The sequence below is a fragment of the Pseudomonas sp. LB3P14 genome (genome assembly GCF_054898045.1).
Genome location: NZ_CM142714.1, coordinates 113,340 through 171,010, shown reverse-complemented (window position 1 = coordinate 171,010; position 57,671 = coordinate 113,340). Strand labels below are relative to the sequence as shown.

Below are 57,671 nucleotides of genomic sequence, written 5' to 3'. Positions count from 1 at the left end.
TACACCGACATGGCGTACAAACAGGCGCCGGTTGCCAGGAATGACAGGCGCTTGCCCAGCAGCGAGGCGGTGATCGCCCGCGACGGTGAGCCAATGACCGGGCTCAATGCGTCCAGCAAACGCTCGCACACATCTTCCTGCAACAGGTCACGCGCCATCAGCGAGCGTAACGGGTCACGCTCGGCGCTGTCCTTCAACCGCAACCCGCCGCCCAGCACGCTCCACTCTTGCGCGGTGAAGTGGTGAGCCAGACTCATTGCGGCAATTCCCGACCAAACGGGATGCACATCGGCGTACCAAAAAACGGGTCAGGAATAATTCGACAGTTAAGGTCGAACACGGTTTTGACCAGCGCCTGGGTCAAGACGTCCTCAGGCCGGCCCTGGGCAAACGCCGTGCGGTCATGCACCGCGACCATATGATCCGCATAGCGACAGGCCAGGTTGAGATCGTGAAGCACCATGATGATGGTTTTGTTCTCGAGCCGGTTGAGGTCGCGCAGCAGGTCCAGCACTTCAATCTGGTGAGCCAGGTCGAGGAAGGTCGTCGGCTCATCCAGCAGCACAATGCCGGTGTCCTGGGCCAGGGTCATGGCGATCCACGCACGCTGGCGCTGCCCGCCGGACAAGGCATCCACCGGCCGATCCGCCAGCGCCTGCAGACTGGTCTGCGTCAGCGCGCGATTGACCATGGTTTCATCCTCTGCCGACCACTGCTGCATCCAGCTCTGATACGGGTATCGGCCCAGGGCCACGAGCTGGCGAACGGTAATACCCTCCGGCGCCGTCGGCGTCTGGGGCAGGATGGCCAACTCGCGCGCCACCGCCGCCGTGGATTTTTGCTGGATATCCACACCGTTGAGAATCACCGAGCCTTGCTGCGGTTTCAGCAGTCGGGCGAAGGATTTGAGCAAGGTACTTTTGCCGCAGCCATTACTGCCAATCAGCACCGAGATCTTGCCCTTGGGCAGTTGCATGTCCAGCGCGTCAATAATCACCTGGCGCTGATAACTCAGGGTCAGGCCGCGACTTGCAATCGACGTCATACGTTGAATTCCTTAATGACGCTGTTTAATCAATAAATAGAGAAAAAAGGGTGTGCCCAGCACCGCTACAAAGATCCCGGCCGGTAGATCCAGGGGCAAAAACAGCGTGCGCCCGACCAAATCCGCAAGCATGACCAGGCTTGCCCCGACCAGGGCTGCCATCACGGCCTGTCCACCGAAACCGGGTGCCACCAGGCGTTTGGCAATATGCGGCGCGATCAGCCCGACAAACGCTATCGCCCCTCCCCAGGCAATGGCTGCACCGGCCAATGCCACACTGACCAGCAACAAACCGGCCCGCAGCCATTGCACGCGCACGCCGATGCCTTGGGCCAGGCTGTCATCCAACTGTTGCACCATCACCTGACGGGCCAGCAGCACCAGCAGCGGACAAATGCCCAACAACCAGCCAGCCAGCGCCAGCGGTTCGGGCCAACTGGCGCCGTACACGCTACCGGTCAGCCAAACGTAGGCAGATAGGGTGGTGGTCAGCGGGCTGAAGACCAGGATGAACGTGGTCGCGGCCGTCAACATCGCCGAGACGCCCACGCCAATCAGCACCAGCCGCAACGGCGAGGCCCCCTGCTTCCACGCCAGCAGATAAATGGCCAGTGTCGCCAGAGCCGCACCGAACATTGCGGCCAGGGGCAGAAACTGTTGCCCCAGCGTCGCGGACAAAAACGACAGATAAAGCACCGCCGCGGCGCTGGCACCGCTGGTGATGCCGAGCAGGTCCGGCGATGCCAGCGGGTTGCGGATGATGCTTTGCAGGATCAGCCCGGACACCGACAACGCCGCCCCCACCAGCGCCGCCAGCACAATGCGTGGAAAACGCAGTTGCTCGACAATCAACGTCAGGCTCGCGTCCTGACTGGAAAACAGGATTCGCATCACCTCGAGGGGCGAGAGATTGACTTTCCCCAGCGACAACGAGCCGAGCATCACCAGCACCGTCAGCATCAGGGCCGCCGCCAGCCGCCACCATGTGGAGAGGTTGACCCGCCGGGAATACCCGCCTTGGCGCCAGGTCACCACCTTATCCATAACGACCTCCACGCCGGGCCAACATAATGAAGAACGGTGCGCCGAACAGCGCCGTCATCACCCCCACCGGCACCTCCTGAGGCAGGATCAATACCCGCGACAGCGTATCTGCCAACAGCAGCAGAATGGCGCCGAGCAGCGCACACCCAGGCAGCAACCAGCGATGGTCGATGGACAAGCCCTTGCGCACCATGTGCGGTACCAGCAGACCGATGAAACCGATGCTGCCGGCCAACGCCACCGCACTGCCCGCGAGACAGATCACCAGCACGCTCATCAGCAGCCGGATCAAACCGGTTCGCTGGCCCAGCCCCGTGGCAATCTCTTCCCCGGCATTCAGCACGTTGAGCTGCCCGGCCAGCAACAGCGCCCCCGCCACCCCGAGCACCGCACACAGCAGCAAGGGTGTAGCGGTCGACAGGCTGCGTTCGGTCAACGAGCCGGCCAGCCAGAACAGCACCGTGTCCAGTCCATCCTGATTCACCACCAGCAGCGCCTGGCTGAAGGCGGAGAACAGCGCGGCGATCGCCGCGCCCGCCAGCACGATGCGCAGCGGACTGAGACTGCCTTGCCCCATGTTGCCGATCAGCCACACCAGACAACCCGCCACGGCAGCGCCAATGAACGCACACCATAGCCAGGCATCCGGGGATGACAGCGAGAAGATCGAGGAACACAGGATGATAAAAAAAGTCGCGCCGGCATTGATCCCGAACAACCCGGGTGACGCCAACGGATTGCGCGTCAGTGCCTGCATCAGGGCACCCGCGACCGCCAGGCTGGCGCCGACGGAAATCGCCATCAGGGTGCGCGACAGACGCGTGGTGGTCACCAGTACATGACTGATACTCAGCGGGTCGGGATGGACAAACGCCGCGGCAATCTGTGGCAGTGGAATCCAGGTGGCGCCGACCGCCAGGCTCAACACGCAGCACAGCAGCAACACGACACCCGCGCTGCACAGTTTTACTCCGGGGCTCATGAGGTCACCTGCGCCGCAGCCACGCGGGCAACGTCGTCGAGCATCAGGTTCGCCCCCAGCATCCCGCCCGACAGACTCCACGCGACGCCATCGACCTGCCACACCTGCCCTTGCTGCGGGGCACGCATCTGCTTCCACAGCGGGTGTTGCACCAGGCTGTCGAAGTTTCGCTGCACCGCCGCGTTCTGCGCGCGCAGGAAGACAAAAAAGATGTCGGCATTCACCACAGCAAGGCTCTCCTTGCTGGTGAGTTTGATCGACACCCCGTTTGCCTCTCGGCTGGTGTCGCTCCAGTTGAATCCCAGTTCGGTGAGCACCGAGCCCGGGAAACTCGCCGGCAGGTAACTGCGGATGTGGTCTTCGCGGATATCCAGAATCGACACCGTGGGTGGCCAGCGTCCGGCAAATGTCTGCTGCAGTTGCTCACACAGTTGTGCCACGCGCTGCTGCCATCGGTTCAGAATCTCGTCGGCCCTCTGTTGCTGGTGTAATGCAGCGCCCATCAGCGCCAGGGTCTTTTTGAATTCAAACACTTCCTCCAGTATCAGCACCGGGGCGATCTGCCTGAGTAACGGTGCAATGCGCTCATGGCGAAAGCGCGAGGCAACAATTAAGTCCGGCTTGAGCAGCGCGATGTCTTCAAGACTCGGCTGGGTCTCCAGCCCGACATGGGGCACCTGGTCCAGTGCCGTGCGCAAATAGCGATAGGTCGGTTTTTCGCTCCAGGAATCGACGACGCCACACGGCGTCACGCCCAACACCACGGCGCAGTCGGTGGCACCCTGAAACAGGGTGATCACCCGCAACGGCGCGGCGCCGGCCTCGGCCCACGCCGGCGCTGATAACCTGAGGGCGAGCGCCCCCAGGGACAGGCGCAACAGCGCGCGCCTGGAGGGATGACGTCGCGGTTCAGGCATTACGATCGAGCCTGTGAAACGGGTTGACCACCTGCCCTTTGCCAAACGGCATGCTGCCAGGGCCGCCCGCGCGCTCGATCATCGGGGTGAGCAGCAATTTCTGCGGCCAGTGCGGCGCTTCGAACAACTGGTGCTTGATCATGATCCGCGCCTCGGCGTCAAACTCGATGGTGTCGATCAACTCGTTGAGCACCTCGCCCATCGCCGTCCACAACTGGGTCGCCGGCAATGCGTAGACCTCAGCCAGCGTATCGATGATGGCGCGGAGGTTGACCTGAATACCCAGGGTCTGCAACCAGAACAGCAGGTCTTCAGGGCGATCGTGGTACAGCGTGTTGGCGTGCCCTTTCTTCAGCCGGTAAGCCGGATCGGCCAGGCCGTTGCGTTCCAGCCACGGCACGAAGATGCGCAACGAATCGTGATCGCGCAACAGCAGGCCCTGGGCGTAACCGGCCTTCCACACCAGCACCGCGTTCTGCCCGTGAATTTCCCCCAGCATGCCGATGCGGAACATTCGCAGATTGATATCGAAGAAGCTGTGGCACAGCTCGCGGAACAGCGTCATCACCGACCCGGCGTTGGCCGGCAATTGACGGTAGGCCATCCAGTCATCGAAAAAGTGCTGGTCGCTGCCGGGCAGCGGCGTGCCGAGGGCGGCCATGGGCACCAGTCGGGTGTCCGGATCTTCGAGCAGCGCGGGTGGATAGCCGCGCACCATGGCCGACAGGTGACGCGGCGCTTCGTCGAACAGCGTCGCGTCCGGCGGCATGAATGCCCACCATTTGGTTTCGTCGCACAGATGCAGGGACTGCTGCAGCGTTTGATCTTTGCTCAGTGCCTGACGCAGCAGCGCCTCGCTCAAGCCGCCGTTGATCATTTTTACGGCGGGCAGATAACGCGAAGCGCCCAGCGAATAGATCGCCATGGGCAACTTGAGGTAATCGGCACTGTTGAAGCACGGCGTCATCGAGCGCAACGACGAGGTGGCGAAGAAATCACCCTCGGTGAAGTCCAGTCGATGGCAGTCACCCTTGGCTAAGGCATCGCCGAGTTGCGCCTCCAGCACGTGTTCAAACTGCCACGGATGCACCGGCAGCGCGATGTGGCTCTGGGCAATGCCCCGCTGCTGCAGCTCTTGTTGCAAGCTGGCCTGCAACAGCGGCGGCAACAGGTAGTGGGCGGGATAACTCTGCGCCAGGTCCGTCACGCCGTCGCCGCACTGCAGCAACGTGCGGTCGACCGCGACCCAATTGAGCGCCACCGGACGGGCAAATTCCGCCTGATACTGCTGATATTCGGTTTCGCTCAAACCCTGCTTGGCTTTGGCCAGCGGGTGGTAGGGACGATCACGCAGCGAAGCCCACTGCTCCATGGTCAGGAAGAAGTCCGCGTTGTCTTTTTCCAGCAAGCGTTCTCTGTCAACCCGATGGGCCAGGGACAACTCGGTTTGCCTGACGCTGGTGCGCAGCACATCCAGAAACAGGGCGAAGCCTTTTTCATTGTCCGGGTAGCGATCGGTCATCCCGGCCAATACCTGGGTCGTGAAGGCCTCGGGTGTCAGCGTCGTCAGCTGGTCATTCTGTCGCGCCCATACCGGCGTGCCCGGTACTTTTTCCCATTGCTGGGTAGTGCCGGGACGCAGTGCAATGACGATGCAACCCTGCGGTTCACTGGGCCATTCCCAGATCCGCTGCCCGGCGCTCAGGCCCGTAAATGGCTGATCAGCCGATGACGAGGGCGCCACCAGGTTCAGCGGCTCGGTACCGAAAAAATGTTCGGCCAGCAAACAATCGACCAGATCCTGCATCACCCTGTCGGCGGCCATTGCGGTGAAGTTCATCCGACTATTTTCCTTCTGCTGAAGTGGCGGCCAATCTGGCCTGGAGGGCACGAAAAGCGATGCCACGCTCGTCACCCAAAACAAAGCTTTTTACGCCGCGAGCCAACCACCGTTCGTGGTCGCCCGGCTGGCGTGGAATGGCGCAGTACGGCACGCCCGCGGCGCTGGCTGCCTGCCAACTGGAGAGCAGCGCTTGCTGCACCTCGGGCCGGTCGATCTGCCAGGGCATGCCCATCGATTGCGATAAGTCGGCGGCCCCTTCCAGAATCATGTCCAGGCCAGGCACCGCGGCAATCTCTGCCGCCCACCGCACACCTTCGGCACTTTCGATCATCGCCACGACCATGACCTGCTCGTTGGCCAGCGCGACGTACTCCGCCAGGCTGTGTTTGCCAAAGGCGCCGGGGCGCCCGGCGTTCAGGCTGCGGGTGCCCTGCGGGTGGTATTTGCAGGCTCGAATGCTCTCAGCCAGCGGTTCAGGGCCTTCGATCATCGGCAACACAATGCCCTGGGCGCCGCCATCGAGCAGGCGCAGCAAGGTTTTCGGGTTGAGGTCCGCCACCCGCACCAGCGGGGTCAGCGCGTAACTCTCGGCGGTGCGAATCATGTTCTCCACGGTCTCGGGATTGATCAGCACGTGTTCCATATCGATGATCACAAAATCGAAACCGGCCTCGGCAATCAGTTCGATGGCCGCTGGCGACGGAATCGAGCTGATCAGGCCGTAGACCGGCTCACCTGTTCTGAGCTTCTGCTTGAGCAGATTGGTCCTCAGCATGATTGCGGCCGGAACGCGTGCAGCGGATTGGGGACCGATTTGAAACGACGTTCGCCGTCGCCCAGCAGGCGGCGCTTGGTCAGCTCTTCCACTTCATAGAAAGGCGCGAAGACATCAAACGCTGCATAACGCGGGCGGTGTTGCGGATGTTCGACCTGGTAAGCGCTGATCACCTCGGCGGTCATCTGCCAGAACAGGGCTTCTTCGAGCTGATAGTGCTGATGCAGGAAGATCGCCATTTCGGCCAGGGCGATGAAAAAGAACGAATCACAGGAAAAATCCCGTACCGCATCCAGGTCGTCGGTGAGGATGAACGAGTTGCGATTGAGCTTGGCGTGGCTGGCGGGCAGCGGCACCAGGGTCGGGCACAGATCGGGGCGCCCCAAGTGCTGCGGTGAATAGCGCACGCCGTCATGGAAGTCTTTCAGGGCAATGCGTTGCGGCCAGCCCTGTTTCACGATCAGGACGATGTTCTGCCCATGGGATTCCATGCCGATGCCTTCGGCGTAGAGCATGTGAATGATCGGCGACACCGCCACCTGCAACAGTTGACGGGTCCAGGCGTGCAGGCCGTATTGAGTAATCCACGCATCGATGAACGGGCTCTGTTCACCCGAGCCGTAGCGATTGTTCACGGAGCTCAAACCATTGAACGGCACCGCCTGCTCGTCGTCATGCAGGTACTGGTGAATGCTCTCGCGCCATAGGGTGCCCATCGTGCCGTAGGCCTGGGACATCCGCGTGGCGGGCAGGTGATCGTAGTCAAAACTGACGCCGACCACCTCTCCGAGTATCACAAAACCGAGGTCACGGGCGGTGCTGTCGCTGCCGATCAACTGCTGCAACCAGTCGGTGATGATCGGGCCGTTCATCACCGTATGCCGGGCCAGAATTCGGGTGCTGGAGGTATTGGTCATGCTCAGCGCGAGCTTGACGTAAGGCCGCTGTTTTTCACTGACGTTGGCCAGGGTGCGGATCGACTGCTGCGCCTGATAGCGATCATCCGTGGTGCCCAGATAGATCACCTCGCCGCTGACCAGTTCTGGGTAGAACACGGGAACAATGACGTTTTCCCACTGCCACGGGTGCACCGGCATCAGCCAGTAATCGCCCATCGACTTGCCTTGGTCGGTGAGGCGCTCAGCGAGTTGCTGCCAGCGCTGAAGCCCGAATTCCTGCTGGATAAACCCGTCGTAATCCAGGTGCTGCGAAATGTTCATCGCCCCGCAGGATTTGGCCACTGCCAGCCAGACAATGGCGATGGATGCGGCAAATTCCGGCCCGTAACTGGCGTTGTCCTTCAGCGAAAATCCGATGCGCGATTTGTAGCAGGGGTGATAGCTGTGGGCATCCATAAAGTGCTGTTCCAGCGCATCGACGTCCAGTTGATGGCTTGGTCGGGCCGCTTGATAACCCTGACTGCGCGATTGCAGGTCCTTGAGCAAGGTCTGTTCAAGCTCATGGGTGAAGCGTGGCAGGTGCGGGCTGCCCTGAAGTTCGCTCAGCAGCTCCGCCAATGCCTGATGAAGGTGCGGCCGGCTGCGCGCGCCCAATGCATCTACGCGCTCGAGACTGGCGTAGTCGAGGCGGATCAGCTCGAAGCTGGTGCTGAGCAATCCGCTGCAGTGGTACTCCACCGGTTGTTGTTGCGCATCGATGGCACTGACGACAAAACGGTGCTGGCCGCTATCGAGGGGCGAAGGGCGATACGGCAGGACGTTTTCATACAGCAGCGTTTGCAGCAGTTGGCCCACCACGCGCTGCTCCACTTGCTGATAGTGGCGCGGATCGGCCGTCGCCAGCCAGACGCCTGGCGCTGAATCCGCAGCCTGATGTGTTGCCTGTGAAGAAGTCGCCATAGTCATAACCTTGTCCGTGAAAAGAATTAACGGTGTTCGAGAGCTGAGGGCAGTGCCTCGGCCGGCTCGTCGGATGCGGGAACTGGAAAACGCCAGGCACAGGGCAATGCCAGCAGAATGAGGATGCCGGTGGCCATGAAGACCTCGCTGATCGCCCCTGGGGTCGCTACCGAAACAACGCCGCCTCCCGTCTCGGCGGCCAGGCGAAACTCCAGCCAGAGCGAGGCAATCACGATGGCCAGTGACGAGAAGAGACGACGGGAAATGTTATTCATCGCCGCGCCCTGAGTGACCATCGGCTCAGGCAGCGCATCGAGCCCGGCGGTGGTGATGGGGATATAGGACAGGCCCAGCCCGGCGCCGCGGACCATCATCAGAAAAAACACCACACCGATTGAAGCGCCAGCCCCCAGCATGCCTAATCCGAGCGTGGCGCCCCCGGTCAGCAGCAGCCCCCAGAGCACCACTCCGCGCGGGCCATGGCGGTCCAGCCACTTGCCGCCAAGATGCCCGAACAGGCTGGCGAACATCGCCGTGCACAGCAGAGACAAGCCGGTCCAGATAGCGCTGTAGCCCATCACCACTTGCACCAGCAGCGGCAGCAGCACCAGGCATTCGAACATGCCAACCGACTGCACCACCGCGATGATCACGCTCAAGCGATAACCGCGCAGGGCAAAGATGCGCAGGTTGAGCAATGGCGAAGTCCGGTTCAGTTCCAGTCGCACAAACGCCACCAGACACAGGATCGCCACCAGCAACATGCCGAGGTTGAAAGGATCGGTCAGGGCTTGCGCGTGGCGCAGACGGCCAACGGCAATCATCAGCAGACCGATGCCCGTCGCAATCAGCAGGTAACCCGCCAGGTCGAAGGGTTTGCGCTCTGACGCGTCAGAGGTCGGAAGCACACCGACACCCAGGATCAGCGCCAGCAGGCCGATCGGTACATTCATCAGGAACAGCGAGCGCCAACTGAACCACTCCAGCATCAGGCTGCCGCACAAGGGCCCCAATGCCGGCGCCAGCATGACCGCCGCGCCCCACAGGCCAGTGACCTTGCCCCGCTCGCCTTTGGCGTACACCGAAAAAATGATCGCCAAAGACAGCGGAATCATCAGCCCGCTGGCGATGCCTTGCACCACGCGCGCGGCAATCACAAGCGCGATGGAGTTGGCCAGCGCCCCGAGCAACGAGCCGCAGACAAACAACGCCACGCCCCACAAATAGAGGGATTTGCGCCCCACCCGCTGGCTGAGAAAACTGGTGAGGGGCATGGTCATGCCCATGCTCACCATGAACGCAGCCACAATCCAGGTGGCCAACAGCGGACCTATCTGAAAAGCCTCCATGAACGCTGGTAACGCTGGATTGAGGGAGCTGTTGTTCAGGCTGACCGTCAGCGTGCCCAACAGCACATTGACCACCACCAACCAGCGCGGTGCGGTAACCGTCAATCCCACGGTGCGACTCCGGCAGCGTGCAGGAACACCTGCGGTGGTCGCGGATGACAGAGGAAGTCGGCGTGGGAGATGTTGTAGCCATAGGCACCGGCCAGCGGCAGCACCAGCATGTCGCCTACTTCGACGCCAGTCAGCGGGTAATCGCGGCTCAGCACATCCTTGGGCGTGCAGAGCTGCCCCACGACGGTCCAGTCCTGTTGTGTGGCTGTTGGCGTTACGCGATGCCGGGGGAGATGAATGATCGGGTGATCATGTCCTTGGGCAACCGGCAAACGGAACTGATGGGTGCCGCCCCGACAGACCAGGAAGTGTTTGCCGTGACTGGTTTTCTTATCCAGCACTTCAATGGCGTAGTAGCCGCAGAAGGCGCTGATGAAACGACCGGGCTCAAAGCGCACGATGGGCGCATCGGCACACGCTGCAAGGCTCTGCCCCAGATGCACGCACAAGCGCTGCCAGTCGAATTGCTGCGGCCCGAGGTAATTGACACCGATGCCACCGCCCACATTGAGGTGGGTGATCGCCGTGGGATTGGCCGACAACGCCTTCCATTGCGGCCAGCGTTGCAGGTACAGATCAAGCAATTGTTCATGGCGCTCCACCAGCGACTGATGGGACATCGCGTGCACATGGAAGCCCTTGAGCCGCAGGTGGCTGGCGTTATCGACCCAGCTTACCGCCTGGGCCAGTTCTGACTCATCGATCCCGAACGGTGTGGCCGTGCCGGCCATCGCCAGTTTGCTGGACAGCGGCGACGGCAGTTCGGGGTTGATCCGCAGCAATACGTCCTGCACCCGCCCCGCTTCCAGTGCCAGCCGCTGCAGACGGACAATTTCATTCAGGCTTTCGATGTGAATGGCTTCGACCTGGTGTTGCAGCGCCAAATGCAGATCGGAATCCAGTTTGCCGGGGCCGGAGAAGATGAACGGCTTGCGCGTCGGGCAGGCCTGGAGACGATCAATCTCGCCGCCGGAGGAAATCTCGAAGCCGTGCACCAACGGCGCCACGGCGGAGACTATCTGCGGTTCGCTGTTGGCCTTGATGGCGTAGTAAAGCTCCACGCCTTCGGGGAGCGCCGCCATCACCTGCGTCACGTGCTGTTTAAGCGCGTCCAGGTCGTAGATGAACAGCGCCAACGGATCTTCATGCTGCGTGCGGGCTTCGTTGATGGCGGCCAATACCGCTTCGGGCAACTTATCCATGCTTGGCCTCCTTGCCCCACGGGGACACCAGACTGACGTAGCTGGCCTGGCGATCGGCCTTGGCCGCCAGGCGGACCTTAAGGTTGGTTTTGCAGGCAATCGGCTGACCGGCGATCAGTGCGTCCAACTCCGGTGCAGCAAGGGTCAATTCGGCGCGGATCCTGATCAATTGCTGCTCCACCCGTTGCCACATCAACGGCGCCAGGTGCGGACGTTCCCAACTCAGGGCCAGCACAGCCTCGGACAAGTTGTTGACGAACAGGCAATAGACGATGCGATTCCAGCCTTGCTGGCGGGAATAGAGCAGCGACTCACGCACCCGTGGATGAACGTCTGCGTCGATCCGCGAAGCACCCAGTTCGTCGGTCAGTTTGACCCCTTCGAAATCCCGCAGGAGCAAGCGTTGTGGACGACCGTTGTCATGCACCAGCACGCTGTTCTGCAAGTGCGGCTCCATCACGATGCCGTGATTGAAGAACAGCGCCAGCACTGGCCGTAGCAGTAGCGCCTGATAGTCGTCGAACCAGCTCAACAGCTGTTGGTCGTGGATGTCGTTGCCGTTGAACCGGCTCAGGAACTCATGCACCAACGGCGGTAAATGCAGGCCACGAGCGAACAACGTACCGGCCATGATGCTGCAGTCGGTGCCGGTGTCGAGGCAGAAGTTCTCCCGCAGGATCGCCCCGGTCTGTTCGCGGAACCAGTGGTTATCGGCTTCGCTGGCCTGTTGCGGCGCCCAGCTCAGAATGCCCGGTTCGGCCACCACCGAGAGCCCGCCAAGGGTCTCGGGCCGGGTCAGTTGGAGGTTACGAAAGACTCGGTCGATCATCAGTGCGCTTTCCAGTTCGTACCAGGCGTTTTTCCTGACGCAATTGGTGATGCGCACGTTCAGCGAGCCCTTGATGAAGAACTCATGGCCCTCGATGTACCAGGTCCGGATGGACGCAGTGGGGTTGGCCATCAGCCCTGTGGCGCCAAGGTCGACGATGGCCGCGGATTTCAATAGATGCTGAACCCGGCCATCCTGCATGAACAGCTGGGCCTGTACCGGATGCATGCAGATAATCGCGTGCCCTGGCCGCGCCTGTGCTTGATCGGCAAAACCGGCCAGCACTTGGGCTTTGCTCAGGCCGTTGGCCCCGACGCTCAATCCTTCCAGCGGCACCTCGAACAAGTGCAACGGCGTGCGGGCCTGGAATTCCGGGGCATAGGTTTCCTGGGCCAGATGAGCTGGCCACAGGCGCGCCTTGGGTGCCGGGTGGTTCGGATGACCGAACCACAAGCCCTGCTCGCTGGCCAGGTAACCGCTGAGCGGTGCCGGGTGCTGGCCGTCCATGTTGTGGGCGACGATGGCCGCCGTCAGCAACTGGCTTTGCAACACCTGATCCAGCAACTCGTCGTTGCTGGCGCGGGTCATGTGTTCGCACGCCGCGAGCAACTGCTCGACGAACTCGGCAAACCTCAGGCACGACCAGTCGCCCTCACCGCGCCGGGCATAGACGTCCGACAGGTAACGATGACTGCCAAGGCCATCACGACGGTCCACCATCACAAAGAACTGCTGCTGGTTGGGCAGGTTGATGGTCAGGGGAATGCCCCTCCATTCCAGGCCCTCAAGGTAACTGCCCGGGGCGATACCTTGCATCTGCGTCGGCCAACTGTAACGGAGGCAGTTTTCCGGCAAGGCGAATTCTTTGATCAAACAATTAAGCAACGCGCGCGTCGTCGCCAATTCACTGACCATATTCGATAAAACACTGCGATCTGGATGATTCATGGGTGCTCCACAGTAGCCCGCGAGGCCACTGGACACGTTATATGGTGAATAAATTAGTTGCTGATCGACCTGTTTAACGGCCGACGAAACCCCACGTAACGACATCACTTCGCTAAACCTTTTACATAATCGGACGACTATCAAAGTGACTTGAGCCAATGCCATCAAACTGCTATTCAGCGAGTTATTTACACAACTTCAATTGATTCATTCAAGGGCGCAACTGCAATAAAGCTGCCGCCACGGCGTTATCAATACGCTGGATCACTTGCTGGCATTGTTCATCGTCGATAATCAATGGCGGCAACAAGCGGATGATATTGCCCTTGCGCCCGCCGCGTTCCAGCAATAGGCCTTGTTTGAAGCACTGTTGCTGAATGGCCACAGCCAGCGCCGGGTCCATCGGGAAATGCCCGTGACGATCAGCCGGCTGGCGCTCGTCGACGATCTCGATGCCCAGCATCAGGCCGCGACCGCGCACCTGGCCGAGGGCCGGATAATGCGCCTGCAACTCGATCAGTCGGTCCTTGAGCCACTGGCCACGGCGCTCGGCCTGGGCGGCGAGGTTTTGCTGTTGCAGCACCTGCAACGTGGCCAGCCCGGCGGCCATGGCCATCTGGTTGCCGCGGAAGGTGCCGGCGTGGTTGCCAGGCTCCCAGGCGTCGAATTCACGACGGATGCCCAGCACCGCCATGGGCAAACCGCCACCGACCGCTTTGGACATGACGATCAGGTCCGGCTCGATGTCGGCGTGTTCGAAGGCAAACATCTTGCCGGTGCGGCCGAAACCGGTCTGCACTTCGTCGAGGATCAGCAAGATGCCGTGCTTGCGCGTCACCTCGCGGATCGCCCGCAGCCAGCTCGCCGGGGCACAGTTGACCCCGCCCTCACCCTGCACCGCTTCAAGGATGACCGCCGCCGGCAGTGACACGCCGCTTTCGACGTCTTCGATGAACTGGGTGAAATAGTGGGTCAAGGCCTCGACCCCGGCCTCACCGCCAATGCCCAGCGGGCAACGGTATTCGTGGGGGTACGGCATGAACTGCACCCCGGGCATCAGGCTGGCGATGGCATTTTTCGGCGCGGTGTTGCCGGTCAGGGCCAGGGCGCCGTGGGTCATGCCATGGTAGGCCCCGGAGAAACTGATGATGTTGTTGCGCCCGGTGTAGGTCTTGGCCAGCTTCAGCGCGGCCTCCACCGCATCCGCCCCGGACGGCCCGCAAAATTGCAGGCAGTAATCACGGCCCTGGTTCGGCAACAGGCCGAGCAGTGTTTCGCTGAAGGCGTCCTTGACCACGGTGGTCAGGTCCAGGGTGTGCATCGGCAGGCCTGAGGCGAGGAAGCTGTCGAGGCTGGCCATGACGGCCGGGTGATTGTGCCCCAGGGCCAACGTGCCGGCGCCGGCCAGGCAGTCGAGGTAAGTATTGCCCTCGACATCAGTAACCCAGAGCCCGTGCGCCTTGGCGATGGCCAGCGGCAACTTGCGTGGATAACTGCGGACATTAGATTCGAACTTGCTTTGTCGAGCCAAATAGTCGGCATTGGTTTTTTGCAAAGGATTAGAGTGCAATACGCCATCATTCAACATCGCTTCACCCTCGTTAAATTCGATATGCAACTTATTCTCATTAACAAGTTGTTGCAACTAATTCTTACAACCGATTTGGAAATTTACATATAGCGATTTGAACTATTTTAAAAATAATCAGACACGCAAAAAACCAAGTTAATAAACCTGGTATGAACTCCGGAAGTGCCATGATCTAGCCATGATCATTTAATGCAACTGACAACTTCGGTATAGGCTACCGACAGATAGCGACTTATACGCAAGTGTCTTGAATGTTCATTAACTGATGGGGTGCATATGTCCTTCCACTATATGAAACAGGTCATGGTCCAACGATGGCGCCCCGATCCCTGGGGCGCATGACACGGGTGGATCAGAAGTCAACGGTCGCCGAAAGGAGGTAGGTGCGCGGGGTCGACAGCGTCAAGCCAGGCTCGCTGTCATCCGAGGCCCCGGCCGAACTCCAGTAGCGCTTGTCCGCCACGTTCTCGACATTGGCACGCAGGGTGATGTTCTTTTCCTCGACCTTGAAGGCGTAACGTGCGCCCACGTCGAAACGCTCCCAGGAGTCGATTTCCTTGTTGTTGGACTGGTCCAGGTACTGCGAACTGGAATAGATGCCGCGGCTGGTCAGGGTCAGGCCCTGCACGGTCGGCACGTCCCACTCGGCGCCCAGGTTGACGTTGTATTTCGGCGTGGCCGGTGCCCGGTTGCCGTCGAAGGTGCCATTGGTGGTGTTGCTCAACTCGCTGTCGATGTACATGACACCGCCGAGCAGACGGAAACCATCGAGCGGTTCACCGAACACACTCAATTCCACACCGGTGTTCTCACGCTTGCCGTTCGGGCCGAAGACGCGGGTCGTGGCGTTGGTCTCGTAGGCCGGCTGCTTGATCCGGAACACAGCGGCGGTGACGGCGAACGCACCGGCGTCATACTTGGCGCCGACCTCGACCTGGCGGCTGATGAACGGCGGGAAGATTTCGTCCTCGTTCACCGAGGTCGACGGTGCGATCTTGCCCTGGCTCAGGCCTTCCATGTAGTTGGCATACAGCGACAGCTTGTCGGTTGCCTTGAACAGGATGCCGCCCGACGGCGAAACCTTTTCCTCATCGTAGGCGGTGTCGCCTCTGACGTTATCGGTCCAGTCGTCAACCTTCACGCGCTGCCAGCGAGCGCCGAGGGTCAACAGCAACCGGTCATCGAAGAAACCCAGGGTGTCGGACAACGCCACACCGGTGGAGCGGTTCTCGGTGTAGACCTTCGAATCCTGTCGCGTGGGTCTGACAGGCGTTGGTGTTACCACGGGGTCATAGAGGTTGCTGGGGGCCGCGGCATAGCGAGCACCGCCATTTTCGAAGTCCATGTAGAAATAGCTGGCGGCCAGGTTGACTTCATGGCTCACCGGGCCGGTATGAAACCAGTTGCGCACACCTGCCGTGGCCGTCCGGACATTTTCGTCACGGGTGAAGTCACGTGGCTGAACGCTGAAATCGCCAGCGTCGTTGGTGACCGCAACGGCATGCCGGAGGAAGTCATGGTTACTTTTGCGCGCCCCCACGCCGCCGTACAGCATGACGGAATCGCTGACATCGAATTCGCCGTTCACCGTGCCGAACGTGTCGTTGGTACTCGCCTTGCTCCAGGGCTGCGCATAGTTGTGGCGGACATCGCTGGCATGCGGAACCTGCGCGTTGGCGCCAACTTGCACGCGCTCCTGCGGGGCGTCGGTATCACGCTCAGTGCGCCCGATATCCGTCGAGAGCCGCAGGCGTTCACCGCGAAAATCCAGGCCCAGCACGGCCATCTCGCGGTCGACATTCTGGTGATCCCATTCGGTGTCGCCGGACTGCTTGACGCCGTTGAAACGAAGACCGAACTTGTTGTCCTCACCGAAGCGCCGGCCGACATCCACGGCCCCACCGACCTGGCTGTCGGACGCGTAACTGCCGGTGAACGAAGTGATGGGCTTGTCGGTCGCGCGCTTGGGCACCACGTTGATCCCGCCACCCACACTGCCCCGCGGCGAGATGCCGTTGATGAGCTGGCTCGGGCCTTTGATGACGTCGACGCGGTCGGCCATCTCCATGTCGATCGTATAGGTCGGCAGGACGCCGTAGAGACCGTTGTAGGCGACATCACTGTTGAACAGGCTCAACCCGCGAATGGTGAATTGCTCATAGCGCCCACCCGCCGGGTTGGTGGCGCGAACCGAGGGATCGCTGGCGATCAGGTCGCCCAGGGTACGAGCCTGCTGGTTTTTGACCACCTCGCTGGTGTAGGTGGTCATGCTGAACGGCGTTTCCATGAAGTCTTTAGAGCCCAGCAAGCCTTGCGAACCGCGGCGCGCAACCTGGCCGCCGGCATACGGATCGCCGTCCGCCGAGTCAGTGGCACCGAGAATCGAGGTGGCGCCCAGTTGCAGGCTGCTGCCTTCTGGCTCCGGGGTCAGGATGTACGCCTGCTCGCCCACCGGCTGCAGTTGCAGACCGGAACCCTGCAACAGCCGGGCAAAGCCCTCCTCGACCGCGAATTCGCCGGAAAGACCAGGGCTGTTGCGACCACTGACCAGTGCGGGGTCCACCGAAAGGTTGACCCCGGCTAATCCGGCGAAGCGGGTCAACGCGGCGCTGAGGCTTCCTGCCGGCACCTGATAACTGCGTCGAGGCCCGTCTTCGGCCCAACCGGCAGTGATGAACAACGGACAGGCACTCAGACTCAGCAACAGGCTCAAGTGCAACAACGGGCGCAGCCTGGAAGAACCCAGACGCTTACTGCAGGGCATCACTACGGGCATTGAGAATCTCTCTGATTTAGTTTCACTTGCCTTGAATGACAAGCGACGCGAAAAAAGGGGACAGACCTCAAACAATATTTTTGCGCGGCAGCAACGTAACCCAGTAGCGGGTTCGCCTATGCACCTCCAGCGGCAAGCTGGCCGCCAGCAACGTCAGGATGCGATCGGTGTCTTCCAGGCGGAAACTACCGGTGACTCGCAGTGATTCGAGTTCCGGCTCCCAGCGCAGCACGCCGGGACGATAGGTACTGAGTTCGCGCAGAAAATCGCCCAAGGGCTGGTTCTGCGCCATCAGCACACCGTCCCGCCAACCTGGAGCAAGCACATCAAAAGGCTCTACGGCTCCCGCGCCCATTGCCTGAAGGCTGACTTGCTGGCCGGCACGCAATGAAAAGACCGGTCCGCGCAAAGGCTGCAACTGCACCATGCCCTTTAGCACTGACACCTTGCAGCCCGTCTGCCCCTGACGAACACACACTTCGCTCTGACTGACGACCACTTGCCCGAAGTGGGTCTGGATCGTCAGCGGCGAGGTCCCAGGCACATTCAGCGCTATTTCGCCTTCCACGAGTGTCAGTCGCCGGTTCTTCAGGTCGATATCGACGGCACTCGCGGTGTTCAATTGCAGCGAACTGCCATCGGCCAACTGGACTTTTTTGCCCTCCCCGGTCGCGGTCCGCAGGTCGGCGCTCCAGACATCCAGAGGTAACTGCCGACTGATCAACCAGGTGGCAGGCACCAGCGCCACCGCCCCGACGGCGCGCTTGAGCACCGTGCGCCGACTCGTCTGCGGCCGATCCAGACTGGCCATGGCCAGTGCCGACGGCAGGTCGGCAAAGCGTTGGCGCAAGCGTTGAGCTTTCTGCCAGGCCTGTTCGTGACTGGAATGGCTGTCACGCCAGCTCTGCAACTCGGCACGATCGCGCTCATTGGCGGTGCCGGACTCCAAGAGTGCCAGCCATTGCGCGGCGGCCCGCGCAACCTGCCGGGCATCAGCCGAAGGTGCCGAGCCGATCACAACGCCACCAGCAGGCAATGTTCATAAGCTTGTGCCATGTAGCGCTTGATCGTGCGCTCAGAGACTTGCAGGCGCTCGGCGATGTCTTGATAGCCCAGGCCTTCCAGCTGACTCCAGAGAAACGCCCGTCGCACCGGGGTCGGTAATCCATCGAGCAGTTCATCGAGGGCTTGCAGGGTTTCCAGCAGAATCCAGCGCTGCTCGGGGGACGGTACGCAATCCTCGGGCAGCAGCGCCAGCGCATTGAGGTAGGCCTGCTCCAGGTTGCGACGCTTGTATAAATTGGTCATCAACCGCTTGCCCACGGTCGCCAGGTAGGCACGGGGTTCTTGCAGATCAGCAATGCGCTGGGAGCTGGCGAGTAAACGCACGAACGTATCCTGGCTCAGGTCCGCCGCATCATGGCCATTGCTCATGCGTCGCCTCAACCAGCTTTCGAGCCAGCCACGATGGTCGCGGTACAGGTCGTGGAAGGTTTGCCCCGTCGGCATCGCTGCATCACTCATCTATAGGAACCCTGCGCGAAGAAATATTTTAAATGCGACTCATTCTAATTAGTGTTGAGACTTCAAACCAAGCCCTTTGTGCGGTTTGCACCCAGGAAAAATTTGAACACGCGAATGAGAGGCAGGTATTTCTGCCACGCAGCCACCGGTTAATCAGGGCTGAGCGTTATTGAGGGAAACCGTCGAGAAGGTTGCGGGGCAAAGGAGAAAAGCCAAATCGCAGACACAAAAAACCCCGGTCTTTCGACCAGGGTCTTTGCTATCGACTCGAAGTAGTTACTGGCTTTGCCAGCAGCTCTCTTCGTAGCTCCAAGGCGTTCAGTGGGCCTTGAGGCAGATATGGCGCAGCGGACGGGACTCGAACCCGCGACCCCCGGCGTGACAGGCCGGTATTCTAACCGACTGAACTACCGCTGCGTATCGCTTTGGACTTGCGCCCAATTAACTCGTCTGACTGGAAAGCTTCGAGGCTTTTCAATCTCGAGGCAGGTGAACCTGACTCGGTAAATATGGCGCAGCGGACGGGACTCGAACCCGCGACCCCCGGCGTGACAGGCCGGTATTCTAACCGACTGAACTACCGCTGCGCGTCGGTGGAGGCTTTTAAAGCTTCCATCTTGCTTTCGCAAGACTCTCGGAAGTGGTGGGTGATGACGGGATCGAACCGCCGACATTCTGCTTGTAAGGCAGACGCTCTCCCAGCTGAGCTAATCACCCGTTTGCATCTCCGAGGCCGCGAAATTTACGCAGGTACCGAAGCTAAGTCAATACCCCGCTTGAAGTTTTTCTGAAAAAGACAAAATCAAGTCATTTCCCGCAGCGTTGCCAATGGCCACCTGCAACCTCAAGCCGCAGCTGTCGCGGCCCCTGCCCGGATTACTCGCTGTAAATCATCTTCTTGGTCATGCCGCCATCGACCACAAACTCCTGGCCCGTGACGAAACCGGCGTTCTTCGACAACAGCCAAGCGACCATCGCCGCCACGTCCTCGACCGTCCCTACCCTACCCGCCGGATGCTGGGCATGGTCGGTATCGGTCAGCGGTTCGGCTCGACGCGCGGAGGGGTCTCGTGCATCGATCCAGCCCGGGCTGACCGCATTGACACGGATTTCCGGTCCGAGGCTGATGGCCAAGGCGTGAGTCAGGGCCAACAGGCCGCCCTTGCTCGCCGCATAAGCTTCGGTGTCGGGTTCCGACTGCCCGGCGCGGGTCGAGGCCAGGTTGACGATCGCGCCGCTGTGAGCGCGCAGGTACGGCGCACAGTGCTTGGCCAAGAGCATCGGCCCACTGAGATTGACTGCCAGCACCCGATTCCAGTACGCCAGATCAAGGCTTTCAAGGGTGATGTTGTGCGGATCGGCAACCGCCGCGTTACACACCAGCGCATCCAGGCGCCCGAATTGCCCCAGCACCTCGGCGACACCCAACGCCACCTGCCCTTCGTTCGCGACGTCCATGGCGATGAACCAGGCGTTGTCGCCGAGCACTTTCGCCACTTTCGAACCGCGCACTCGATCAAGATCGGTCAGCACCACCTGCCAGCCTTCGCTGATCAGCCACGCCGCGATACCCAGACCAATGCCCCGCGCAGCACCCGTGACCAGTGCGACGCGGCCATTGGTGCCGCTGGTCGGTGTGGACAACTCGATCACAAGGCAGCCAACCCGCGCGCCAGATCGGCTTGCAGGTCTGCCACGTCTTCCAGACCGACCGCGATGCGGATCAGGCTGTCACGGATGCCCGCGGCTTCACGTTCTTGCGGCGCCAGACGGCCGTGAGAGGTGGTGCTCGGGTGAGTAATGGTGGTCTTGCTGTCACCGAGGTTGGCGGTGATGGAAATCAGACGGGTCGCATCGATAAAGCGCCAGGCGCCCTCTTTGCCGCCCTTGACTTCAAAACTCACGACCGCACCGAAGCCCTTCTGCTGACGCAGGGCCAACTCGTGCTGTGGATGGCTCTTAAGGCCGGCGTAATGGACTTTCTCGATGCCGTCCTGCTGCTCCAGCCACTCGGCCAGTTGCTGAGCGTTGGCGCAATGCGCCTTCATCCGCAGGCTCAGGGTTTCCAGGCCCTTGAGGAAGATCCAGGCGTTGAACGGGCTCAGAGTCGGCCCGGCAGTCCGCAGGAAACCGACGACTTCTTTCATCTGCTCGCTACGACCGGCCACAACACCGCCCATGCAACGGCCCTGGCCGTCGATAAACTTGGTCGCCGAGTGCACGACGATGTCCGCGCCCATCTTCAGCGGCTGCTGCAACGCAGGGGTGCAGAAGCAGTTGTCGACCACCAGCATCGCGCCTTTGGCGTGAGCGATTTGCGACAGTGCGGTGATGTCCACCAGCTCGGCCAGCGGATTGGACGGCGATTCGACGAACAGCAATTTAGTGTTGGCCTTGATGGCCGCATCCCAGCCGGACAAGTCCGCCAGGGGCACGTAATCAACTTCGATGCCGAAGCGCTTGAAGTACTTCTCGAACAGGCTGATGGTCGAACCGAACACGCTACGCGACACCAGCACGTGATCACCAGCGCTGCAAAGACTCATCACCACCGCCATGATCGCGGCCATGCCAGTCGCCGTGGCCACGGCTTGCTCGGCGCTTTCCAGTGCCGCAATGCGCTCTTCGAACGCGCGCACGGTCGGGTTGGTGTAGCGCGAGTAAACGTTGCCCGGCACTTCACCGGCAAAGCGTGCCGCCGCGTCGGCAGCGGTACGGAATACGTAGCTGGAGGTGAAGAACATCGGTTCACCGTGTTCGCCTTCCGGCGTGCGGTGCTGACCGGCGCGTACGGCCAGGGTATCGAACGCTACGCCTTCGAGGTCGCTGTCCAACCGACCGGCATCCCAATCCTGACTCATGCTGTCACTCCTTGCCCTGCTCTTGATATAGAGCGTTTTTAGTCGATACAAAACCGGCCCCTCAGGGCCGGTAGAAACTCAGTTGTTGTACAGATCGATGATCGCACTGACTGCCTGCGTCTTGACCTTGGAGGCATCGTTACGTGCCTGCTCGATCTTGTTCAGGTAAGCCTCGTCAACGTCACCGGTGACGTACTGGCCGTCGAACACCGCGCAATCGAACTTGTCGATCTTGATCTTGCCGCCACCGACCGCTTCGATCAAGTCAGGCAGGTCCTGATAGATCAACCAGTCAGCGCCGATCAGGTCAGCCACGTCCTGGGTCGAACGGTTGTGGGCGATCAGCTCATGTGCGCTCGGCATGTCGATGCCGTAGACGTTCGGGTAGCGAACGGCCGGTGCCGCGGAGCAGAAGTAGACGTTTTTGGCGCCGGCTTCGCGAGCCATCTGGATGATCTGCTTGCAGGTGGTGCCGCGAACGATCGAGTCATCCACCAGCATTACGTTCTTGCCGCGGAATTCAAGCTCGATGGCGTTGAGCTTCTGGCGTACGGATTTTTTCCGTGCCGCCTGGCCCGGCATGATGAAGGTCCGGCCGATGTAGCGGTTCTTCACGAAGCCCTCGCGGAACTTGACGCCCAGATGATTCGCAAGCTCCAGGGCCGCGGTACGGCTGGTGTCCGGAATCGGGATAACCACGTCGATGTCGTGATCTGGACGCTCGCGCAGGATCTTCTCGGCGAGTTTCTCACCCATGCGCAGGCGGGCCTTGTAGACCGACACGCCGTCGATGATCGAATCCGGACGCGCCAGGTAGACGTGTTCGAAGATGCACGGGGTCAGGGACGGGTTGGTCGCGCACTGACGGGTGTGCAGCTTGCCGTCTTCAGTGATGTAGACCGCTTCGCCCGGCGCCAGGTCGCGAATCAGGGTAAACCCGAGCACGTCCAGGGAGACGCTTTCGGAGGCGATCATGTACTCGACGCCTTCATCCGTGTGACGCTGGCCAAAGACAATCGGGCGGATGCCGTGCGGGTCGCGGAAACCGACGATGCCGTAACCGGTCACCATCGCCACGACCGCGTAACCACCGACGCAACGGTTGTGTACGTCAGTGACGGCCGCGAACACGTCTTCTTCGGTTGGCTGCAACTTGCCGCGCTGGGCCAGTTCGTGTGCGAACACGTTGAGCAGCACTTCCGAATCGGAGTTGGTGTTGACGTGGCGCAGGTCAGATTCGTAAATCTCCTTGGCCAACTGTTCAACGTTGGTCAGGTTACCGTTGTGCGCCAGGGTGATGCCGTAAGGCGAGTTGACGTAAAACGGTTGGGCTTCGGCCGAAGTCGAGCTGCCCGCGGTCGGGTAACGCACATGGCCAATACCCATGTGGCCGACCAGGCGCTGCATGTGACGCTGATGGAACACGTCACGCACCAGGCCATTGTCCTTGCGCAGGAATAACCGGCCATCATGGCTGGTTACGATACCGGCAGCGTCCTGGCCGCGGTGCTGGAGGACGGTTAGCGCGTCATACAGCGCCTGATTGACGTTCGACTTACCGACGATACCGACGATGCCACACATGCGACGCAACCCCTACTTAATGGATCTGAACTGAACACAACTCACTGAGGCGTTTTGGCCATCGGCAAGAGGTGCTCCTTGAACGGTATCTCAGCGGGTACGCTGATACCGCTGGCAAGCCACTGACTGCTCCACCCGAGGATCAGGTTTTTGGACCAGTCTGCAACCAATAGAAATTTTGGCACGAGCTGTGACTCTTGCCACCACCCGTCCTGCTGTACCGGCCCCAGGCTCAACAGCCCGACCGCCACGACCACCAGCAACACGCCACGCGCGGCACCGAAGGCCATGCCGAGGAATCGATCGGTCCCGGATAGCCCGGTGACGCGAACCAATTCGCCGATAAGATAATTGATCATTGCGCCTACGATTAACGTGGCGACAAACATGATGGCACAGCCCGTGATCACACGAGCCGACGGCGTTTGGATGTATCCGGTGAGGTACTCGGACAATGAACCACCGAACATCCAGGCAACGACTCCTGCGATGATCCAGGTCACCAGCGATAGTGCTTCTTTGACGAAGCCGCGGCTCAGACTGATCAATGCGGAGATGGCGACGATTGCAACGATCGCCCAGTCAACCCAGGTAAATGGCACAGTGCAGCCTACAGACGGATAAGGCGGCGCATTTTAGCAGAGCCCATGCTTATCGGTAAGCTGCGATTGTCAGTGCATTTCAAATCGAGGCGATAGTTTTAACCGCGCTCAGGCTGAAAACGCACCACAAAACCCTTGAGGTTCTGCTGGCGGCTCAACAAGTCACGCAAGCGATCGGCTTCTGCGCGCTCGATCAGCGGTCCGACAAACACTCGATTCTTGCCGTCGGCAGTGCGGATGTAGGCGTTGTAGCCCTGGCTGCGCAGGGATTTCTGCAGACTTTCTGCACTTGCGCGGCTCGTCAGACTGGCCAGTTGCACCGACCAGCTGACCGACAGGCCATTGGCATCGACGCGGCTTTGAGTCGTGTCCGGCTTGCCCGGCGCAGCCGTGATCGGCTGGCTAGGCGCTGCCGTAGGCTTGGTGACCGGAGCAGGAGCCGGAGCGACCGGTTTGGCGGCAGGCGCAGGCGCCACCGGGACACTTGGGGCAATCGGTGTCGACGACGCTTCTTGCTGAGCGATTTCATCATCACTCGGCACGGGTTCCTGAGGCAGCGCTTGCGGTTCAGGCACCACCACCGGCTCGACCTGCACTTGCGGCATCGAAGGCGCTTGCGGCGCAGCCGGGGCTTCAACCGTCACTTGACGCTGTTCATCCTGACGGGAAAACAGCATCGGCAGGAATATCACCGCCAGCGCCACCAGAACCAGGGCGCCGACCATGCGCTGTTTGTATGCCTTATCCAGCAATGCCATTTGCCGCTTCCTCCGTGGAGCGCCGGGCCAGCCATTCAAGGGCCTCGGCGACACAATAAAATGATCCGAACAACAGAATCTCGTCGTCGCTCGTCGCCAGCGCGCACTGCCCTTCCAGGGCGGCGGCCACGCTGTCATACGATGTTACCGAGGCGCCAAGGTTCTGCAACGCCGCGTGCAAATCGGCAACAGGGCGCGCTCGCGGTGAATCCAGCGGTGCGACAGCCCATTGCTGGACACTAGCATTCAATTCACTGACAACACCATCCAGATCCTTGTCCGCCAACAATCCAAACACCGCCAGACGCTTGCCGACCGGCGGACGGCTGGCCAGACGGCGCGCCAGATACTCGGCCGCATGCGGGTTATGACCCACATCCAGCAACAGGTTCAGGCGCTTGCCCTGCCAGTCGAACTGACGGCGATCGAGACGACCGACCACGCGCGTCGCTTTCAGGGCTTCAATAATCTGTGCATCCACCCAAGGCAAGCCGAGCAACAGGTAAGCCTGTAATGCCAGCGCGGCGTTTTCCATCGGCAGATCAAGTAACGGCAGATCATGCAGCTCAACCACACGCCCTTGAGCGTCAAGACCGCGCCATTGCCAGTTGTGATCGGTGATGCCGAGGTCGAAATCGCGCCCACGCAGAAAAAACGGGCAATTGAGCTTGCGCGCTTTATCCAGCAGAGGTTGTGGAGGATTCAGATCGCCACACAGCGCAGGCGCGCCCTGACGAAAGATGCCGGCCTTTTCATAAGCCACGGACTCGCGGGTATCGCCCAGATAGTCCGCATGATCGACGCCGATGCTGGTGACCAGCGCCATGTCGGCATCCACCACGTTGACCGTGTCCAGACGCCCGCCCAGACCGACTTCCAGCACCACCGCATCGAGACTGGCGTGATGAAACAGCCAGAATGCCGCCAGGGTGCCCATTTCGAAGTACGTCAGGGAAGTGTCGCCACGCCCCGCCTCGACTGCAGCAAAGGCTTCGCACAGCTCAGCGTCGGTGGCTTCGACGCCATTGACCTGCACCCGCTCGTTGTAACGCAGCAGGTGCGGAGAATTGTAGACACCCACTTTCAGGCCCTGCGCCCGCAGCAACGAAGCCACGAATGCGCAGGTAGAACCTTTGCCGTTGGTGCCGGTGACCGTAATCACCCGAGGCGCCGGCTTGCCCAGTCCCATGCGGGACGCTACCTGTTGCGAGCGCTCAAGGCCCATGTCGATGGCCGAAGGGTGCAACTGCTCAAGGTAGGCGAGCCACTCGCCAAGGGTACGTTGGGTCATATGTTGGCAGGTACCGGTGGAACAACAATGGGCTCGATTGGCGCGGCGACGAATTTCGGTGTCGGCAGGCCCATCATTTGTGCAAGCAGATTGCCCAGACGCGGACGCAGTTCCTGACGGTGAATGATCATGTCGATCGCACCGTGTTCCAGCAGGAACTCACTGCGCTGGAAGCCTTCCGGCAGTTTTTCACGCACGGTCTGCTCGATCACGCGCGGACCGGCGAAGCCGATCAGGGCCTTTGGCTCACCGACAATCACGTCGCCGAGCATCGCCAGACTGGCGGAAACGCCGCCGTAGACCGGGTCGGTCAGCACGGAGATGAACGGAATGCCTTCTTCACGCAGACGCGCCAGCACCGCAGAGGTCTTGGCCATTTGCATCAGGGAGATCAGGGCTTCCTGCATCCGCGCACCACCGGAGGCGGCGAAGCAGATCATCGGGCAACGGTTTTCCAGCGCGTAGTTGGCGGCGCGAACAAAACGCTCACCAACGATCGCACCCATCGAACCACCCATAAAGGAGAATTCGAAGGCCGACACCACCACCGGCATGCCCAACAGGGAGCCGCTCATGGAGATCAGCGCGTCTTTTTCGCCGGTCTGCTTTTGCGCAGCGGTCAGGCGATCCTTGTACTTCTTGCCGTCGCGGAACTTCAGACGGTCAACCGGCTCCAGGTCCGCGCCCAGTTCAGCACGGCCTTCAGCGTCGAGGAAGATATCGATGCGGGCGCGGGCGCCGATACGCATGTGGTGATTGCACTTGGGGCAAACGTCCAGGGTCTTTTCCAGCTCCGGACGATACAGCACAGCCTCGCAAGACGGGCATTTGTGCCACAGACCTTCAGGCACCGAGCTCTTCTTGACCTCGGAACGCATGATCGAAGGGATCAGTTTGTCTACTAACCAGTTGCTCATGCTTTCTTTCTCCAGTACCGGCGGCCCGAACGCTTTGGTTCGCAGCCCCGCGTATGCCCTTGAGCTAAATTCATGTGTGTGGCGATGATCGATGGATTGCCGGGTCAGTGAAGCGTGACCTGCGTACAACGCATAAATCCTCAGCCATTCCTGCTTTGTGCAAGTGCAGTTATGGACGGCGGCAGTCTGCCAGCCGTCACATCAACGCCCGATCAAAAGATCGCAGCCTCATTTCACTCGACAGCTCCTACAACCGCTTTAATAAATGCCTGAATCTTTGCGTGGTCCTTGATGCCCTTGCTCGCCTCTACCCCACCGCTGACGTCCACGGCATAAGGCCGAACCCGGGCAATCGCCTCGGTGACGTTATCCGCGGTCAGGCCGCCAGCGAGGATGATCGGTTTGCTCAAGCCTTGCGGTATCAATGACCAGTCGAACGCTTCGCCGGTTCCGCCGGGCACGCCTTCAACATAGGTGTCGAGCAAAATACCGCTGGCGGTTGGATAAGCATCGCAACCGGCCGCGATGTCATCACCGGCCTTGACCCGCAGCGCCTTGATATACGGGCGGTGCCAGCCTTCACAGTCGGCTGCGGTTTCGTCGCCATGGAACTGCAACAGATCCAGCGGCACGGCGTCGAGGATTTCCCCCAACTCGCAGCGGCTGGCGTTGACGAACAACCCCACGGTGGTCACGAACGGCGGCAGCGCCTGGATGATCGAGCGCGCCTGCTGGAACGTCACGGCCCGCGGGCTTTTGGCATAGAACACAAACCCGATGGCATCGGCCCCGGCCTCGACCGCTGCCAACGCATCTTCTATGCGGGTAATCCCGCAAATCTTGCTGCGAACGGACGACATGTCGATAGAACCTCAAGGCAAATCCGAGAAAGTCCCGGATGGTAACAAAAGCGTTCGAGGGCGTCAGCCGTCAAGTTCAGAGAAGCCGGTGAGGAAGTGCGGCCCGATGTAACGCTCGGGCAATTCGAACTCGTCGCGGTACTCGACCTGCACCAGGTACAGACCGAATGGATGCGCCGTCACCCCACCGGAACGGCGAATGCGGCTCTCCAGCACCTCTTTCATCCACTCCACCGGGCGCTCGCCAGCACCGATGGTCATCAGCACGCCAGCAATGTTGCGCACCATGTGGTGCAGGAAGGCACTGGCACGGATATCCAGCACGATCATCTTGCCGTGGCGCGTGACGCGCAGGTGATGCAGTTCCTTGATCGGCGACTTGGCCTGGCACTGGCCAGCGCGGAAGGCGCTGAAGTCGTGGGTACCAACCAGATACTGGGCCGCCTCGGCCATGCGCTCGACGTCCAGCGGGCGGTGGTTCCAGGTGATTTCATCGTTCAGGTGCGCCGGACGAATCTGATCGTTGTAGATCACGTAGCGATAGCGCCGGGCGATGGCCTTGAACCGCGCATGAAAATGCGCCGGCATGACCTTGGCCCAGCTGACACTGACGTCATGGGGCAAGTTGATGTTGGCGCCCATGACCCAGGCTTTCATCGAACGCTCGACTTGAGTGTCAAAGTGCACGACCTGGCCACACGCATGCACGCCGGCATCGGTACGCCCGGCGCAGAGCAGCGACACGGGTGAGTCGGCGACTTTGGACAAGGCCTTTTCGAGCGTCTCCTGCACGGTGAGTACGCCGGAGGCCTGGCGTTGCCAGCCGCGATAGCGCGAACCTTTGTATTCAACGCCCAACGCGATCCGGAAAACGCCGTCGGCCGCCATTTCGGCGGCCGGATTATCTATATTTGCCAAGGAGTGACAGCCTGCTGATGTACGCAAAGGCGGGCATTATAAGGCCGCCGGACCGGGACGCCAGTACAACAGAGGGTACGATGTTGAATGTTAGGGCCTCTTCGCGGGCAAGCCCGCTCCCACAGTGATTTGCGCCGTTCACAAAACCTGTGGGAGCGGGCTTGCCCGCGATGGCGTCCCCACAAACACCATCGCACCACTGACAGAAACAAAAACGGCAGCCTCAATGGGCTGCCGTTTTGTTTACACCTTACCGATCAGTCAAGCCAGACGCGAAAGCATTTCCTTGGCTTCGCTCTTCTGACCGTCATCACCCTCGGTCACCACCTCGTTGAGGATGTCCCGGGCGCCATCGGCGTCGCCCATGTCGATGTAGGCCTGGGCCAGATCGAGTTTGGTCGCGACTTCGTCGGTGCCGGAAAGGAAGTCGAATTCCGGCTCGTCGGCTGCGGAGGCCATAGCGTCTTCCGCCGTGAAGGTCGGCTCGCCAAGGCTCTGCGACAGACGATCCAGCTCGGCGTTGACGTCATCCAGCTCGGCTGCGAAAGCATCCGGAACGTCAGGGGCGTCCATTTCGTCAGCCAGCGACAGGTCGAAATCGGCTGGCAGCTCCAGATCGTCCAGCGCAACCTCGGGAACAGCCGGCGCTTCAGCGGCAGGTAGATCCAAGTCCTTGACGCCGTCATCCAGGCTCAGCAGGAAATCGTCTTCGGCCAGGGTCGCCGGCGAGGCATTGCCACCGAGATCCATATCCAGGTCAAAGTCCGACAGGTCATCGAGGCTTTCCTTGATGTCGGTCTGCTGCTGCAACACCGACTCGAAGCTCAGGTCGTCATCCAACGGGAACTCGTCCAGCTCAGCCGCAGACACTGGCTCTGGCTCTGCTTCTGCTACTGCTTCTGCTTCTGGTGCAACCACTGCCGGCGAGGCAGTTTCCAGATCATCCAGACTCAAATCGAAGGCACTGTCGAAGTCATCGGGCTCTGCCTGTGCCTCTGGTGCAACCACTGCCGGAGCGGCCGTTTCCAGATCATCCAGACTCAAATCGAAGGCGCTGTCGAAGTCATCGGGCACTGCCGGTGCCGGCGCTTCAGGCTCGTCCAGCAGCAGATCCTTGACGTACTGCGCGTCCAGTTCGGCAGCGATCGCAGCAGCTGCGATACCACCGGCTGCCGCAATGACCATGGCCGGGAAGCGGCTCTTGAGTTTTTCGACCTGAGCAAAGTTGTCACCGTTGGCCACCAGTTGGCGTTCCTGGGCAACGAATGCATCGCGGTCGCCTTGCTGACCGTAGACTTCCATCAGCTTGAGGCGCAGGTCACTGCGTTGTGGCTCTTGCTTGATCCCGTCTTCCAGCAAGGCAGCCGCCTGATTCAGACGACCGGCAGTGATGTGCGACTTCGCCTTGCTCAATACGTCGTCATCGCGCTCGGCAGCAGGCGATACCAGTGGCGCGGCGATCGGCGGGGTTACCACAACCGGAGCGATCACCGGAGCCGGTGCGGGTGCCGGGACTGGTGCAGGCGGTGGTGTTGGCGCGGTAGCAAGCTTCACGCTTGGCGGCGGCACGTCCAGGTCTTCGAAGATGCTTTTCGGCAGGTCGCGGTCAGCGGAGAACGCCTGCTCCTCGGCCAAGTCACGGGCCATGCGCAAATGCTTCTCGGCTTCTTGCTGGGCTTTGCGGCGACGCGCCAGCAACAGCAGCAACAGCAGCAGAACCAACGCACCGCCGCCCACCAGGCCAAGCAGTACCGGATTGGTCAGCAGCTCGTTGAATTTTTGATCCTGGGACGCTACAGGCGTCGGCTCGATTGGCTTCTCGACCGGAGCCGGCGTGGCCTCAGGCGCAGCAGCAGCTTCAGGTGCCGCCGGAGCCGCATCCGCAGGCGTTGCCGCAGGGTTGGCCGCCAATTCGGCTGACATCGCCGGAGCGGTCGCAGCAGCCGGTGCGCCCGCGGCACCTTCAGCCTGCAATTTGGCCAGTTGATTGTTCTTCAGTTCGATCAGTCGTTGCAGCTTGTCCAGCTGACTTTGCAGATCGGTCATGCGGCCTTTCAGTTCGGCGTTGTCACGACGGGTCGTGTCCAGGCTTTCCCGGGTCACGGCCAGCTTGTTGCTCAAGTTCTTCGCATCACCCCCGGCGCCTTTGCCACCGGCCTTGCCGGACTCGGCAGAGACCAGGCTCAGGTTGTCTTTCGCCGTTTGCGACGAAGTGCCTTCACCGCGAGCGCGCTTGGTGGCATCGAGCTGCTGCTGTCCGGTCCCGGGCTTCGCCACGTAGCGACGACCCTGACGCCACGCGGTGTTCTGCGCGGAGACTTCAGCAATGGCCTTCGGTTGCGGCAGGCTGGTGCTCTGTGCCTGATCCGGCAAACGCAGCACCTGACCGGTTTTCAACCGGTTGATGTTGCCGTCGATAAAGGCATCCGGGTTCAACGCCTGGATGGCCAGCATGGTTTGCTGGACCGAACCGCCACTGCGCGCCTTCGCGGCGATTTCCCACAGGGTATCGCGCGGCGTGGTGGTGTATTGGGACGGCGTGGTCGCGACGGTCACTGGCGCGGTGACGGTTTGCGTCGGTGCAGGTTGCGCAGCCGCATCAGCGGTTTGCGGCGAGAATTTGGACGGATCGAGCAGCACGCTGTAATCGCGCAGCAGACGACCGTTGGGCCACATCACTTGAACCAGGAATTTCACCATGGGTTCCGAGAGTGGTTTGCTGGACGTCACACGCAGGATGCTTTTACCGCTGGCGTTGAGCACCGGGGTAAAGGTCAGGTCATTGAGAAACGCCTGGCGGTCGACACCGGCCTTGGCGAAATCTTCGGGCGAAGCCAGGCTCGGCACCACTTCAGCAGCGGTGAGGTCCTTGACGTCGAGCAACTCGATTTCCGCCACCAGGGGCTGGTTCAGCGTCGACTTCAGGGTCAATTCCCCGAGCCCGAGGGCATGCGCCATACCGGAGGACAGCGCCGAGGCGGCCGCTATTGCTAACACCAGTTTGCGAACTTGAACCATAGCCTCATCCTTTGTTTGAACATTCCTCGGCCAGCGAGAAGGTGTTGATAGCCGCTGCCTTAAGGCATTGCGCGCGGCGGCGAAAAGTCGTCGCGCGCGATCGTTTCATTCATGCCCCGGAAAGCCCCGGAGGGTGGCTCGCCTTCAGCAGTCCAGCCAAGCATAGCGCCCGGCTGGATTCATTCGAAAAATTGTTGCCAAGTATCTTTTACACAAGGTCTTTTATCAACAATTCAGCCACCTGCACAGCATTGAGCGCGGCGCCTTTGCGTACGTTATCTGACGTCAGCCACAAATTAAGTTCCGACGGGTCGTCGATCCCGCTGCGAACCCGACCAACGTAGACTACGTCCTGCCCTACCGCATCGCCTACCGGTGTCGGGTAATCACCGGCTTCCACCAGCTCGATACCGGGCGCGTCTTCCAGGGCGGCGTTGATTTTCGCCAGGTCGATGTCGCTCGCTGACTGCAAAGTCACGTTAAAGCTATCGCCAAAAAACACCGGGGCTTGAATGCAAGTGACGGAAATCTTTAATAAAGGCAGTGCCATGACCTGACGCAGTTCGCGCACCAGACGTTTTTCCAGCAGCGTATGTCCCTGGTCATCGGGCTTGCCAACTTGCGCCAGCAGGTTGAAGGCCATCTGTCGATCGAAGAAGGTCGGCTCCAGCGGACGCACGTTGAGCAGCTCGGCGGTTTGCCGGGCCAGCTCGGTGACGGCTTCGCGACCTTGGGCAGACACGGCCAGGCTGGCGGTCAAGTTGATGCGTTGCAGGTCGAGCAAACCGAGCAGCGGCGCAAGCACTACCGCCAGCGTGGTGGCCGAAGGGCTTGGACTGCTGACCTGGAACGGTTTTTTCAAACCGGCCAGGATTTCGGCGTTTGCTTCAGGCACTACTTGCGGCGCCTGATGAGCCGGCAAGGCGCCGGACAGGTCGATCAGCGAGCAACCGGCCGCCGTGGCACGCGAAGCGAAACTCAGGGTCACCGCCGGTCCAGCAGCGAAGAACACCAGCTGGACTTTACTGAAATCGAACTCATCGACTTCCCGCACCCGCACGTTCTTGCCGCGAAAAGGCACCGAATGCCCGGCCGATTCGCTGCTGGCGAGCAGGTGCAGATTGCCGACCGGGAAGTCGCGCTCTTCGAGAATCTGCACGAGCGTTTCGCCGACAGTACCGGTGGCGCCGATCACGGCAATATCAAAGGACTGGCTCATGGTTCTACCTCTGGCGAAACGGGGGGAGCGGCACTTTACCGGGTGGTTGGCATGCAGGCAATTCGCGCCCACCCCGATCGTTCCCACGCTCTGCGTGGGAATGCCGCCCTGGACGCTCTTGAAACTGTGACGCGGAGCGTCACGGGATGCATTCCCACGCAGAGCGTGGGAACGATCTGTGGGTATAAAAAAACCCGCACCTCTTTCAAGGCACGGGCTCTTTGTTTACTTCAATCGATCAACGCTCAAGCAGGATCCGCAGCATGCGACGCAGCGGTTCGGCCGCGCCCCACAGCAGTTGGTCGCCGACGGTGAACGCGCCGACGTACTGCGTGCCCATGTTCAGTTTGCGCAGACGGCCAACCGGTACGTTCAGGGTGCCGGTGACTTTCGTCGGGCTCAGTTCCTGAATGCTGACGTCACGCTGGTTCGGCACCAGTTTGACCCAAGGGTTGTGCTGGCTGATCAGCCCTTCGATATCGGCGATCGGCACGTCTTTGTTCAGTTTGATGGTCAGCGCCTGGCTGTGGCAGCGCATGGCGCCGATGCGCACGCAGATGCCGTCGACCGGGATCGGGCTCTTGAAGCGACCGAGGATCTTGTTGGTCTCGGCCTGGGCCTTCCACTCTTCGCGGCTCTGACCGTTCGGCAGTTCCTTGTCGATCCACGGGATCAGGCTGCCGGCCAGCGGTACGCCGAAGTTTTCAGTCGGGTACGCGTCACTGCGCATGGCTTCGGCGACACGGCGGTCGATGTCGAGGATCGCGCTGGCCGGGTCGGCCAGTTGATCGGCGACAGCAGCGTGGGTCGCGCCCATTTGCTTGATCAGTTCACGCATGTTCTGCGCGCCGGCACCGGAGGCCGCCTGATAGGTCATGGCGCTCATCCACTCCACCAGACCGGCTTCGAACAGACCGCCCAGGCCCATCAGCATCAGGCTGACGGTGCAGTTGCCGCCGATGTAGTTCTTGGTGCCCGCGTCGAGCTGCTGGTCGATGACCTTGCGGTTCACCGGGTCCAGCACGATCACCGCGTCATCCTGCATGCGCAGGCTGGAAGCGGCGTCGATCCAGTAACCCTGCCAGCCGGCTTCGCGCAGCTTCGGGAAGACTTCGCTGGTGTAGTCGCCACCCTGGCAGGTCAGAATCACGTCGAGGGTTTTCAGCTCTTCAATGCTGTAAGCGTCCTTGAGCGGAGCAATGTCCTTGCCCACGGACGGGCCTTGGCCACCGACATTGGAAGTGGTGAAAAACACCGGCTCAATAAGATCGAAATCCTGCTCTTCCAGCATCCGCTGCATGAGCACGGAACCGACCATACCGCGCCAACCGATCAGACCTACACGTTTCATCGCAACTACACCTTCTTTAAAAAGTGGGCCGCTGCTTTCAAGAGTGAAAGTTGCAGCGGGCCCAAGAGATTACAGATTCCGCAGCGCGGCGACTACTGCGTCGCCCATTTCCTGCGTACCGACTTTAGTGCAACCGGCCGACCAGATGTCGCCGGTGCGCAAGCCTTGGTCCAATACCAGACTGACGGCCTTCTCGATCGCATCGGCCGCATCCTGCAGATTGAAGCTGTAACGCAGCATCATCGACACCGACAGAATGGTCGCCAACGGGTTGGCAATGCCTTTACCAGCGATGTCCGGCGCCGAACCGTGGCACGGCTCGTACATGCCTTTGTTGTTGGTATCCAGCGACGCCGACGGCAGCATGCCGATGGAACCGGTGAGCATCGATGCCTGGTCGGACAAAATGTCGCCAAACAGGTTGTCGGTGACGATCACGTCGAATTGCTTGGGTGCACGCACCAGTTGCATGGCGGCATTGTCGACGTACATGTGGCTCAGTTCGACTTCAGGGTAATCCTTGGCCACTTGCTCGACGATTTCACGCCACAGTTGGCTGGAAGCCAGTACGTTGGCCTTGTCCACCGAGCACAGCTTCTTGCCGCGCACCATGGCCATGTCAAAACCGACACGGGCGATACGGCGGATTTCGCTTTCGCTGTACGGCAGGGTGTCGTAAGCCTGACGCTCGCCGTTTTCCAGGGTGCGGGTACCGCGTGGCGCGCCGAAGTAGATACCGCCGGTCAGTTCACGGACGATCAGGATGTCCAGGCCAGCAACGATTTCAGCTTTCAGGCTGGAAGCCTCGGCCAGTTGCGGGTACAGGATCGCCGGACGCAGGTTGCCGAACAGGCCCAGTTGCGCACGAATCTTCAGCAGGCCGCGCTCAGGGCGGATGTCACGCTCGATGGTGTCCCATTTCGGGCCACCCACAGCGCCGAGCAGTACAGCGTCGGCGGCGCGGGCACGGTCCAGGGTTTCGTCAGCCAGCGGCACGCCATGCTTGTCGATGGCAGCGCCGCCGATTACGTCGTGGCTCAGCTCGAAGCCCAGGCTGTACTTGTCGTTCGCCAGCTCCAGCACCTTGACCGCTTCGGCCATGATTTCCGGGCCAATACCGTCACCTGGGAGAATCAGAATCTGCTTGCTCATGCTTTCCTCATGTCATCAGTCGGCGTGCCCTGGGGTCGCGGGTTAGCCGGGAAAAAGTCTATCGCTCGACGTTTATCGTTCAGCCATCAGCACCAGTACATCTGTACTGAACGAACCATCGGCCTCAATCTCAAAATATTCGCGTACTTCGTTGCCCATCGACTGTTGCAACTCGCGGATCGCCGCGCGCATCACCTCTGGCGTGCGCATGCGCTCGATCCAGGACGTGTACTCCAGACGCAGCCGTTGACGCGTGGTGCTGCGGGTATGCAACCCCGCTTCGCTGACCTGACGCAACCACTCGCCGGCGGAATAATCGCGCACATGGCTGGTGTCGCGCAGCACTTCGACACTTTGCAGGTAAGTGTCGAACAATGGACTGCCCGGTGACAACACATCGATGAACGCCGCCACGCCGCCCGGCTTCAGCACCCGACGAACCTCCCGCAGCGCCAGGCCGAGATCGCTCCAATGGTGCGCCGAATAACGGCTGAAGACGAAATCGAACTCGCCATCGGCGAATGGCAACCGCTCAGCGGCGCCCAATACCGTGGACACATTGCTCAGGCCGCGATCGACGGCAGCACCGGCCACCACGTCGAGCATCTGCTGCGACAGGTCGTAGGCCACCACTTCTTTCACCCGTTCCGCGACGTGGAAACTGACGTGACCGGCGCCGCAGCCCAGGTCCAGCACACGGGCATCGCCCTGCCCTGCCAGTTCAGCCTGTAGCAGCGCGAATTCGGTGCCCTGAGCGTGTACGGCGCTGCTCAGATAGGCCGCGGCTTGCTCACCGAATTGCTTTTGTACGACTTGGCTGTGCTGGGCGGTGCTGGTCATATGGACTTCCTTTTTGGGGTGAGTCTTGTGGTGTCTGGGCGGGCCTCTTCGCGGGCAAGCCTCGCTCCTACGGTTGAAATGCATTCCCCTGTAGGAGCGAGCGGGCGGCGATCCGACTTGCCCGCGAAGGCGTCATCCGGCCTTACGCAAAATCATCAAACGTCGCGAAACAACCAAGGCTGGCTCGCCCGGTGTTTGCTTTCAAACGTTGCAATGGCTTCATGGTCCTGCAAGGTCAGGCCGATGTCGTCCAGGCCGTTGACCAGGCAATGCTTGCGGAACTCGTCAAGTTCAAAGCTGTAAACCTTGCCATCAGGCCGGGTTACGGTCTGGGCTTGAAGATCGACCGTCAACTCGTAACCCGGATTGGCTTCAACCTGCTGGAACAGCTCATCCACCTCAGCGTCGCTCAAGATGATCGGCAGCAAACCATTCTTGAAGCTGTTGTTGTAGAAGATGTCCGCATAGCTCGGCGCGATGATGCTGCGAAAACCGTACTCTTCCAGCGCCCACGGCGCGTGTTCGCGGCTGGAGCCGCAACCGAAGTTCTCGCGGGCCAGCAGCACGCTGGCGCCTTGATAACGCTCGGCGTTGAGGACGAAGTCCTTGTTCAGCGGACGCTTGGAGTTGTCCTGGTAGGCATAGCCCACGTCCAGGTAGCGCCATTCGTCAAACAGGTTCGGACCAAAACCGGTGCGCTTGATCGACTTCAAGAACTGCTTCGGAATGATCTGGTCGGTGTCGACGTTGGCACGGTCCAAGGGTGCGACCAAACCGGTGTGTTGGGTAAAAGCTCTCATGTGCGGTTCCTCAGATCAGTTCGCGAACGTCGATGAAACGACCGTTGACGGCAGCCGCCGCGGCCATGGCCGGGCTGACCAGGTGAGTACGACCACCGGCGCCCTGACGCCCTTCGAAGTTGCGGTTGGAGGTCGAGGCGCAATGCTCGCCCGACTCCAAACGGTCCGGGTTCATCGCCAGGCACATCGAGCAACCCGGTTCACGCCACTCGAAACCGGCTTCGAGGAAAATCTTGTCCAGGCCTTCGGCCTCGGCTTGTGCCTTCACCAGGCCCGAGCCCGGCACCACGATGGCTTGCTTGATGGTCGAAGCGACTTTACGGCCCTTGGCGATCACCGCCGCAGCGCGCAAGTCTTCGATCCGCGAGTTGGTGCAGGAACCAATGAATACGCGGTCCAGCTGAATATCGGTGATCGCCTGATTGGCGCTCAAACCCATGTATTTCAAGGCACGCTCGATGGAGCCGCGTTTGACCAGGTCCATTTCCTTCGCAGGATCGGGAACGTTCTGATCAACCGCCAAGACCATCTCGGGCGATGTGCCCCAGCTGACTTGAGGCTTGATTTGAGTGGCATCGAGCTCAACCACGGTGTCGAACACGGCGTCAGCGTCGGACACCAGGTCTTTCCAGGCTTCGACCGCCATGTCCCATTCCGCGCCTTTCGGGGCGAATGGACGACCCTTGACATAAGCCACGGTTTTTTCGTCGGCAGCCACCAGGCCTACGCGAGCGCCGGCCTCGATGGACATGTTGCAGATGGTCATGCGGCCTTCGACGGACAGGTCGCGAATGGCGCTGCCGGCGAACTCGATGGCGTGGCCGTTACCGCCGGCGGTGCCGATTTTGCCGATCACCGCGAGCACGATGTCCTTGGCCGTCACGCCGAACGGCAATTTGCCTTCGACCGACACCCGCATGTTTTTCATTTTCTTGGCGACCAGGCACTGCGTGGCGAACACGTGCTCGACCTCGGAAGTCCCGATGCCGTGGGCCAATGCGCCAAACGCGCCGTGAGTCGAGGTGTGCGAATCGCCGCAGACTACGGTCATGCCCGGCAAGGTGGCCCCCTGCTCCGGACCGATCACGTGAACGATGCCCTGACGCACGTCATTCATTTTGAATTCAGTGATGCCATATTCATCGCAGTAGTCATCGAGGGTCTGAACCTGCAAACGCGAGACCTGGTCGGTAATCGCTTCGATGCCGCCCTTGCGATCCGGTGTGGTCGGTACGTTGTGGTCCGGGGTCGCGATGATCGAGTCGACGCGCCAAGGCTTGCGCCCGGCCAGACGCAGGCCTTCGAAAGCTTGGGGCGAAGTCACTTCATGGATGATGTGGCGGTCGATATAGATCAGCGACGACCCATCGTCGCGCCGTTTCACTTCATGGGAATCCCAGAGCTTGTCGTAAAGCGTTTTGCCGGCCATCAGACGGTCCTCATCAGCTTGCTTCTATTTTCTATGCCTTGGGTCGTGCACGGTTCAATAACCCCTTGGCTTGTGAGGTCGATCCTAGGGGGTTACATTAAATAACTCAAATTCATATTTTTTATGCTTTGGATAACCAACTGGAATACTGCAATGGACCTCGCCAACCTCAATGCTTTTATCGCGATTGCCGAGACCGGGAGCTTCTCCGGCGCTGGCGAACGGCTGCACCTGACGCAACCGGCCATCAGCAAGCGCATTGCCGGGCTGGAGCAGCAATTGAAGGTGCGCCTGTTCGATCGCCTGGGCCGTGAAGTCGGCCTGACCGAGGCCGGTCGCGCCTTGCTGCCGAGGGCCTATCAGATTTTGAACGTGCTGGACGACACCCGCCGCGCCCTGACCAACCTGACCGGCGAAGTGTCCGGCCGCCTGACCCTGGCCACCAGCCACCACATCGGTCTGCACCGTTTACCCCCCTTATTAAGGGAGTTCACTCGACGTTATCCACAGGTGGCACTGGATATTCAGTTCCTCGATTCGGAAGTGGCCTACGAAGAAATCCTCCATGGCCGCGCCGAACTGGCCGTCATCACCCTGGCACCGGAGCCCCACGCACTGGTCAAGGCCACGCCGGTGTGGGACGACCCGTTGGACTTCGTGGTCGCCCCGGAGCACTCGCTGATCAGCAACGGCCCGGTCAGTCTGGCGGACATTGCTCTGCATCCGGCGGTATTTCCTGGCGGCAACACCTTTACCCACCACATCGTCCGGCGCCTGTTCGAAGCTCAAGGCCTGACGCCGAACATCGCCATGAGCACGAATTATCTGGAAACCATAAAGATGATGGTCTCGATCGGCCTGGCCTGGAGTGTGTTGCCGCGCACCATGCTGGATGATCAGGTTGCGCGAATACCTTTACCGGGCATACAACTGACTCGCGAGCTAGGCTATATCCTGCACACAGAACGGACGCTGTCGAATGCGGCACGGGCCTTCATGGCTTTGCTGGATGCACAAATCGATCTGCCAGGGACTCTCGGCTAAGCTGTGCTACTTCTTATAGGGCCTCGAGTTTCTGAACCTGCACCCCACTCAGCCAAGGCTTGCCCATGCCGAAATCTGTTGACCGTGTTCCGCCAATGCCGCGTATACAGGCGCTTGACCCAAAACGGTCCGAGCAGAGCTGGGAAAGCGCCCCACAATTGCTGGCCGCCCTCAACGGTGCACGTCTGGGCGCCTGGTATTGGGACATCGAGCGCGGGCAGATCAGTTGGTCGCGCGGTACCCAGGCGCTGTTCGGCTTCGATCCCCGGCAACCGCTGCCGGCGGACCTGGAATACCTCGACTTGCTGCCGCCAGAGGATCGGGCGAAAACCATTCGCGCCTTCGACGCGGTGATCGCCGGCGCTCCGCTGGAACAGGCGATGCACCACCGCATTCGCTGGCCCGACGGCAGCCTGCACTGGCTGGAGATCAATGGCAGCCTGCTGCCGGACAAACACGGCCGGCCACGGATGATTGGCGTCATCCGCGAAATCACCCACCAGCGCCAGCGCGAACAGGCGTTGAGCAGCTCGGAAAAGCGCTTCGCCACACTGTTTCACCTGTGCCCGAACATGGTCCTGCTGACCCGCCAGGAAGACGGCCTGATTACCGAAGCCAACCAGTATTTTGAAAGCCTGTTCGGCTGGCCCGTGCAAAACGCCATTGGTCGTACCACCGTGGAACTGGGCCTTTGGGTGCACCCGGAGCAACGGGCGCAACTGGTCAAGGCCACCATGGCCAAGGGCGAACTGGTCAGCATGGAGGTGCAGTTTCGTGCCAGCAATGGCCAAGTCCATGACGGCATTCTCAGCGCACAAAAGGTCGAGCTCGAAGGCCAGCCCTATCTGCTGAGTACGTTTCTGGACACCACCGAACGCAAGGCCGCCGAGCTTGCCCTGAAAGACAGCCAGGAGCGGCTCGACCTTGCTCTGGATTCGGCGCAACTCGGTACCTGGGACTGGCATATCCCCAGCGGCATGCTGTACGGCTCGGCACGCGCCGCCCAGTTACACGGGCTGGAAGCCATACCGTTCCATGAATCCTTCGACGAGTTTTTCGAAGGCGTGCCCGACGAAGAGCGTGGCACCATGCGTGACGCCTATCGCAGCCTGCGAGAAGGCCCGGCCGGCAATTATCAACTGACCTACCGCGTGCAACTGCCGGACGGCAGCTCGCGCTACCTGGAAAGCCGCGCCCGACTCTATCGCGATGACAACGGTGTCCCGCTGCGCATGGCCGGCACGCTGCTCGACATCACCGATCAGGTGGAGCGCGAGCAGCTGCTGGTGGCGTCCGAAGAGAAGTTTGCCACCCTGTTCCAGGTCAGCCCGGACCCGATTTGCGTGACCCGTCAGGACACCGGCCAATTCATCGAGATCAACTCCAGCTTCACCCAGACCTTTGGCTGGAGCGCCGCCGACGTGATTGGCCGCGGCGCCGACGAAATCGGTCTGTGGGACGCGTCGGCGAAAAGCCTGCGACGGATCGAGCAAGTCATCCGTGAACAAGGCCTGAACAACGTGGCAATCCTGGTTCAGCACAAAGACGGACAATCCCTGACCTGCGTGATTTCCAGCCGCCAGATCAGCGTCGGCGACCAGCCGTGCATCGTCACCACCCTGCGCGACATCACCCAGCAACAACGCTCGGAAGCGGCACTCAAGGCCAGCGAAGAGAAGTTCGCCAAGGCGTTCCACTCCAGCCCCGACGCCATCACCATCACCGAGCGCGACACCGGGCGTTATCTGGAGGTCAACGATGGTTTCTGCCGCCTGACCGGCTACCGCGCCGACGAAGTGGTCGGCCGCACGGTGTATCAGGTCGGCATCTGGGCCGAAGAAAAACAACGCTCGGCGCTGCTCGCCGAACTACAGATCAAGGGCCGGGTGCATCACCAGGAAATGCTCGGGCGCAATAAACGCGGCGAGCTGCTGACCGTCGAGGTCTCGGTAGAACCGATCACCCTGAACGAAACCGCTTGCCTGCTGCTGACCGCACGGGACGTCAGCCTGCTGAAAAACGCTGAAGCGCAAATCCGTCACCTGGCCTACCACGACCCGCTGACCAACCTGCCCAACCGCGCGCTGCTGATGGATCGCCTGAGTCAGCAGATCGCTCTGCTCAAGCGCCACAACCTGCGCGGCGCGTTGATGTTTCTCGACCTCGATCACTTCAAGCACATCAATGATTCGCTCGGTCACCCGGTGGGCGATACCGTGCTGAAAATCATCACCGCGCGCCTTGAAGCCAGCGTGCGCATGGAAGACACCGTCGCCCGCTTGGGCGGTGATGAATTCGTGGTATTGCTCAGTGGGCTCGAAGGTTCGCGCAACGAGGTCAGCGAGCAGGTTCGGCAGTTGGCGGACACCTTGCGTGAACTGCTGTCGGAGCCGATGTTCCTCGACGGACAACGCCTGCAAGTGACGCCCAGCATCGGCATCGCGCTGATTCCCGATCACGGCTCGACCCCGGCCGACCTGCTCAAACGTGCCGACATCGCCCTCTACCGGGCCAAGGATTCAGGCCGCAATACCACGCAGATGTACCACAACACCATGCAGAAGGCTGCGAGCGAACGCCTGCGCATGGAAACCGACCTGCGCCTGGCCCTTTCCCGGGGTGAGTTCCGCGTGCACTACCAACCTCAGGTGGACGCCCGGAACGACCGCATCGTCGGTGCCGAGGCGCTGGTACGCTGGAACCATCCGAAACTCGGCGCGCAATCGCCCACCGAGTTCATCAAGGTGCTGGAGGACAGCGGACTTATTCTGGAAGTTGGCACCTGGATCATCGACGAAGCCTGCAGCGCCTTCAAACAGCTGATCGTCAAAGGCCTGGTCGACCCGCTGGACTTCAGCCTGTGCGTGAACATCAGCCCGCGGCAATTCCGGCAGAACGACTTCGTCGAACGCATCGAACACAGCCTCGACAGCCACGGCCTGCCCTGCTCGCTGCTGAAACTGGAGATCACCGAAGGCATCGTGATCCAGAACCTGGAAGACACCATCAGCAAAATGCGTCGCCTGAAAAAACTCGGCGTGAGTTTTGCGATGGACGATTTCGGCACCGGTTATTCCTCGCTGACCTACCTCAAGCGTCTGCCGGTCGACACCCTGAAAATCGACCAGTCGTTCATCCGCGACGCCACGACCGACCCCAACGACGCCGAGATCATCCGCGCCATCGTCGCCATGGCCCGCAGCCTCGAATTGAAGGTGATTGCCGAAGGGGTGGAGACGCCGGAGCAGCTGGAATTTTTGCAGGGGCTGGGCTGCCATTTTTATCAGGGATATTTGCACAGCCCGCCGCTGCCGGTGGAGGATTTTCAACAGTTGCTCAAATGACGCGAACCTTGCAGCTGCCGAGCATGCGTAATGCTTGAAATCATCTGAATGACGGGCACAAAAAAGGGCGCCATTGGCGCCCAGGACAGTTTGATCAATTGGATTCAGGCGGCTTCAGACACCTGTAGACCCAGTAAACGCGAAACCTGATCCAGTTCGGTCTCACGACGCAGGACGGTGAACAGCTCGACCGCTTCGGGATAATTGCGGGTCAGCATCGCCAGCCACTGCTTCAAGCGACCCGGCGACTGGCGTGGCGTCATCTGCGCCTTGGCCTGCAGCCAGAAGTCCTGAATCAGCGGCAGCAGCTCGGCCCAGGTCATCTCGACGACGTCCTCACCGGCCCGCGCCGCCGCGATTTGCCGCGCCAGGTCCGGGCGCGAGACCAGACCGCGACCGAGCATGATGTCTTCCACACCGCTGATTTCGCGGCAACGACGCCAGTCTTCGACGCTCCAGATATCACCATTGGCGAACACCGGCACCTTGACCACGTCCTGCACCCGCGGAATCCATTCCCAGTGGGCCGGCGGTTTGTAGCCATCGGTCTTGGTCCGAGCATGAACGACGATGTGCGCCGCGCCACCTTCGGCCAGGGCCGTGGCACACACCAGCGCACCGTCCGGACTGTCGAAACCTAGGCGCATCTTGGCGGTCACTGGAATGTGCGCCGGAACGGCACGACGGACATGTTCGACGATCTGGTTCAGCAGCTCAGGCTCTTTGAGCAGCACCGCGCCGCCACGGGATTTATTGACGGTCTTGGCCGGGCAGCCGAAGTTCAGGTCGATGACTTCGGACCCCAGCTCGCAGGCCAGGGCGGCGTTTTCTGCCAGGCATACCGGATCGGAACCGAGCAGCTGTACCCGCAGCGGCACGCCGGACGCGGTCCGCGCGCCGGTCAGCAGTTCAGGGCCGAACTTGTGGTAATAGGCAGGCGTGAGCAGTTGATCGTTGATCCGAATGAACTCGGTCACGCACCAATCGATACCGCCCACACGGGTCAGTACGTCCCGCAGGATGTTGTCGACCAACCCCTCCATGGGCGCCAAAGCAATTTGCATGAAAAAACACACTCAACGAAAAACGTGCGGCAGTTTACTGGATTGCGCGGAAAATCTGCAGAACATCGCAAATTCCCTGTGGGAGCGAGCCTGCTCGCGAAGGCGGCTGAACATTCAACATTGATATCGACTGACACGCCGCTTTCGCGAGCAGGCTCGCTCCCACATTATTAGATTTTGGTTGTATCCAACACCTGCAACGCCGGGCCGTAACCTTCGATGAACTCCGCTGGCATGCGCTTGGGCTTGCCGGTCGACAGCTCGATGCAGACGAAGGTGGTTTGCGCCCGCAGCAACGTGGTGTTGTCGCTGGGTCGCTTCAACTGGAAGTGGCGGGTCATTTTCAGGCGCTGGTCCCAATCGACGATCCAGGTCGCCAATTGCAACTCATCGCCTTCATAGGCGGCCGCCAGGTAATCGATTTCGTGCCGCACCACCGCCATCGCCCGGTCCAGCCGACGATACTCGACCAGGTCCAGGCCAAGCCGCTGGGAGTGGCGCCAGGCACAGCGTTCGAGCCAGGTCACGTACACCGCGTTGTTCGCGTGCCCCAGCCCATCGATGTCCTCTGCGCCTACTTCCAGATCAATGATAAATGGCGTTGCCCGATCCCAGCCCATGCCCCACTCCTGGTCAGAAAATTTTGACCGGGGCAGTGTAACGGATGCTCAGGCCGATTGGCGCGATTGCAGACTGCGACCGGCCAGCAGCGAAAGAACGCCTTCGATCACTCGAGGGTCAGCCAGCACCCGTTGATGACCACCCGCTTCCAGGCGCAACAGACGGCTGTCAAACCAGGCTTCGTTGATCAGCTGCGATTCCTTGACCGGAACGTAGCAGTCGTCTTCGGCATGGACAATCAGGCCGGGCATGTCGAGTTGATAGTGCGCGACATCCAGCGCCGCAGCGCGCATGCCGACGTCTCTTTCGATCTGACGAATGAACGCTGAACGGGCTTTCGGTGGCAACCGCACGTAACGGGCGAAACCGCGCAACACGCCGAGAATCCGAGCCGGGGCGGCGATAGTGACCAGGGTTTCGGTACGCAAGCCCAGTTGAACGGCGAGCATGGCACTGGCGCCACCCATGGAGTGACCGATGACCGCTTGCAGCGGCGGCAACTCGGCAGCGGCTTCAAGCATGGCTCGAGCAAACAGCACCACATTGGCTTCGCGGCCAGGTGAGCGACCATGAGCCGGGCCGTCCAGAGCAATCACGGTGTAACCGGCATCGACCAGTGCGGTGATGAGGCTGGCAAACTGTGTTGGCCGACCTTCCCAACCGTGCATCAGCAACACGGCCGGGCCCTGCCCCCAACGCAGTGCCGAGAGACCGAAGCGCAAGGTGATGCGCTCGGATTTCGCCAGTAGCGGCAATTCCCAATCACGCGGCGGCAACTCGCGCGGTGTCATGAATGCCAGTCGCATTTTGTTCGCAACCAGTTTTGGTGCGACCCAGCCCAAGGTGCCATTAACGCCACGAATCCACTTCAACGTGCTCATCGCTCTCTCTCCCAAGGCTCGGCCTTCAGGTCATAGCACCGCCGATTTGGCGGCGCGCAGCAATCGATCGGACAACTCTCCTGGCCCCAGCGCGCGCGCCAGAGCCAAACCACCGACCATCAAGGCCATGTCGGCCAAGGCTTTGTCGGTGTCTTCCGGACTGGCCGCCAACTGCGCGACCATCATTTCCACATGCTCATTCAACGCCACACGAAACGCGTCCGGCAGGCGCCCCAGCTCACCGACAGAAGCCGGAATCGGGCACGCTGACTCAGAGGAATCACGGTGTTTGCGTGACAGATAAAACGCTGCAACCAACGCGCGACGCTCTTCGCCGGTCAACTCGGCGTCCATGTCGGCGATCAAGCCACGGCGGTGACCGAGCAGTTGCTTGAACGCTTCCAGCATCATCGCGTCCTTGCTTTCGAAGTGCGCATAGAAGCCGCCGACGGTCAGGCCGGCCGCGCCCATCACTTCGCCCACGCTCGGTTCGGCCGGGCCGCGCTGAATCAGCGCTGCGCTGGCAGCCTTGAGGATGCGTTCGCGGGTTTGAGCTTTTTTATCGTTCATCGTTGCCTCCGAATATTACGACTAGAATATTATTCTCATAATAATTTTCCGCAAGTCGTGGATGTGACCGCTGGTCTGAAGAACAGTTTGAAAGAAATAGGGGATTTGGCCAAACGCCAGACAAACAAAAGGGCCATTCAATAATTGAATGACCCTTATAAAATCCCGCAGAGCGGGTAATCGTGGCGTCCCCTAGGGGACTCGAACCCCTGTTACCGCCGTGAAAGGGCGGTGTCCTAGGCCACTAGACGAAGGGGACGCAAAACCTTCTATACAACTGATCAGTGCTGAGAGCTGATCGATTCAAGGCCGGTGTGGCCAGACCTTGAACTGTAAAATTGGTGGAGCTAAGCGGGATCGAACCGCTGACCTCCTGCATGCCATGCAGGCGCTCTCCCAGCTGAGCTATAGCCCCGGATTTTTCGCCTCGCGGCGGAGCGACATCTTGCAACATCGCTTCTGTAAAACTGGCGTCCCCTAGGGGACTCGAACCCCTGTTACCGCCGTGAAAGGGCGGTGTCCTAGGCCACTAGACGAAGGGGACGCAAACCCTTCTATACAACAGATCAACGCTGAGAGTTGATCGTTTCAAGGCCGGTGTGGCCAGACCTTGAAGTGTAAATTGGTGGAGCTAGACGGGATCGAACCGTCGACCTCTTGCATGCCATGCAAGCGCTCTCCCAGCTGAGCTATAGCCCCTCATCGCTGAGGACGGGGCGAATCTTAATGGCGCTTCGGAAGGCTGTCAAACTTATTTTTAAAATATTTCAAAGTTTTTTGCCGACATAACAATCACTTACCGCCCTCCCCCTGAAAAACCGGGGTGGCGCCGAAGAGCAGGATCAAAAGATCGCAGCCTTCGGCAACTCCTACGCAGGATCAAACTACCTTAGGCGATATTGCCCAAGAGTTTTTCCCACTCCTTGTTTTCCTTCTTCGACACGCCGCCTAGCAAGTCGATTGCCTGGCGCAGACGGAAACGGGTCAGGTCCGGACCGAGGATTTCCATCGCATCAAGCACCGACACCGAACTGGCCTGGCCGGTGATCGCGGCGAACATCAGCGGCATGGCGTCACGCAACTTCAGTTCCAGGGATTCGACCACCGCTTGAATCGTTGCGGTGATGCTGTCCTTCTCCCACTGACGCAGGCTTTCCAGCTTCCACAAAATCAACTGCATCAACTGACGCACCTGATCGCCCGACAGCTTCTTGGATTCAAACAGCTTGGCGTCCGGGTTCACGCCACCGGCGAAGAAGAAACCGGCCAGCGGTGCGACCTGACTGAAGGTTTCAACCCGACCTTGCACGTGCGGCGCGATCTTCATCATGTACTCAGGGTTCAGCGCCCAGGTCTGCAAGCGGCTGGCGAACTCTTCCACCGGCAGGTCCCGCAGCCACTGGCCGTTAAGCCACGACAGCTTCTCGATGTCGAAAATCGGCCCGCCGAGGGAGACGCGGCTCAGGTCGAAGTGGTCGACCATTTCCTGCAGCGAGAACTTCTCGCGCTCGTCCGGCATCGACCAGCCCATGCGCCCCAGATAGTTGAGCATCGCTTCCGGCATGAATCCCATGCGCTCGTAGAACGTCACCGAGGTCGGGTTCTTGCGCTTGGACAGCTTGCTCTTGTCCGGGTTACGCAGCAGCGGCATGTAGCACAGCTCCGGTTGTTCCCAGCCGAAGTATTCGTACAGCAGGATCAGTTTCGGTGCCGAGGGCAGCCACTCTTCGCCGCGCAGAACGTGGGTGATGCCCATCAGGTGGTCATCGACCACGTTGGCCAGGAAGTACGTCGGCAGACCGTCGGTCTTCATCAGCACTTGCATGTCCATACGATCCCACGGGATCTCGACGTCGCCACGCAGCATGTCCGGCACCACGCAAACGCCTTCGCTCGGCACTTTCATGCGGATCACGTGCGGCTCGCCAGCGGCCAGGCGACGATCGACTTCTTCCTTGGACAGCAACAGCGCACGGCCGTCGTATCGCGGGGTTTCGCCGCGGGCCATTTGCTCGGCGCGCATCTGGTCCAGCTCTTCGGCGGTGCAGAAGCACGGGAAGGCGTGGCCCATTTCGACCAGCTGCTGGCAGTACTTCTGATAGATGTCGCCACGCTCGCTCTGCCGGTAAGGTCCGTGCGGGCCGCCGACGTCCGGGCCTTCGCTCCAGTCGATACCCAACCAGCGCAGGGCGTCGAAAATCTGTTGTTCGGACTCGCGGGTCGAACGCAATTGGTCGGTGTCTTCAATGCGCAGGATGAACTCACCGCCATGCTGCTTGGCAAAGCAGTAGTTGAACAAAGCGATGTAAGCGGTACCTACATGGGGATCCCCGGTAGGCGATGGCGCGATGCGAGTGCGGACGGTGGTCATGGCAAGTCTCGAAATGAAGATAAAACAAAGGGCGAATGGTAACAGGCGTTGCCCGCCCGGCTCCAGTGAACAGGGCATTTAAGCCAAGGTTGCGTCTACAACGCGCTCCAGCCTCGGTGAATGGCCGATTATCAGCCAATGGCATTTACCCATCATTCGCTGTATGCCAGATTTGACCGCTGATAACTTCCTTACAATTTCTCGACTACAGTCTGCCCATGCCCGCCCAACTCAAGCGTCGCCTGTTTATTTTCCTGCTGCTCGTCCTGCTGATTGCCGGAGGCTTTTTCGCCCAGTGGTTCTTCAAGGGGCGCTTTTACGAAAGCACCGACAACGCTTATGTCCAGGGCGAGATCACCCGCGTGTCGAGTCAATTGGGCGCGCGCATCGATCAGGTACTGGTGCAGGACAACCAACACGTCGAGAAAGGCCAACTGCTGATCAAGCTCGAAGGCGATGACTTCCACCTCGCCGTCGACCGTGCCAACGCCACCCTCGCCACCCGCGAAGCCGAACGCCTGCAAGCCCGGAGTAAACTGACCCAGCAAGCCAGCCTGATTGCCGCCAGCGAGGCGCAAGTCGCATCCAGCCAGGCCAGCCTCGGTCGTTCGCAGATCGATTTGTCGCGCGCGCAAACCCTACGCAAACCCGGCTATGTCTCGGAAGAACGGGTGACCACCCTCTCCGCCGACAACCACATCGCCCGCTCGCAAGTGACCAAGGCCCAGGCGGACGCACAAAGTCAGCGCCAACAAATCAACTCCCTGGCCGCCGAGATCAAACGCCTCGACGCCATGATCGCCAACGCCAAAACCGATCTGGCCCAGGCCGAACTGAACCTGACCCGCAGCGAAATCCACGCGCCGATCAGCGGCCTGATCGGCCAGCGCGCCGCCCGCGAAGGCCAGTATGTGCAGGCGGGTGCTTACCTGATGTCGATCGTTCCGGATCAGGACATCTGGATTCAGGCCAACTTCAAGGAAACCCAGATTGGCCACATGCAGCCCGGCCAAAAAGCCGAGCTGACATTCGATGCCTACAGCGATATGCCAATCGATGCGCGAGTCGACAGCCTGTTTGCCGCTTCGGGCGCGCAGTTCAGCCTGTTGCCGCCGGACAATGCCACCGGCAACTTCACCAAAGTCGTACAACGGATTCCGGTAAAACTGACCTTCGCCGCGAACAATCCGCTGCAAGGCAAGATTCGTCCGGGCATGTCGGTCACCGCTAAAGTGAACATCAAAGACGCCCCTGACGATGGCCGGTGATCAACTGATCCGTCCGGCCGGCGAACCGACCCGGCGGGACTGGATCGCGGTCATGAGCGTGATGCTCGGCGCCTTCATGGCGGTGCTCGACATCCAGATCACCAACTCGTCGCTAAAGGATATTCAGGGCGCGCTGTCGGCGACCCTGGAAGAAGGTTCGTGGATTTCCACCTCGTACCTGGTGGCGGAAATCATCATGATTCCCCTGACAGCGTGGCTGGTGCAGTTGCTCTCGGCGCGGCGGCTCGCGGTGTGGGTGTCGCTCGGATTTCTCGCCGCTTCCCTGCTCTGCTCCATGGCCTGGAGCCTGGAAAGCATGATCGTCTTCCGTGCGCTACAGGGCTTCACCGGCGGCGCGCTGATCCCTCTGGCGTTCACCCTCACGCTAGTCAAACTCCCCGAACACCACCGCGCCAAAGGCATGGCCATGTTCGCCATGACCGCAACCTTCGCGCCCTCCATCGGCCCGACCCTGGGCGGCTGGCTGACCGAGAATTGGGGCTGGGAATACATCTTCTACATCAACATTCCGCCGGGCCTGATCATGATCGCCGGCCTGATGTACGGCCTGGAGAAAAAACAAGCCCATTGGGAACTGCTGAAAAGTACCGATTACATGGGCATTCTCACGCTGGGCGTCGGCCTCGGTTGTTTGCAGGTGTTTCTGGAGGAAGGCCATCGCAAGGACTGGCTGGAATCGAGCCTGATCGTGACCTTGGGCAGCATCGCGCTGATCAGCCTGATCACCTTTGTGATCGTGCAGACGTCCAAGCCCAACCCGCTGATCAACCTCGGCATCCTGCGCAATCGCAACTTCGGTTTATCGAGTATCTCCAGTGTCGGGATGGGGGTCGGTTTGTACGGCTCGATCTACCTGTTGCCGCTGTACCTGGCACAGATCCAGAACTACAACGCCTTGCAGATCGGCGAAGTGATCATGTGGATGGGCGTGCCGCAGCTGTTTCTGATTCCGCTGGTGCCGAAACTGATGAAATACGTCTCGCCGAAATGGCTCTGTACATTGGGTTTCGGGCTATTTGGATTGGCGAGTTTTTCATCGGGCGTGTTGAACCCGGACTTCGCCGGGCCGCAATTCAATCAGATCCAGATCATCCGGGCGCTGGGCCAGCCGCTGATCATGGTAACCATCTCGTTGATCGCCACGGCGTACATCCTGCCGCAGGACGCGGGGTCGGCATCGAGCCTGTTCAACATCCTGCGCAACCTCGGCGGCGCGATTGGCATCGCCCTCCTCGCTACGTTGCTGGATGCGCGGACCAAGACTTACTTTGATTATTTGCGTGAAGCGATTGTGCCGACCAACCCACAGGTGGCCGAGCGCATGACGTCGCTGACGGATCGGTTTGGCAGTGAGACGGCGGCGCTGGGCAAACTCAGTGAGATTGCGCATCAGCAGGCGTCGATCATGGCTTACAACGATGCGTTTCACTTTGTCGGGATTGCGCTGGGGATCAGCATGCTGGCGGTGTTGTTGACCAAGGCGTTGCCGGCGGGGTTGAAGGCTGGGGAAGCGCACTAGCTACCACTGATCGTTCCCATGCTCCGCGTGGGAATGAATCCAGTGACGCTCTGCGTCACAGCGGACGCGGAGCGTCCGGGGCTGCATTCCCACGCAGAGCATGGGAACGATCCTGAACTCAGACAGTAATCAACCGCTCCCGCAACTTGCCAATCTCATCACGCATCTGCGCCGCGGCTTCGAATTCCAGATCACGCGCCAGCTGGTACATCTTCTCTTCCAGCGCCTTAATCCGCTTGGCGACTTCCCCCGGCGAACGCAATTCGGCTTCGTACTTGGCGTTTTCCTCGGCGGCCTTGGCCATGCCTTTGCGCTTCTTGCTGCGCGAGCCCGGCACGGTGGCGCCTTCCATGATGTCGGCAACGTCCTTGAACACGCCCTTGGGCGTGATGCCATTGGCCAGGTTGAAGGCGATCTGCTTGTCGCGACGACGCTCGGTTTCGCCGATCGCCCGTTCCATCGAGCCGGTGATACGATCTGCGTAGAGAATCGCCCGACCATTGAGGTTGCGCGCCGCCCTGCCGATGGTCTGGATCAGCGAGCGCTCGGAACGCAGGAAGCCTTCCTTGTCCGCATCGAGAATCGCCACCAGGGACACTTCCGGCATGTCCAGGCCTTCACGCAGCAGGTTGATCCCCACCAATACATCGAAGGTGCCCAGACGCAGATCGCGGATGATTTCGACCCGTTCAACCGTGTCGATGTCCGAGTGCAGATAACGCACCCGTACGCCGTGGTCAGCCAGGTAATCAGTCAAGTCTTCGGACATACGCTTGGTCAACGTCGTGACCAGCACCCGCTCCTCCAGCGCCACGCGCTTGCCGATTTCCGAGAGCAGGTCGTCGACCTGGGTCAACGCCGGGCGGATTTCGATTTGCGGATCCACCAGGCCAGTCGGACGGACCAGTTGCTCGACCACGCGACCGGCGTGTTCCGCCTCATAATTACCTGGGGTCGCCGAGACGAAAATCGTCTGCGGGCTGATGTTTTCGAACTCGTCGAAACGCATCGGCCGGTTATCCAGCGCTGACGGCAGGCGGAAACCGTATTCAACCAGCGTCTCCTTACGGGAACGGTCGCCTTTATACATGGCACCGACCTGCGGCACGCTGACGTGGGATTCGTCGATCACCAGCAAGGCGTCGGCCGGCAGGTAGTCAAACAAGGTGGGTGGCGCCTGGCCAGATTCACGGCCCGACAGGTAGCGCGAGTAGTTTTCGATACCGTTGCAGTAACCCAGCTCGAGAATCATCTCCAGGTCAAACCGGGTGCGCTGCTCCAGACGCTGCGCTTCCACCAGTTTGTTGTTGGTACGCAGGTAGTCCAGGCGCTCCTGAAGCTCGACCTTGATTCCTTCGATGGCGCCGAGCAGGGTTTCCCGTGGCGTCACGTAGTGGCTTTTCGGATAGAAAGTGAAGCGCGGCAACTGGCGAGTCACTTCGCCGGTCAACGGATCGAAGGCGGAAATCTTCTCGACTTCATCGTCGAACAGCTCGATGCGGATCGCTTCAAAATCGGATTCCGCCGGGTGGATATCGATCACATCGCCGCGGACCCGGAAGGTCGCACGGGCGAAATCCATGTCGTTGCGGGTGTATTGCAGGTCCGCCAGGCGACGCAGCAACGCACGCTGATCGAGCTTGTCGCCGCGGTCCACGTGCAGCACCATCTTCAAATAGGTTTCCGGGCTGCCCAGACCGTAGATGCACGACACCGTGGTGACGATGATCGCGTCTTTGCGCTCCAGCAACGCTTTGGTCGCGGACAGTCGCATCTGTTCGATGTGATCGTTGATCGAGGCGTCTTTCTCGATGAACGTATCCGACGACGGCACGTAAGCTTCGGGCTGGTAGTAGTCGTAGTAGGAAACGAAGTACTCGACGGCGTTGTTCGGGAAGAACGCTTTGAACTCGCCATATAACTGTGCAGCCAGCGTTTTGTTCGGCGCCAGCACCAGGGTTGGACGCTGCACCTGGGCGATCACGTTGGCGATGCTGAAGGTCTTGCCCGAGCCGGTCACACCGAGCAACGTCTGGTGCGCCAGCCCGGCTTCGATGCCCTCGACCATCAGACGGATGGCTTCCGGCTGATCGCCGGCGGGCTCGAAGCGGGTGACTAGCTGGAATTCAGACATACAATACCTCTCGGTTTTCGGAGCAAGAGCCGCGCCTTGTACGGTCAAACCGGACAGCAACGAGAAAGACCGCAAACGACCGATGTCGCCCGAGGAAAAAACTGGATTGTGCTCAATGTGGAGCCGATTGCCCGCGCTTTCAAGGCAAACGTCCTACATCGGGTAAAACGTTTGACGCTGCCAATCGACTAACGGTCGAAAAATAATCGGAAAAACTTAACCTAAAAGCCGAATCGTCTGTCGCCATCAATCGCTGATGGCCTCTATACTAGCTCCCCGTTTGTGCACCGCTCTAGTGCATTCGGCTGGAGCGCGACACGTCCCTCCACTCTCCATTCAGAGCCGCCGCAAAATGAGCCTGTTCTCCGCTGTCGAAATGGCACCACGCGATCCAATCCTGGGCCTCAACGAAGCATTCAACGCCGATACCCGTACCAACAAGGTCAACCTGGGGGTCGGTGTTTACTGCAACGAGGAGGGGCGAATTCCACTCCTGCGCGCCGTTGTCGAAGCCGAGACGATTCGCGTCGCTCAACACGCTTCCCGTGGCTACCTGCCAATCGACGGCATCGCCGCCTACGACCAGGCTGTGCAGAAATTGCTGTTTGGCAACGACTCGCCGCTGATCGCTGCAGGCCGGGTCATCACCACCCAGGCCGTTGGCGGTACTGGCGCGCTGAAAATCGGTGCCGACTTCCTCAAGCAACTGCTGCCGAACGCCGTCGTGGCGATCAGCGACCCGAGCTGGGAAAACCACCGCGCGCTGTTCGAAACCGCCGGTTTCCCGGTTCAGAACTATCGCTACTACGACGCTGCGACCCACGACGTTAACCGTACCGGTCTGCTGGAAGACTTGAACACCCTGCCGTCCGGTTCGATCGTTGTGCTGCACGCGTGCTGCCACAACCCGACCGGCGTGGACCTGAGCCCGGCGGACTGGAAAAACGTTCTGGACGTGGTGAAAGCCAAAGGTCACGTGCCGTTCCTCGACATGGCCTACCAGGGCTTTGGCGATGGCATCGACGAAGACGCCGCTGCCGTGCGCCTGTTCGCTGAATCGGGCCTGACGTTCTTCGTTTCCAGCTCGTTCTCCAAATCCTTTTCGTTGTACGGCGAGCGCGTGGGCGCCCTGTCGATCGTCAGCGAATCGAAGGAAGAAAGCGCGCGCGTGCTGTCGCAAGTCAAACGCGTGATCCGCACCAACTACTCCAACCCGCCGACCCACGGTGCAAGCATCGTCGCCGCCGTGCTGAACAGCCCGGAACTGCGTACTCAGTGGGAAGAAGAACTGGCCGAAATGCGCCTGCGGATTCGCGGCATGCGCATTCAGATGGTCGACCTGCTGGCGAAAAACGCACCGCAGCGTGACTTCAGCTTCGTCGGCCGCCAGCGTGGCATGTTCTCCTACTCTGGCCTGACGGTTGAGCAAGTGACCCGCCTGCGCAGCGAGTTCGGCATCTACGCCCTGGACACCGGCCGCATCTGCGTTGCCGCGCTGAACCAGAGCAACATCGACGTCGTGACCAAGGCCATCGTTGCGGTGATCTAAGTCGTCGAGTGGTAAAAAAACGGGAAGCCCTTGGGCTTCCCGTTTTTATTTGTCTCAGATAATTCTCAATGCATCGACCGAGGGCTCTAGACTGCACCCACAGGTTTTATGTACACCCCGAAATTCTTACGAGAGCCCACATGAAAAACGATGACCTACGCGCCGACCGCGATGAGCTGGACCACTTCGCGCCTCGCACCCCGGCCAAACGTAGTAATAACCTGGTGATGCAAGTCGCTGCCGGCGTGTTTCTCGGCGGCCTGGCCTTGTGGCTGGTGCAACTGGCCGCAACGATGCTGTACGCCAAATTGATGCTCGCCACCGTCACCTTCGGCGGTTAGGCCAGTTCGGTTGCGCGTTGGCTGGCAGCGTCGTCATAGGCGACGTAGAGCGATTCGGCGACCTGGCTTTTGATGGCCTTGGTGCTTTCCAGGCCCAGGACAAAACCTTCGGCCTTGCCACCGGCACGGTTCAATTCGTCAGCGGTGCTGGCCTGCGTGATTGCGTCGAACAGTTTTTCGGCGTGAGGACCGACGCCTTTAGGCAGGCTGATCTGAGCGATGCTCATGCGAACACCCCGTTGTGGCGAGGCGTGATGGTGGGTTGATTCATGGCGCGTACCTTTTCGGCGAATGGCCGGCAGCGCGTGTAACCACTTCCGGGCGGCCATGGTAGACCTCTGAGGCGATTCTGGTAACCGCCCACGGTCGATAAACCACCGTCCGTCCCCATGAATCCATCAAGTGGCTAAGAGGTACTTGACTTCTCTTTTTGAATCAGTAACATACACGCCATTCCGCGATAGCTCAGTTGGTAGAGCAAGTGACTGTTAATCACTGGGTCCCTGGTTCGAGTCCAGGTCGTGGAGCCATACAAGGTTCCAGAGAAGGCTTCCAAAATCTCTGAAACCCCCGAAAAACCCGCCTTCTGGCGGGTTTTTTCGTTTTGGCGTTCCGTCGGATTCCGGTGGGTACCAACCGTTTAAGGGTAGCGTTTGGGATAGAGGTCAGTTCGATTAAAGGGAGTACCCTTATGTCGCGCACCACTGCTCCACTCTCCGATTCCGCTTGCCGTTCGGCCAAGCCGCAGACCGCGCCTACAAGCTTTTCGACGGCGACGGCCTTTACCTTCTAGTCCAACTCAATGGCCGCAAAGGCTGGCGTCTTAGATACGTCAAACCTGATGGCCGGGAAGGACTGACCTCATTCGGCAACTACCCCATCGCTGGCCTCGCCGATGCGCGCCGCAAGCGCTTGGAGGTCAAGCGAATGCTGGCGGATGGCATTGATCCCATAGAGACCAAGCACCAAGCCAAGGCGGAAGCCGTGATCAAAGGCAGAACCTTTGAAAGCGTTGCGCTGGACTGGCACACGGAAATGTCAGCCAAGTGGGCACCGGACTATTCCAAGACAGTGATGAGTCGCCTCAAAACCCACCTCTTCCTGCTGATCGGCGCCCGCGCCATTGTCGACCTCGACACCCACGACCTTATGCGGCCCCTGGAAGCGATCAAGAAGCGCGGAACGATAGACATTGCTTTAAGGGTACAAAACTACCTGCAGAGCATCATGCGCGAGGCAAAGCGCCTCCGGCTTATCACCGTAAACCCTGCTTACGACCTCGTAGGCTCGATCAAAGCATCGCGGGTCGTCCACCGCCCCGCTTTATCCTTATCGCGCTTGCCGGAACTACAAGGAGCGGATCAACACCTATAAAGGCCGCGCACTTACCCGGCTGACGGTCTTGCTGTCGCTGCACGTGTTTGTACGCTCCAGCGAACTGCGCTTCGCCCGCTGGAGCGAGTTCGACCTCAAGCGCGGCACCTGGGAAATACCCGACACGCGACCAGCGTTGGAAGGCGTACCCTTTTCCACAAGGGGTACGAAGATGGCTGGCGATATCCATCTTGTACCCTTATCGCCGCATGCGGTCGCCCTGCTCGAGCAGATCCACGCAATCACAGGCAAATTTGACTTGGTGTTCGCAGGCGATACCAAGTCTTGGAAACCCATGTCCGAAAACACGGTGAACAGCGCGCTTCGGAAGATGGGCTACGACACCAAAACCGAGATCTGCGGCCATGGCTTTCGTTCGATGGCCTGCAGCGCACTGATCGAGTCGGGTTTGTGGACGGACGCAGCTATCGAGAGGCAGATGAGCCACAAGGAACGCAACAACGTCCGCGCCGCCTACATCCACAAGGCCGAATTCATCGAGGAGCGCAGGCTGATCATGAACTGGTGGAGTCGCTATCTTGAGACTAATCAGCAGGAGCGTGTCAGCCCACGCGAATTCGCCAATCAGACGGGTGCGAATGTCACTCGCCTAAAAGCAAAACGTGGCGCAACTGAGTAAGCGCTCGGTCCTCATATCTCAGTGATCCGTTTGTCCACGCGGGTCCATCCAACCAGGGCTGCAAAGCCGCCCTGTTTGGATGGACCTCACTTAAAAAATCCAAAGCCCACGCAATTGTCTGTGGTCGGGCAAACCGCTGTCGTTGACAGCAACCCAGGTAGCCAGAATCTTTAAGGCTACGCCACACCGTGGTGGTTCTCCCAAAGTGCGATTAGCGTCCGGGGGCTCGCACGGTCACTCACCGAGTGATGGATGCCCACTTCAGATCATTGCCATTGCGGCAAATACATCCCCCTACCCAACTGCCCTGCAGCAACCTATCCGCGTGGCCATTTAATTGCGCCAACCTGCGCCCGTCTCTTTCTCCCGGAAAGAGACGGGCGCTCCTACCACTGCTGCAGCCCACCTCGTACAAGGCTTTGCGGCATTCCCCCTCGTGACAATCGGCGTGACAAACACCGAAGTCACCAGTAACAGCGATGCAGATGATGGTGCCGCAGCCCACGGAATGGCGTGCACCTGAACAATCAGGCAT

At 60.4% G+C, this 57,671-nt stretch carries 44 protein-coding genes, 8 tRNA genes and 1 pseudogene (1 of these 53 only partly in view); 8 read left to right on the top strand and 45 right to left on the bottom strand.

Annotation, left to right across the window (positions count from 1 at the left end; translation table 11 throughout):
- The 34 genes from ACYZT5_RS00800 to leuC form a co-directional block, all read right to left on the bottom strand.
- Window positions 1-257, bottom strand: partial view of an IucA/IucC family C-terminal-domain containing protein gene (locus ACYZT5_RS00800; RefSeq protein WP_462049359.1) — the beginning only. The gene continues 526 nt to the left of window position 1, outside the view; only the first 257 of its 783 coding nucleotides appear in the window; its start codon is at window positions 255-257; its stop codon lies beyond the left edge, outside the window.
- Window positions 254-1,045 carry an ABC transporter ATP-binding protein gene (locus ACYZT5_RS00795; RefSeq protein WP_056744436.1) on the bottom strand — a complete coding sequence of 264 codons (792 nt, stop codon included), beginning with the start codon at window positions 1,043-1,045 and terminating at the stop codon, window positions 254-256. The genes ACYZT5_RS00800 and ACYZT5_RS00795 overlap by 4 nt, the downstream gene beginning before the upstream one ends.
- Window positions 1,046-1,057: 12 nt before the next feature.
- Window positions 1,058-2,089, bottom strand: a complete 1,032-nt coding sequence (locus ACYZT5_RS00790) for a FecCD family ABC transporter permease (protein ID WP_462049358.1) — start codon at window positions 2,087-2,089, stop codon at window positions 1,058-1,060.
- On the bottom strand, window positions 2,082-3,071 hold the full coding sequence (locus tag ACYZT5_RS00785) for a FecCD family ABC transporter permease (protein WP_462049357.1): 990 nt from the start codon (window positions 3,069-3,071) through the stop codon (window positions 2,082-2,084). The genes ACYZT5_RS00790 and ACYZT5_RS00785 overlap by 8 nt, the downstream gene beginning before the upstream one ends.
- Window positions 3,068-3,988 carry an ABC transporter substrate-binding protein gene (locus tag ACYZT5_RS00780; protein WP_462049356.1) on the bottom strand — a complete coding sequence of 307 codons (921 nt, stop codon included), beginning with the start codon at window positions 3,986-3,988 and terminating at the stop codon, window positions 3,068-3,070. The genes ACYZT5_RS00785 and ACYZT5_RS00780 overlap by 4 nt, the downstream gene beginning before the upstream one ends.
- A complete protein-coding gene (locus ACYZT5_RS00775) occupies window positions 3,981-5,828 on the bottom strand; it encodes an IucA/IucC family protein (protein ID WP_462049355.1) in 1,848 nt (615 codons plus the stop codon). The genes ACYZT5_RS00780 and ACYZT5_RS00775 overlap by 8 nt, the downstream gene beginning before the upstream one ends.
- A 4-nt stretch (window positions 5,829-5,832) precedes the next feature.
- Window positions 5,833-6,606 (bottom strand): HpcH/HpaI aldolase family protein, encoded by a 774-nt coding sequence (locus ACYZT5_RS00770; RefSeq protein ID WP_462049354.1) that lies wholly within the window; start codon window positions 6,604-6,606, stop codon window positions 5,833-5,835.
- Complete coding sequence (locus ACYZT5_RS00765; protein ID WP_462049353.1) at window positions 6,600-8,465, bottom strand: IucA/IucC family protein; 1,866 nt, start codon at window positions 8,463-8,465, stop codon at window positions 6,600-6,602. Before ACYZT5_RS00765 ends, ACYZT5_RS00770 begins: the two co-directional genes overlap by 7 nt.
- Window positions 8,466-8,491: 26 nt before the next feature.
- Window positions 8,492-9,919, bottom strand: coding sequence for a DHA2 family efflux MFS transporter permease subunit (locus ACYZT5_RS00760; RefSeq protein WP_462052360.1), 1,428 nt, complete (start codon window positions 9,917-9,919; stop codon window positions 8,492-8,494).
- Entirely contained in the window at window positions 9,916-11,127 is a 1,212-nt protein-coding gene (locus ACYZT5_RS00755; RefSeq protein WP_462049352.1) for a type III PLP-dependent enzyme, read from the bottom strand. The genes ACYZT5_RS00760 and ACYZT5_RS00755 overlap by 4 nt, the downstream gene beginning before the upstream one ends.
- Window positions 11,120-12,904 (bottom strand): IucA/IucC family protein, encoded by a 1,785-nt coding sequence (locus ACYZT5_RS00750; RefSeq protein WP_462049351.1) that lies wholly within the window; start codon window positions 12,902-12,904, stop codon window positions 11,120-11,122. Before ACYZT5_RS00750 ends, ACYZT5_RS00755 begins: the two co-directional genes overlap by 8 nt.
- Window positions 12,905-13,115: 211 nt before the next feature.
- Window positions 13,116-14,492, bottom strand: coding sequence for a diaminobutyrate--2-oxoglutarate transaminase (locus tag ACYZT5_RS00745; protein WP_462052359.1), 1,377 nt, complete (start codon window positions 14,490-14,492; stop codon window positions 13,116-13,118).
- Window positions 14,493-14,847: 355 nt separating this feature from the next.
- On the bottom strand, window positions 14,848-17,271 hold the full coding sequence (locus ACYZT5_RS00740; RefSeq protein ID WP_462049350.1) for a TonB-dependent siderophore receptor: 2,424 nt from the start codon (window positions 17,269-17,271) through the stop codon (window positions 14,848-14,850).
- A 67-nt stretch (window positions 17,272-17,338) separates the two neighbouring features.
- Complete coding sequence (locus ACYZT5_RS00735; RefSeq protein WP_462049349.1) at window positions 17,339-18,289, bottom strand: FecR domain-containing protein; 951 nt, start codon at window positions 18,287-18,289, stop codon at window positions 17,339-17,341.
- On the bottom strand, window positions 18,286-18,795 hold the full coding sequence (locus tag ACYZT5_RS00730; RefSeq protein ID WP_462049348.1) for a sigma-70 family RNA polymerase sigma factor: 510 nt from the start codon (window positions 18,793-18,795) through the stop codon (window positions 18,286-18,288). Before ACYZT5_RS00730 ends, ACYZT5_RS00735 begins: the two co-directional genes overlap by 4 nt.
- Before the next feature lie 340 nt (window positions 18,796-19,135).
- Window positions 19,136-19,212: transfer RNA gene (locus tag ACYZT5_RS00725), tRNA-Asp, on the bottom strand.
- A gap of 93 nt (window positions 19,213-19,305) precedes the next feature.
- A tRNA-Asp gene (locus tag ACYZT5_RS00720) sits at window positions 19,306-19,382 on the bottom strand.
- A gap of 54 nt (window positions 19,383-19,436) precedes the next feature.
- Window positions 19,437-19,512 (bottom strand) — tRNA-Val (locus tag ACYZT5_RS00715).
- Window positions 19,513-19,671: 159 nt separating this feature from the next.
- Entirely contained in the window at window positions 19,672-20,448 is a 777-nt protein-coding gene (locus tag ACYZT5_RS00710; protein ID WP_462049347.1) for an SDR family oxidoreductase, read from the bottom strand.
- The gene (locus ACYZT5_RS00705) at window positions 20,445-21,656 is read right to left on the bottom strand and encodes an O-succinylhomoserine sulfhydrylase (protein ID WP_462049346.1); all 1,212 of its coding nucleotides are present in this window, start codon (window positions 21,654-21,656) and stop codon (window positions 20,445-20,447) included. The genes ACYZT5_RS00710 and ACYZT5_RS00705 overlap by 4 nt, the downstream gene beginning before the upstream one ends.
- Window positions 21,657-21,734: 78 nt before the next feature.
- Window positions 21,735-23,240 carry an amidophosphoribosyltransferase gene (gene purF / locus ACYZT5_RS00700; protein ID WP_007935163.1) on the bottom strand — a complete coding sequence of 502 codons (1,506 nt, stop codon included), beginning with the start codon at window positions 23,238-23,240 and terminating at the stop codon, window positions 21,735-21,737.
- A gap of 41 nt (window positions 23,241-23,281) precedes the next feature.
- A complete protein-coding gene (locus ACYZT5_RS00695; RefSeq protein ID WP_462049345.1) occupies window positions 23,282-23,842 on the bottom strand; it encodes a CvpA family protein in 561 nt (186 codons plus the stop codon).
- Window positions 23,843-23,940: 98 nt separating this feature from the next.
- Window positions 23,941-24,600 carry an SPOR domain-containing protein gene (locus ACYZT5_RS00690; RefSeq protein ID WP_462049344.1) on the bottom strand — a complete coding sequence of 220 codons (660 nt, stop codon included), beginning with the start codon at window positions 24,598-24,600 and terminating at the stop codon, window positions 23,941-23,943.
- Complete coding sequence (folC, locus tag ACYZT5_RS00685; protein ID WP_462049343.1) at window positions 24,584-25,891, bottom strand: bifunctional tetrahydrofolate synthase/dihydrofolate synthase; 1,308 nt, start codon at window positions 25,889-25,891, stop codon at window positions 24,584-24,586. Before folC ends, ACYZT5_RS00690 begins: the two co-directional genes overlap by 17 nt.
- A complete protein-coding gene (accD, locus tag ACYZT5_RS00680; RefSeq protein WP_033061847.1) occupies window positions 25,888-26,808 on the bottom strand; it encodes an acetyl-CoA carboxylase, carboxyltransferase subunit beta in 921 nt (306 codons plus the stop codon). The genes folC and accD overlap by 4 nt, the downstream gene beginning before the upstream one ends.
- A gap of 233 nt (window positions 26,809-27,041) precedes the next feature.
- Window positions 27,042-27,668, bottom strand: a complete 627-nt coding sequence (locus tag ACYZT5_RS00675; RefSeq protein ID WP_462049342.1) for a phosphoribosylanthranilate isomerase — start codon at window positions 27,666-27,668, stop codon at window positions 27,042-27,044.
- 63 nt (window positions 27,669-27,731) lie between these two features.
- On the bottom strand, window positions 27,732-28,556 hold the full coding sequence (gene truA, locus ACYZT5_RS00670; protein WP_462052358.1) for a tRNA pseudouridine(38-40) synthase TruA: 825 nt from the start codon (window positions 28,554-28,556) through the stop codon (window positions 27,732-27,734).
- A gap of 291 nt (window positions 28,557-28,847) precedes the next feature.
- A complete protein-coding gene (locus tag ACYZT5_RS00665; protein ID WP_462049341.1) occupies window positions 28,848-31,604 on the bottom strand; it encodes a FimV/HubP family polar landmark protein in 2,757 nt (918 codons plus the stop codon).
- Window positions 31,605-31,812: 208 nt separating this feature from the next.
- Window positions 31,813-32,823, bottom strand: a complete 1,011-nt coding sequence (locus ACYZT5_RS00660; protein ID WP_462049340.1) for an aspartate-semialdehyde dehydrogenase — start codon at window positions 32,821-32,823, stop codon at window positions 31,813-31,815.
- Between the two features lie 238 nt (window positions 32,824-33,061).
- The gene (gene asd, locus ACYZT5_RS00655) at window positions 33,062-34,174 is read right to left on the bottom strand and encodes an aspartate-semialdehyde dehydrogenase (RefSeq protein ID WP_462034247.1); all 1,113 of its coding nucleotides are present in this window, start codon (window positions 34,172-34,174) and stop codon (window positions 33,062-33,064) included.
- Window positions 34,175-34,243: 69 nt separating this feature from the next.
- Window positions 34,244-35,326 carry a 3-isopropylmalate dehydrogenase gene (gene leuB, locus ACYZT5_RS00650; protein ID WP_462034246.1) on the bottom strand — a complete coding sequence of 361 codons (1,083 nt, stop codon included), beginning with the start codon at window positions 35,324-35,326 and terminating at the stop codon, window positions 34,244-34,246.
- A gap of 72 nt (window positions 35,327-35,398) precedes the next feature.
- Window positions 35,399-36,166, bottom strand: coding sequence for a class I SAM-dependent methyltransferase (locus ACYZT5_RS00645; RefSeq protein WP_462049339.1), 768 nt, complete (start codon window positions 36,164-36,166; stop codon window positions 35,399-35,401).
- 155 nt (window positions 36,167-36,321) lie between these two features.
- Window positions 36,322-36,966 carry a 3-isopropylmalate dehydratase small subunit gene (gene leuD, locus ACYZT5_RS00640; RefSeq protein WP_201188647.1) on the bottom strand — a complete coding sequence of 215 codons (645 nt, stop codon included), beginning with the start codon at window positions 36,964-36,966 and terminating at the stop codon, window positions 36,322-36,324.
- A gap of 10 nt (window positions 36,967-36,976) precedes the next feature.
- Window positions 36,977-38,395 (bottom strand): 3-isopropylmalate dehydratase large subunit, encoded by a 1,419-nt coding sequence (leuC, locus tag ACYZT5_RS00635; protein ID WP_462049338.1) that lies wholly within the window; start codon window positions 38,393-38,395, stop codon window positions 36,977-36,979.
- A gap of 153 nt (window positions 38,396-38,548) precedes the next feature.
- Here leuC and ACYZT5_RS00630 point away from each other — a divergent pair, with 153 nt between their 5' ends.
- Window positions 38,549-39,439 carry a LysR family transcriptional regulator gene (locus tag ACYZT5_RS00630; RefSeq protein ID WP_462049337.1) on the top strand — a complete coding sequence of 297 codons (891 nt, stop codon included), beginning with the start codon at window positions 38,549-38,551 and terminating at the stop codon, window positions 39,437-39,439.
- 65 nt (window positions 39,440-39,504) lie between these two features.
- On the top strand, window positions 39,505-42,783 hold the full coding sequence (locus ACYZT5_RS00625) for an EAL domain-containing protein (RefSeq protein ID WP_462049336.1): 3,279 nt from the start codon (window positions 39,505-39,507) through the stop codon (window positions 42,781-42,783).
- A 104-nt stretch (window positions 42,784-42,887) separates the two neighbouring features.
- Here ACYZT5_RS00625 and ACYZT5_RS00620 read toward each other — a convergent pair whose 3' ends face one another.
- The 9 genes from ACYZT5_RS00620 to gltX all read right to left on the bottom strand — a co-directional run bounded on the left by ACYZT5_RS00620 (window position 42,888) and on the right by gltX (window position 48,290).
- Window positions 42,888-43,847 carry a tRNA dihydrouridine synthase gene (locus ACYZT5_RS00620; RefSeq protein WP_150655386.1) on the bottom strand — a complete coding sequence of 320 codons (960 nt, stop codon included), beginning with the start codon at window positions 43,845-43,847 and terminating at the stop codon, window positions 42,888-42,890.
- A gap of 170 nt (window positions 43,848-44,017) precedes the next feature.
- A complete protein-coding gene (locus tag ACYZT5_RS00615) occupies window positions 44,018-44,467 on the bottom strand; it encodes an acyl-CoA thioesterase (RefSeq protein ID WP_074875220.1) in 450 nt (149 codons plus the stop codon).
- A 48-nt stretch (window positions 44,468-44,515) separates the two neighbouring features.
- Complete coding sequence (locus tag ACYZT5_RS00610; protein ID WP_462049335.1) at window positions 44,516-45,349, bottom strand: alpha/beta fold hydrolase; 834 nt, start codon at window positions 45,347-45,349, stop codon at window positions 44,516-44,518.
- Between the two features lie 30 nt (window positions 45,350-45,379).
- The gene (locus tag ACYZT5_RS00605) at window positions 45,380-45,919 is read right to left on the bottom strand and encodes a TetR/AcrR family transcriptional regulator (RefSeq protein WP_008028313.1); all 540 of its coding nucleotides are present in this window, start codon (window positions 45,917-45,919) and stop codon (window positions 45,380-45,382) included.
- A gap of 183 nt (window positions 45,920-46,102) precedes the next feature.
- Window positions 46,103-46,178: transfer RNA gene (locus tag ACYZT5_RS00600), tRNA-Glu, on the bottom strand.
- A gap of 80 nt (window positions 46,179-46,258) precedes the next feature.
- Window positions 46,259-46,334, bottom strand: a tRNA-Ala gene (locus tag ACYZT5_RS00595).
- A gap of 53 nt (window positions 46,335-46,387) precedes the next feature.
- Window positions 46,388-46,463 (bottom strand) — tRNA-Glu (locus ACYZT5_RS00590).
- A 79-nt stretch (window positions 46,464-46,542) separates the two neighbouring features.
- A tRNA-Ala gene (locus ACYZT5_RS00585) sits at window positions 46,543-46,618 on the bottom strand.
- A 190-nt stretch (window positions 46,619-46,808) separates the two neighbouring features.
- Window positions 46,809-48,290, bottom strand: a complete 1,482-nt coding sequence (gltX, locus tag ACYZT5_RS00580; RefSeq protein ID WP_283183830.1) for a glutamate--tRNA ligase — start codon at window positions 48,288-48,290, stop codon at window positions 46,809-46,811.
- A 218-nt stretch (window positions 48,291-48,508) separates the two neighbouring features.
- On the opposite strand from gltX, the gene ACYZT5_RS00575 reads away from it, so the two are divergent.
- Window positions 48,509-49,558 (top strand): HlyD family secretion protein, encoded by a 1,050-nt coding sequence (locus tag ACYZT5_RS00575; protein WP_462049334.1) that lies wholly within the window; start codon window positions 48,509-48,511, stop codon window positions 49,556-49,558.
- The gene (locus ACYZT5_RS00570; protein WP_462049333.1) at window positions 49,548-51,098 is read left to right on the top strand and encodes an MDR family MFS transporter; all 1,551 of its coding nucleotides are present in this window, start codon (window positions 49,548-49,550) and stop codon (window positions 51,096-51,098) included. Before ACYZT5_RS00575 ends, ACYZT5_RS00570 begins: the two co-directional genes overlap by 11 nt.
- 118 nt (window positions 51,099-51,216) lie before the next feature.
- Here ACYZT5_RS00570 and uvrB read toward each other — a convergent pair whose 3' ends face one another.
- Entirely contained in the window at window positions 51,217-53,232 is a 2,016-nt protein-coding gene (gene uvrB / locus ACYZT5_RS00565; protein WP_462049332.1) for an excinuclease ABC subunit UvrB, read from the bottom strand.
- 352 nt (window positions 53,233-53,584) lie between these two features.
- Here uvrB and ACYZT5_RS00560 point away from each other — a divergent pair, with 352 nt between their 5' ends.
- Together ACYZT5_RS00560 and ACYZT5_RS00555 are read left to right on the top strand one after the other, a co-directional pair.
- A complete protein-coding gene (locus tag ACYZT5_RS00560) occupies window positions 53,585-54,781 on the top strand; it encodes an amino acid aminotransferase (RefSeq protein ID WP_462049331.1) in 1,197 nt (398 codons plus the stop codon).
- Window positions 54,782-54,921: 140 nt separating this feature from the next.
- Window positions 54,922-55,122, top strand: a complete 201-nt coding sequence (locus ACYZT5_RS00555) for a hypothetical protein (RefSeq protein ID WP_462049330.1) — start codon at window positions 54,922-54,924, stop codon at window positions 55,120-55,122.
- Here ACYZT5_RS00555 and ACYZT5_RS00550 read toward each other — a convergent pair.
- Complete coding sequence (locus ACYZT5_RS00550; RefSeq protein ID WP_008007186.1) at window positions 55,119-55,349, bottom strand: hypothetical protein; 231 nt, start codon at window positions 55,347-55,349, stop codon at window positions 55,119-55,121. The two genes, ACYZT5_RS00555 and ACYZT5_RS00550, sit on opposite strands and share 4 nt — an antisense overlap.
- Before the next feature lie 227 nt (window positions 55,350-55,576).
- Here ACYZT5_RS00550 and ACYZT5_RS00545 point away from each other — a divergent pair.
- Together ACYZT5_RS00545 and ACYZT5_RS00540 are read left to right on the top strand one after the other, a co-directional pair.
- Window positions 55,577-55,652, top strand: a tRNA-Asn gene (locus ACYZT5_RS00545).
- A 161-nt stretch (window positions 55,653-55,813) separates the two neighbouring features.
- A pseudogene (locus tag ACYZT5_RS00540) lies at window positions 55,814-57,136 on the top strand (tyrosine-type recombinase/integrase).
- Window positions 57,137-57,671: the final 535 nt, after the last annotated feature.

Coding starts and splice junctions, on each gene's coding strand:
- ACYZT5_RS00555 (WP_462049330.1), top strand. CDS start 54,922: ATGAAAAACGATGACCTACGCGCCGACCGCGATGAGCTGGACCACTTC.
- ACYZT5_RS00605 (WP_008028313.1), bottom strand. CDS start 45,919: ATGAACGATAAAAAAGCTCAAACCCGCGAACGCATCCTCAAGGCTGCC.
- asd (WP_462034247.1), bottom strand. CDS start 34,174: ATGAAACGTGTAGGTCTGATCGGTTGGCGCGGTATGGTCGGTTCCGTG.
- ACYZT5_RS00770 (WP_462049354.1), bottom strand. CDS start 6,606: ATGCTGAGGACCAATCTGCTCAAGCAGAAGCTCAGAACAGGTGAGCCG.
- accD (WP_033061847.1), bottom strand. CDS start 26,808: ATGAGCAACTGGTTAGTAGACAAACTGATCCCTTCGATCATGCGTTCC.
- ACYZT5_RS00560 (WP_462049331.1), top strand. CDS start 53,585: ATGAGCCTGTTCTCCGCTGTCGAAATGGCACCACGCGATCCAATCCTG.
- ACYZT5_RS00630 (WP_462049337.1), top strand. CDS start 38,549: ATGGACCTCGCCAACCTCAATGCTTTTATCGCGATTGCCGAGACCGGG.
- folC (WP_462049343.1), bottom strand. CDS start 25,891: ATGACCCAACGTACCCTTGGCGAGTGGCTCGCCTACCTTGAGCAGTTG.
- ACYZT5_RS00785 (WP_462049357.1), bottom strand. CDS start 3,071: ATGAGCCCCGGAGTAAAACTGTGCAGCGCGGGTGTCGTGTTGCTGCTG.
- ACYZT5_RS00575 (WP_462049334.1), top strand. CDS start 48,509: ATGCCCGCCCAACTCAAGCGTCGCCTGTTTATTTTCCTGCTGCTCGTC.
- ACYZT5_RS00765 (WP_462049353.1), bottom strand. CDS start 8,465: ATGGCGACTTCTTCACAGGCAACACATCAGGCTGCGGATTCAGCGCCA.
- leuB (WP_462034246.1), bottom strand. CDS start 35,326: ATGAGCAAGCAGATTCTGATTCTCCCAGGTGACGGTATTGGCCCGGAA.
- ACYZT5_RS00625 (WP_462049336.1), top strand. CDS start 39,505: ATGCCGAAATCTGTTGACCGTGTTCCGCCAATGCCGCGTATACAGGCG.
- ACYZT5_RS00665 (WP_462049341.1), bottom strand. CDS start 31,604: ATGGTTCAAGTTCGCAAACTGGTGTTAGCAATAGCGGCCGCCTCGGCG.
- ACYZT5_RS00755 (WP_462049352.1), bottom strand. CDS start 11,127: ATGGATAAGTTGCCCGAAGCGGTATTGGCCGCCATCAACGAAGCCCGC.
- ACYZT5_RS00795 (WP_056744436.1), bottom strand. CDS start 1,045: ATGACGTCGATTGCAAGTCGCGGCCTGACCCTGAGTTATCAGCGCCAG.
- ACYZT5_RS00705 (WP_462049346.1), bottom strand. CDS start 21,656: ATGAGTCAGGATTGGGATGCCGGTCGGTTGGACAGCGACCTCGAAGGC.
- ACYZT5_RS00740 (WP_462049350.1), bottom strand. CDS start 17,271: ATGCCCGTAGTGATGCCCTGCAGTAAGCGTCTGGGTTCTTCCAGGCTG.
- ACYZT5_RS00610 (WP_462049335.1), bottom strand. CDS start 45,349: ATGAGCACGTTGAAGTGGATTCGTGGCGTTAATGGCACCTTGGGCTGG.
- truA (WP_462052358.1), bottom strand. CDS start 28,556: ATGGCGGCCGACGGCGTTTTCCGGATCGCGTTGGGCGTTGAATACAAA.
- ACYZT5_RS00780 (WP_462049356.1), bottom strand. CDS start 3,988: ATGCCTGAACCGCGACGTCATCCCTCCAGGCGCGCGCTGTTGCGCCTG.
- ACYZT5_RS00690 (WP_462049344.1), bottom strand. CDS start 24,600: ATGGCATTGCTGGATAAGGCATACAAACAGCGCATGGTCGGCGCCCTG.
- ACYZT5_RS00675 (WP_462049342.1), bottom strand. CDS start 27,668: ATGTCGTCCGTTCGCAGCAAGATTTGCGGGATTACCCGCATAGAAGAT.
- ACYZT5_RS00775 (WP_462049355.1), bottom strand. CDS start 5,828: ATGAACTTCACCGCAATGGCCGCCGACAGGGTGATGCAGGATCTGGTC.
- ACYZT5_RS00570 (WP_462049333.1), top strand. CDS start 49,548: ATGGCCGGTGATCAACTGATCCGTCCGGCCGGCGAACCGACCCGGCGG.
- ACYZT5_RS00790 (WP_462049358.1), bottom strand. CDS start 2,089: ATGGATAAGGTGGTGACCTGGCGCCAAGGCGGGTATTCCCGGCGGGTC.
- ACYZT5_RS00620 (WP_150655386.1), bottom strand. CDS start 43,847: ATGCAAATTGCTTTGGCGCCCATGGAGGGGTTGGTCGACAACATCCTG.
- purF (WP_007935163.1), bottom strand. CDS start 23,240: ATGTGTGGCATCGTCGGTATCGTCGGTAAGTCGAACGTCAATCAGGCG.
- ACYZT5_RS00750 (WP_462049351.1), bottom strand. CDS start 12,904: ATGAATCATCCAGATCGCAGTGTTTTATCGAATATGGTCAGTGAATTG.
- gltX (WP_283183830.1), bottom strand. CDS start 48,290: ATGACCACCGTCCGCACTCGCATCGCGCCATCGCCTACCGGGGATCCC.
- leuC (WP_462049338.1), bottom strand. CDS start 38,395: ATGGCCGGCAAAACGCTTTACGACAAGCTCTGGGATTCCCATGAAGTG.
- ACYZT5_RS00660 (WP_462049340.1), bottom strand. CDS start 32,823: ATGAGCCAGTCCTTTGATATTGCCGTGATCGGCGCCACCGGTACTGTC.
- ACYZT5_RS00615 (WP_074875220.1), bottom strand. CDS start 44,467: ATGGGCTGGGATCGGGCAACGCCATTTATCATTGATCTGGAAGTAGGC.
- ACYZT5_RS00645 (WP_462049339.1), bottom strand. CDS start 36,166: ATGACCAGCACCGCCCAGCACAGCCAAGTCGTACAAAAGCAATTCGGT.
- leuD (WP_201188647.1), bottom strand. CDS start 36,966: ATGAGAGCTTTTACCCAACACACCGGTTTGGTCGCACCCTTGGACCGT.
- ACYZT5_RS00745 (WP_462052359.1), bottom strand. CDS start 14,492: ATGTTGAATGATGGCGTATTGCACTCTAATCCTTTGCAAAAAACCAAT.
- uvrB (WP_462049332.1), bottom strand. CDS start 53,232: ATGTCTGAATTCCAGCTAGTCACCCGCTTCGAGCCCGCCGGCGATCAG.
- ACYZT5_RS00550 (WP_008007186.1), bottom strand. CDS start 55,349: ATGAGCATCGCTCAGATCAGCCTGCCTAAAGGCGTCGGTCCTCACGCC.
- ACYZT5_RS00730 (WP_462049348.1), bottom strand. CDS start 18,795: ATGAGTGATGCAGCGATGCCGACGGGGCAAACCTTCCACGACCTGTAC.